We start from the raw sequence: 57,671 nt of genomic DNA, 5'->3' as shown, positions 1-57,671 counted from the left end.
ATACACGCAGCGAAAACCCATCGATTTAAACTACTTGAATGGTGATTATTTAGTTGATTTAGTCAAACTATGGTTGCAAGATTTTTATGAGGTCAGAAATTTAAATCCTCCTCATCCGGTCTACCCATTTGAGGAAAGTCAACTGAGAGAATATGGCAGAGTTAAGCCAACTGTACGCGAAGCTTTGAGATGGTGTGCCGAGAATTTTAAAGTTTTTATGCCTCCAACGCCTGAACTTCCAGAAGATCCTGGTGAACGGTTTGATCTTGCTTTTACCAAGGAACTTGAGGAAGACATCCGAGAGGATATGAAGGATAGTTTCACAATTGCTAATGCTATTGGCTTTGGTTTTGCCACCCTGATAGATGAGACTGTGGATAATGTAAAAATAAATAACATTATGACAGAGGTTAAACCAAAATTACAAAATGCAGGTTGGATTAATTTCAAGATAATTGGTGTCGAAAATGGTAAAAAAATCAAGATTGGTGTTTCAGTCATTCAAACTTCTCAATCTGACTTAGTTGCTGGATTAAAACGCTTAATTGATTATCAAAAATTTGATTTAACTCGCGGTTGTTTAGTCCGTTCCCAATCAAAAATAGAGAAAATGAGCAAAAATTCTCCAGCATACAAGCTACTAGAACAACTCGTATCAGTAGAAAAAGGCGGTGAGTTGGTCTACTTGATTGAAGACCAAATAAAACCGTTATTTGCTCTCCGTGCTGTTTATGAAAAATGCACAGAGTATAATTTAACCAAAGACGAGGTTTTTGATTTCATATCTCAGAAAAAGCTCACTTTTGACAATCTTTTACTCCGAGAAATTTTGAGCGATCCGTCGAATCAAATGCCTGTGGTTGATGAGGAAGATGAACTCCAACTTTTAGAAGATTTTTTCAACCCTACCAGCAGTGATGATACAGATGATGGCGATCTAAGCGACCAATTTAGTTAAGTATGAACCAATCAATTTTGCTTCAAACAGCACTGGCTTTACCAGTTCCAGATATTGAAGCTTTAATCCAAGGACGAATGATTGCAGCTATGCCTCGGATGTTTCTGAATCCGGGGCGGACATTTGCTTTGTATCCAGCTAATTTTTCGGTTGATTTGCTATCGGGCGATCGATATTATCGATCACATTTTTTACCCGTTGCTCAAAAGGCACTTGCTCAGTTAAATGCAGATAAAGTTTCGATCAAAGCTTGGGCTAAGTGCGAATTGTGCCAAATGGTGAATGATCCTGAATCATTAGAGGCTTTGTCGCTGTTAACAGTCTGGAAAACAGAGGCATTACAGCAAATTCTCCAGCAGCGTCCTTTTATTTTTGTAGCTTACCTGCGGGTTTATTTGCTACCTCAGCCGCTGGAAATGCCTGTGCATCCCAGCGGCAATTTTGTATCTTTGCCCAAATCCCTAACTGTTACTGATTCAACGCCTGTGTTGAGCGAGTCTATCTTTGCCAAACGCCGTCAAAAGCTGGGAAAACTAGAGCCTCCTGAACATCCAGAATTAGAAGAGTTGCAAAGTGCATTAGTGCATTTATCCACCACCAACCCAAAAGCCAAACAACTAGACGCAGAAATCAAAATGTTTCTAGGTTGGTCGGAAAAATTACCAACAACACAACCAGACCCGGATTTAGATTGGATTAAAACGATCGCACAAATCGGAAACTCTAGCGATGGTAATACATTTGAAAAGTTAGTCCGCAAAAGTTTTATCAAGCTAGGATTTGCCAATTCTAACAATAAACCAGAAGCTAGCCTCAATCCAGAATCAACAGGCGGTGCTGGCGGATTAGATTTCTACTGTGAAACTCCCTATCAGGTAGTGGGAGAATGCAAAGCTACCAAAAGTGAAACCGTAGCTGATGGAACGCCAGCGCAACTTATCAAGTTAGGACATAAGCATCTTCAGGAACAATACAACTGCTGTATTAAGATAATTATGGCGGCTGGTCAGCTAAATAAACACGCTAAACAAACTGCTATCACAAACCAAATGAACGTAATCCGCCCGGAAACATTGCAAAAGCTGGTTGAACTGAAAGCTAAGCAACCAGGTTCGATCGATCTATTACAATTAAAACCTTGTTTGGAACAACAGCCGTTTGGTGAGGAAGCCGATGTTAAGGTTAATCGCTATATTGACGATGTGCGGGAAAAGCTTAAAGTGCGATCGCAAATCATACAAGCGGTTAAACAACTTTGCTCAGATAGCGAGTTTCCAACGGTTGTGGAGATTAAAGTTCAATACAATGCTAAATTTGCCACCACTGATTCTAAGCTAGCAGACGAATCTGTAAAGGATTTGACTATAGAACTTTCTTCACCGCTGACGGGTTATTTAGGGCGAATTAAAGGAGACAATTGGCAAAGCCATCGCTTTTATTTCCTGCGCGATTTGCCGCTAGATGATTGAGATACGTCAAGCGCGATTCCCTACGGGATAGCTTCGCCGCGCGCACTTTATCCAATTTCCTACACAGCATCAGGATCTACGCCCAACTCCCGTAACCTCGCCGCCAACCTTTCAGCTTTCTGCAATTGAGCTTGTTCTGCCTTAATTAACCCTTCTACCAATGGCGGATCTAAAATTTCATTGACTGATAATCTCAGGTTGGGAAATACTACAGATTCCATTTCTTCACCAGGCAAGAAATCTGTATACGTGTAACCATCTTCACCTTCAATTAATGCAAAAAGCCGAATTTTTTGCTTGCCCATTTTAGGGTCAACAATGCAATATTCTGGCACATTCGCTAATTCGTACTCTCCGCGTTTAATCACGTAATCTTCGCGGCGATTTTCGCTGACTACTTCTACCACTAACAGCGGCTTTTCATCAAATTCGAGTATACCTGCACCTGGTCTAGCCGCAGCTTGTTCCAAAAGACTTTGAGTGCAGACAACTACATCGGGAATCCGAGACTTATCTTCATCGGTTCTCACTCCCAGCCCAGTTTTTACTACTAAGTCGAGATTGTGAGCGGCTAGGTAACGCTGCAACTGGTAAACTAAATATTCGCAAATTTTGATGTGTAAAACTGTGGCTGTTGGCATCGGGATTAATTTGCCTTTGTACAGCTCATATTTTACATCAGATTCTCCTTGATAAATTCGGTATTCTTCAAAAGTTAATGTGGGCGAAGTATCGAGTTGTTTTTCTGCGACTGCTGGCACAATAGATTGAGACATATATTTTTACCTATCTCTATAGTTTGCTATTATACTCAATTGTAATTTTAACACTCAAGACATCGATTACCAAAAGATCGATCGCCCTTATTGAATCTCCAATAAGCACAGGCCGCTATAGTTTTAAGATTTTTCAAAATACAAATTAAATATTTGGTTCTGTTCACCATTTGGGCGATCGCCTCAACAAGGCTGTAGCTGCCTCACTGTCGAGAGGTTTAGAGAAAAAGTACCCCTGACCGTACTCGCAGCCGATCGCCCGCATTTGAGCCAATTGGACGGCGGTTTCGACACCTTCTGCTACTACCTCCATCTCCAAACTGCGGGCCAGCATGACGATCGCCCGCACGATTTCCAAATTTTCGCCCATTTCCCCGATGCGGGTCACAAAAGAGCGATCGACCTTCAAAATATTAATCGGGAACTTGTGCAAATAACTCAGAGACGAATAACCAGTGCCAAAATCATCAATGCACAGCCCGATACCCAAGTCTCTCAACTGCGAAAGCATCGCCGCCGCCGCTTCCCCATCTTCCATCACCACACTCTCAGTAATCTCCAACTTCAAACAGCGAGCGTCAACTCCCGTTTCCAGCAAAACTTGCTTAATTTGCTCGATCGACTCGGCTTCGGCAAACTGCCTCCCGGAAAGATTTACTGCGACTGTCAGCGGCGAATTTCCCACAGGTAAATTCAAACTCTGCCACTTAATAATTTGGCGGCAGCTTTCGTTCAAAACCCACAAACCCAAAGGCGTAATTAACCCTGTTTCCTCCGCCATCGCAATAAATTCCATCGGGGAAACTAAACCCCTTTCCGGGTGCAGCCAGCGCACCAGCGCCTCAAATCCGATAACTGAACCCGTTTTTAAACTAACGATCGGCTGATAATAGACAGTAAAAGGACATTCCAATTTATAAGGAGCCAATGGCGATTTCGGACGCTCCAACTTCCGATCTATTTCGCTCATCGGTGAGTTTTCCTCCACCGCCACACATCCGAAATCCACTATCGAATATTTCAAATTTAGTTCTTCAACCGACTCCCGCAAATCGTGTTCCAAGTGCATCAAAGCCACCGCCTGAGTGTGCATCGCACTGGTAAAAACTTCGTAGCGAGCTTTACCCAGAGCTTTTGCCCGGTACATCGCAATATCAGCATCGCGCAAAATATCTCCCGGCCACTGATATTTGTCGGTACTCAAAGCAATGCCGATGCTAGCAGTAATTAAAACTTTATTACCTTCCAAATAAAGCGGTCGTTCGATCGTTTTCAGAATTTCCTTTGCTTGGGCGATCGCCTCATCCACACCGTGAATTTCTTCTAGCAAAATCACAAACTCATCTCCCCCCAGACGCGCCACCGTATCCCCTGGCCGCAAACAAGTCAAAAGACGGCGAGCCACGCCCACCAACAGCCGATCGCCCATGCGGTGTCCCTGACTGTCATTAATCACCTTAAACCTGTCCAAATCCAGAAACAGCACCGCAAACTGATAGTTCGGATGCCGTTGCGCGCGGGCAAAAGCTTGCCCCAACCTGTCAGTCAACAAAGCGCGGTTCGGCAACTCTGTCAGCGCATCGTGCAAAGCATCGTGCAACAGTTGTTCTTCAGCCATCTTGCGTTCAGTCACGTCGTGACAGTTGACCACAATTCCCCGCACCGAAGGTTCGTTGAGCAAATTCGTCGCCACCGCTTCCAACACGCACCAGGAACCATCCTTGTGCTGCACTCGGTACTCCGCCATTCCCTGACTAACTCTCGGCATTTGCATGACACCTTTGAACACTTGATCCACTATTAGCAATTCGTCAGGGTGAATCAAGTCAAATATAGATCGGCCCAGGACTTCCGCCGTCGGGTAGCCCAAAATCCGCTCTAGGGAAGGAGATACATAGCGGCAAAAGCCTTTCTCGTCGAGAATCACAATAATGTCTCTAGCATTTTCAATCAACGATCGAAAGCGCTTCTCGCTTTGCCGCAGCTCTTGTTCCGTGCGCTTTTGGTCGGTAATATCGGTATTCATGTAAATCAGACCGACAATTTTCCCCGTGCGGTCTTTAATAGCATCGGCCCGCAGCAACACTTGCAAAGTTTTACCGCTTTTAGTGCGGTTGGTAATTTCACCAAACCAAGAATAACCTTGGGCGATCGTGTCGAGTACCTCCTTGGCGACTGGGGCGTCAGCAAAAACTGCCGATATACCTCCGGCTAGTTTAAATTCCTCTGCGCTGTCCCATTCAAATAGCTGAGAAAACGCTTGATTTTGATAAATGTGAGTGCCGTTCGCATCGCTGATGCCGATCGCGTCACTCGAACTTTCCACCGCCTTGCGAGTCAGCACCAGAGCTTCTTCTGCCCGCTTGCGCTCGGTAATGTCAATCCCTACCAAACAAGCTGCTTTGCCACGATCGTACTTTTGAGCCACAATCAAATAGTATCCCTCCGACTCTCCCGCGTCGGTTTGTAGCTTAACGTTGAGTTCTTTAACCGCTTCCGTAGCGTCGCCGGCAAAAAACTCCACCACAAAAGAGTTAAAATCCGAGCTAGCGCCCAGAAAACCAATATCTTGACCGACAAAAGCCGACGGCCGCAAACCATGCAGTTTGGCTAAGTGCTGGTTAACCCCCAAATAGCGCAAATCCGAGCTAATCCAAGATACTGTTCCCGGAACTGCTGCCAAAATCGTTTGCAGTTGGTCGTTAGCTTGCTGCAATGCTTCGTGCACTTCACAGATGCGTTCGGACAAGTCCGACTGAATCCCTACAAAATGAGTCAAATTAGCGCTGTCGTCTCGCACGGGAGATAGCGACAATTTGCTCCAAAAAGGAGTGCCGTCTTTGCGGTAATTTTTGATTGTTGTCTGGATTTCTCGACCTTGGCGCAAGGCCTCGCGGATCTTAGCTACGGTAGTTCGATCAGTATCCGGGCCTTGCAAAAATCGGCAATTGCGCCCCAAGACTTCACTGGCGCAGTAACCCGTCATCCGTTCAAAGGCCGGATTGCAATAAATTATGGGACAGTCGGGTGCATTGGCGTCAGCAATCACAATGCCACTGCTAGTAGCGGCCAAAGCTCGATCGCGTAGCCACAGGGCTTCTGACGCAGTAGGGCGATCGCCGATACCCCCCACTTCACCTAAGTTAGAAATTGACTGGTTCTCCCGATCTCCCATCAGCCGAACTTTCAAGCAAACCTTTACAATTTCCGAATTGTTTCTTACTCTAACGTTTTTCAGGACTCGCGCAACGTAAATTGTATCTGGGCATTTAAGTAAGCGGGATTTCACGTTAGTGGTTAGTTGTATTTTCTACCCTTGCTGTTCGGCATTTAAAAAAAGCACATCTTCACTTGCGCAGTGAAAAACCGTCTATTCTTCTCCCCCTCAGACTCTCTCCCCCTCTTCCCTTCTCCCCGCGTCCTGGCAATCACGATCTGCAGCAGCTTATTTAGCAGGAGTTGCAGCTTGAGAACTCGGCGGCGCAATATTAATTAATGGCAAAGTTCCGCCTCCTCCCATTACTGTCGGAAACTGACCGTTCCATTTTTCAATTGCTTGCTGCTGCAAAATTTCGGCTGTTAAAGTTTGCCGCTGCAAGCGTTGAGCTTCAGCTTTACCTTTAGCACGGTTAATTTCAGCTTGAGCATCTTGGGTGGCTTTTTGAACTGTAAATTCTGCTTGTTTAGCTTCTTGTTCTGCTATTTGTTTGGATTCGATGGCTTTGCTAAATTCTGGAGAGAAGCCAAAATTTATTAAAGAAACATCTCTGACAATGACGCCATAAGGTTCCAAGCGCTTTTTGAGGCTGTTGTCGATTTCTGTTTTTAGTTCGGTGCGCTTAGTGATAATTTCTTCTGCGGTTTTTTTAGAAGTTGCTGCTTTGAGAACTTCCGAAATTGCCGGACTCAGAATGCTGGTAACAATTTGTTCTTCGTCTCCCACTTGTTGAAAAACTTGATTGACTTTGGCGGGGTCAACATTCCAGTTGACTGCCAAATCTGTAGTAATGCTTTGCAAATCTTTGGATGCTGCATCTGCTTTCAAATCTGTTTTTTGTACCCGCACGCTGAGAGTTTTTACAGAGGTGATGAGCGGTAAAATCGGGTGGATGCCTTCATCTAAGATCGCGTCTTGAACTTTGCCGAAGCGCATCACGACGCCGCGTTCCCCTGCGCCGACGAGGGCAAAAGGTCTTAAAATTAAGGCGGCGATGATGAAGACGATGCCACCGACGATGTAGAGAGCTAGGTTATACTGAACATTTTGCATGGTTTTCATATGTTTATTCACCTATGTTGTGTTACTTGATGTTAGTTTTCTATTCGATATCATCTAAGATTATAACTTCATGTTAAGGGTGAAACAACTCATAAATTCATTGATTTTTTTTCATAAAAGTCATATAGTTGCGAGGGTCTGGGGACCTCTTAGCTCCATGAGCGGGGATGAACAATGGCACTTGTAGCTGGGTAAGATTATTGATGAATAAATGTTTCAAGTATCTTGACAATGAAGATAAAATTAGATAAAGAAGAAGTAAATAAATAGCTCGATCGCTCTTTGACAAAGAATAAAATGGCGATCGGAAAGAAAAAGCTTTCTACAAAGCTAAAAAATCCGCATCAAATAGGTATTTTTTGTAAATTTTGAGTAGAAAATAGGAGGTTCGTGCCGATAAAACCTTGGGCGGTTGGTTCCAGCACAAGCGAAAGAGAGAATTTCACTCTCCGACCTACAGACTCTATTGGTAGAATTGGCATCTGCCCGCCTTTCTCAACCCTCCTGAGTAGAAAAAAGACTTCTTGGGCAAGCTAGGAATTTTAGGAATTTATAGCTACAAACGATAAAAATCTGAGTGTAAAAATGCCTGAAAATAAGTTAAGCTTAGATGAGAACGGTTGAAAAAAAATCACAATGTTGCAACGACACCCTTGGCCGCAGACAGTTGAAGAGGCGATCGCCATTCAAGAACAGCTTCGGTCAGAGGTAATTACCGCAAATCAACTGGAGACAGTTCGATACGTCGCAGGCGTAGATGTCGGCTACGACAGTGCAAACGACGTATCGCAGGCCGCTGTAACAGTTCTGAGCTTTCCCGACTTGCAATTGCTGCAGCAAGCCGTGGTTCGCAGTCCTACAACTTTTCCTTACCTTCCGGGTTTCCTGTCTTTTCGAGAAGTACCGGCAGTCCTTGAAGCTTTGGAAAATATCAGTTTGAGGCCAGACTTGATATTGTGCGACGGTCAAGGACTAGCCCATCCCCGCAGGTTCGGTCTTGCCTGCCATTTGGGGGTTTTGACAGGGATTGCCACGATCGGAGTTGCCAAAAATCGATTTATGGGAGAACATTTAGAAGTCGGACTCGACCGTGGCAGTTGGCAACCCTTGCTGCTGGAGGGATCAACGGTAGGAGCAGCGCTAAGGACGCAAACAGGAGTAAAACCGATTTATGTTTCGATTGGTCATAAGGTAAACTTGATAAGTGCGATCGAGTACGTCCTGCGCTGCGCCCCAAAATATCGCTTACCAGAAACAACTCGATCGGCAGACCAACTAACATCGGGATAACTGGCAAGCGCGGAAGGCATCAAAAAAAAAGTAAAAAGACCAAAAAAGCATCCGTCTTTGGACTTTTAATTTTTTGAAGTGGCGCCGCCCGAGTCAAAAAATCCTCTGAGTCTACCGCCAATCAGCTTTCGGTTCCATCCTTCCAGCGAACTAAAGAATGACTATACCTGAGAAAGAGGTATAAACGTTGGGGGGGTTTATAGAATGATTGAAAGACAGTAACCAGCTAAAAACATTGGCGGCTCTAACTATAGTGCCCGGACGTGAACTATTTTTAGTTCACATTTGTAAATTATGAAAGAGTCATCCTGCGAGTTAAACCAAAAGCTGAGATTCGTGTGATGAGGTTTCATAATTTACAGTCGGATATCTCACCACTGACTGGAAGTAACCACGACAGTGGGGGGCGAAGGCGCGATCGAGCTAAAAAATCAGAAACAAACAAGGAGACAGTCATGGCTGAGAAAAGCAAACGCGGATTCGCTTCTATGGATGCAGAAAAACAGCGCGCAATTGCTAGCAAAGGCGGAAAAGCTGCACACGAGAAAGGAACTGCACACGAATTCACCCCTGAAGAAGCCAGACAAGCTGGCCAAAAAGGCGGTGAAGCTGTCAGTAGAAATCGCGAACACATGGCTCAAATTGGTCGCGAAGGCGGTCGGAAAAGCCGCAAGAGCGAAGCTTAAGTCTTTCAAGGCTGGCCCTGTAATGAAAGATTGCACAGTTGCAGCGTGAGAGATAGCACTAGGACAGTCAACGTTTGAGGAGGTGGGGCAATCGAATTTCCCAAGGTAGTTCGATCGCCCAACCTCCAAAATTCGTCATTAGCGCACCAAAGCTTTGCAAATTTGAAAACCCCACAGCAATTAGTTTTTAGCAATCGCTGGCAAATCTTGAACAGCAAATTTTTAACCAAGCTGCACTGCGGTCAATAATTTTGCGGGAAAGAAAAGCTGGCTAGCGGGAGTCAGTCTCTCAAAAAAAGCCAATACGAGCACTAAAAGCCCCGAACTCAGGGCTTTTTTGTTTAGCTGCACATAATAATATTTTTAGAAGTTCGATCGAGTCTGCGTCAATAATTCTAATTAAGTTTTTTGGTGAGGAACTCCGTCCTCAAAATAAATCAGCTAATATTTTTTTATTATAAATCAGCTAATATTTTTTTATTATATTTTTGAGCTAACTATAAAATCATGACAAACCAGCTCACTTTAACATGGACAGAAGCTGGGGTGCGTCAAACTCAGACAATTGAAAACGGACAGCCGAGCAAAAATCCGGGAAGCGTGAGGCTAGGGCGCGATCCGGCGAAGTGCGATATAGTATTTTCGCATCCCAGCGTATCGGGGCTGCACGTTGAAATATTTTTTAATCAGGAATTGCAGGAGTATGCAGTGCGGAATTTGCGCGAAAGCAATCCGCCACTGGTAGACGGACAAATTCTCGTCCGAGGCGAAGCAAAATTGAACTCGGGAAGTCACATCCATTTAGGGCAAGTGCAAATCGAGGTGGTGAATGTGACGGAGGTGCAGGTAGCCGCGCCCCAGACAGTTTTGCTGGAGCCTCCCGCAACTGGTAACTTTCAGCCGACGGGGCCTTCAAAATATGGTTTGCAGTGTCCCAAATGCAGCCGAATTTCGCCTTACGCGCAGTTGAATGCGGGGTGTCCGTGGTGCGGTACTTCTTTGGCGGCGGCGGCGAGTGTGGTCATCTCTCCGTGAGAGTGTAAAAAAGGGAAAATCGGGCTATCCGCTAAACACTCTCAACTTCAAAAATCTTTTTTTGCAGAAAGCTCAAAGCCGACGGCTGATGTTTAAAAAATAATCATGAATTCTCAACCCTTGCGCCTGCGACTGACTTGGACTGATACAGCTACGGGGGATTGTCGATCCCCTATACTCGACTTACCCATCGCTTTGGGACGAATTTTTGAAGCTATGCCCGCCACAATCAACGGGAAACGAGTTTCTCGAATTGCCCTCAGCAGCAGTCAAGTTTCTCGCTTTCACGCAGTGATTGGCACCGAAGGTAACAGTATTTTACTTACTGACACGGGTAGCCGCAACGGTACTTTTGTCAACGGCGTTCGCCAAACCAGGTGCGTGCTGGCAAACGGGGATATGCTGCAAGTTGGGCCCTACGCCATCGGCATTTCTTTTGCTGTGAATTCTCCTGAAATGCCGTCGGTCAATTTTCACATTTTCTTTAACCCGCAGACCAATGGGCCAGATCCCGCGTTGGGGCAACCAGTAATGTTGCAGCTTCCTCAAACAAGTAGTAGGGGAGAATTTCCGCCGATCGCATTTTTGCACGCTTCTCAAATAAAAGTGCGATCGCTCGAATCTATGGGACTCCCTGTGGCAGAAGTTGATTGGGCTGCTGTTGGCGGTGGTTTGGGCAGCTTTATGTGGGTGGATTTGCTGAGAATTTGCGGTGTGAAAATCGATCGAATTGCGGTTTTGGGCATGGAAAACCAGCCTTACGCCCGCTATCGCCGTCTATGCCTGAATTCTCAAATTCCGCTGCGGGAACGCCTGCGATCGAATTCTGACTCTTGTCCAGACAACATTTGGGGGTGGCCTCCCTATGCTTTGCGGGAAGCTTGGCAGGAATTGCGGAAAGGGCATTTGGGGAGGTCGTTGAAGTTGATGTGGCAGGTGTTTGCTGAACCGACTTTTGCCGAAACTTATACGCCTCGCGCGGGTAATGTGTTTGATTCTATTGACAGGGAAGTCCAGAGAATTGGGTGGAATCAGATGTTTCGCTACGGTAGAGTGCGGGGAATTCGCAAAACAGATGACGGCAGGTACGCGATCGCTTATTCTCGATCGGATGCGGATCACCGCGAGCACGCTTTTTTAATCGCCAAATACGTACACTTAGCCACCGGCTATCCCGCCATTCAATTTCTGCCCGACTTGCAAGCTTACCGCGAAAAAACCCAGGATTTTGAGTCGGTTGTCAACGCTTATGAAAGCCACGACGGCGTTTACGAAAAATTGGAGGCCAGCGGCGGCAGCGTGTTAATTAGAGGCCGGGGAATTGTGGCTTCCCGCGTGGTGCAGCGAATTTACGAAGCGCGACAGCGCAATCGCAACATTCAAGTATTGCATTTGATGCGATCGCCCAAACCTCAAGGTAACAAATTTAAACTCGCTCAGCGAAGAGTCGAAAATCACTACGAATTTCAACCTTTCAACTGGCCAAAAGCTTCCTGGGGCGGGGAACTCCGCGTACTTTTGGAAAAAGCCGCCCCCGAATTGCGCCCGCAGTTGCTCACAGACTGGGGTGGAACTACTACAGCCCAGCGCAGCGACTGGCGGCGGATTGTCAAAGAAGGTTTAAGTCAAGGATGGTATCAAATTACCTTCGGTGAAGTCGAGCGAGTCGAGCGCGACAGTCAAAACCGCACAGTGACGTACATTAAGGAGAAGGAACTCAAGGGGCAAATTAAGTTAGAAGCTGATTTTATTATTGATGCTACGGGTTTGGACGCTAAGGTAAAAACCAGTCCCCTGTTAAACGATTTGGTAGCTCAATATAATCTTCCCCTCAACGGTTTGGGGCGGCTGAGTGTTAACAACGATTTTGAAGTGCCCGAATTGCGGAATTCTTCTGCTAGCAACACAGAAGGCCGGGTATACGCAGCCGGCGCGATTACTTTGGGAGGGCCTTACGCGCCGGTAGACAGCTTTTTGGGCTTGCAATACGCCGCCTTGCGTTCCGTTGAAAGTCTGGCCGCCAACCGAGTTGCGGGTGTGCAGAAATTGAGCGTTTGGCGATCGTTCGTGCAATGGTGGAAATGGATTTTAAATAAATCTCCCGACTAATTTTAAGGAGGAAGTTTGCCAACGAGCAATGTATGGGATTTAATTGATTTAAACGAGCTTCGCGTTCAATCTAAAATCTAAAATCTCAATTCAAAATCGAACAATTTTACCATGCAATCTAAAATCTAAAATATAAAATATAAAATCGCATGACTCCCACCTTATTCGGTCGCTGGCAAACTCGGTTATTGCTATTTGCAACAGTAGGCGTTTTAGTAACCCTGCCCTTTTTTATAGGTTTAATGACCTCCAAATCCGGCTCAATTTTTTTCTGGATTTTAGGGTATGTAGCGATTTTTGGTCTCGGCTGGGATGCTTTATATATATACATCCAGCAGTTCCGCTGGGATCGAGATTGGCCCGGTGCATTTCAATTGCTCGCCGGGATTTGGGAAGCACTTTTTGTGTTATTTTTAATCAAAGTTATCGGTTTACCGGGGATATCTGCACAAGATTTTGACTTGGGAGCTTTTGCTTTGCATTATAGTTTAGTGTGGCTGGCTATTTATCTGGCATCGCAAACACTGATGCGGATTTTGTTTCCCCACTGGCGTTTCCGAGGCGGTGAATGGTTTTAAGAATAGTTTTGAGTATAGTAAGGTGCGCAATGCGCACCAGTAGGGGAACGGCATTGCCGTGTCCGGCCGGATCTGCGACTTTTAATAATAAAAGGTGGGCATTGCGCACCCGACAGAATTTATAGTAAGGTTCAGCGCTCCCTCCGCACCCGACAGAATTTATAGTAAGCTCAACTCAAAATTGCTGGCATCCTTCAATGCACCGTCCTCCTTGTATTTTCTCATTTTTTTCGGGTTCTGGCTTGCTCGATCTGGGTTTTGAGTCGATCGGCTTTAATGTAGCGTATGTCAATGAAATTTTCCCACCTTTCATGCAAGCATACCGCTATTCTCGGCAGTGCCTGAATTTGCCGCTACCAGAATACGGATATTGCGAAGGAGAGGAAGCAGATGTAACTCGACTTGTAGAGGGAGAAGCAGCTTTTCGCCTGCGGGAATTGATACAAGATGCCCGCAAGCATCACGATATTGTGGGATTTATCGCGGGGCCCCCTTGTCCTGACTTTTCTATTGGTGGCAAAAACCGAGGTCAAGAAGGAGATAAAGGCAAACTTTCGGCTTCATACATTGAATTGATTTGTCAGCAGCAGCCAGATTTCTTTTTATTTGAAAATGTCAAAGGTTTGTGGAAAACCAAAAAACATAAGGCTTTTTACGGTGAACTAAAACATCAGTTGGCGGATTCGGGATACGTTTTTGCGGAACGTTTAATTAATGCGATAGAATACGGGGTTCCGCAAGATAGGGATAGAATAATTTTGATTGGGCTTAGAAAAAACCTTGTCAAAAATCTGGGCATTTCCATAGAGGAAAACAGCCAAATGTTAGCCGAAAGTTTATTTCCTTGGCAAAGTCAGGTATTATATCCCAAATCAGAAATTTTTTCTCATCCTTGGCCTGATAGAACAGCCTTTGCAGAGGATGGTTTCGTGCCTTGTCCTGATGGCATCCACCAAGATTTAACGGTAGAATTTTGGTTCCAAAAAAATGACGTTCTCAACCATCCCAATGCCAAACACTATTTCCAACCCAAAGCAGGCCTTAAGCGGTTTGCTTCAGTTGATGAAGGAGATGATTCAAAAAAATCTTTCAAGCGATTGCACCGATGGCGTTATTCGCCAACAGCTTGTTACGGCAATAACGAAGTTCACTTGCACCCTTACAAACTTCGTCGGCTTTCTGTTGCAGAAACACTGGCTATTCAGTCACTGCCAAAAGATTTTGCACTGCCGGCTAAGATGACATTAACTAATATGTTTAAAACTGTTGGCAATGGGGTTCCTTATTTGGCTGCACAAGGTATTGCCAAAACCATTTTACATTTTTTATCTCACTAAAAAAACAGAAGAGCTAAATACCCGACTTCGCAGATTTTGTCGTATCTAAAACTATTTGTAGCGATAAGGGGCGCATTGCACACCATATAATTATTACAATTCCCAATTACCAGACGTATGTCGTTTAACATAGAAGTGTTATAATAAAGTGTTAAGGTTGAAAACCTATATTTTTTATTTGCCTGCAATTCGCCATGACCGTTAAACCCCGCCGCTATCACATCACTACTTTCGGATGCCAGATGAATAAAGCCGACTCGGAACGGATGGCCGGCATTCTGGAAAATATGGGCTTTGAGTTCTCGGAAGACCCGAACGAAGCTAGCTTGATTCTCTACAATACTTGCACAATTCGCGATAATGCCGAACAAAGAGTTTATTCTAACCTCGGAAGGCAAGCTCATCGCAAGCGCCAAGAACCGGGTTTAACTTTAGTTGTAGCTGGATGCGTGGCGCAGCAGGAAGGTGAAGCGCTGCTGCGGAGAGTGCCGGAATTAGACTTAGTAATGGGGCCACAACACGCTAACCGACTTGAAGATTTGCTGGAACAAGTTTTTGAGGGCAATCAAGTTGTGGCGACTGAAGCTGTTGAGATTATGGAGGATATTACTAAGCCCCGCCGCGACAGCAAGGTGACTGCTTGGGTGAATGTAATTTACGGCTGCAATGAACGCTGCACTTATTGTGTTGTCCCGAATGTTCGCGGGGTTGAACAGTCGCGAATGCCGGAGGCAATTCGCGCGGAAATGGAGGATTTGGGGCGTCAAGGTTACAAGGAAGTCACTTTATTGGGGCAAAATATTGATGCTTACGGACGCGATTTGCCGGGGACAAAACCGGACGGCAGCAACCAGCATACTTTGACGGATTTGCTTTATTTTGTGCAGGATGTGCCGGGTGTCGATCGCCTCAGATTTGCTACTAGCCACCCGCGCTATTTTACGGAAAGATTGATTAAGGCTTGTGCGGAATTACCGCAGGTGTGCGAACATTTTCACATTCCTTTTCAGTCTGGAGATAATGATATTTTGAAAGCGATGTCGCGAGGCTATACTCAGGAAAAATACCGCCGGATTATTGATACAATTCGCCGTTATATGCCGGATGCTTCGATTACTGCTGATGCGATTGTCGGTTTTCCTGGGGAGACAGAAGCACAGTTTGAGAAGACTTTGAAGTTAATCGAAGATGTTGGTTTCGATTTGGTGAATACTGCGGCTTATTCGCCTCGCCCTGGGACACCGGCGGCTTTGTGGGAAAATCAGTTGAGTGAGGAGGTGAAAGCCGATCGCCTGCAACGAATCAATCATGTAGTCACAACAACGGCGATGGAACGATCGCAGCGCTATTTCGGACGCACTGAAGAGGTTTTGGTGGAAGTCCAGAATCTCAAAGATTCAACTCAGGTGATGGGACGCACTCGCGGCAATCGTCTCACATTTTTTAAGGGCGATATTGCAGAATTAGCAGGTAAAATTGTGCGGGTTAAAATTACAGATGTTCGCGCTTTTAGTTTGACGGGAGAAATGCTGTAAGCTGTTGGGGCATTTAAATTGTATGTCAAGAAATAATCAAACTATGACTGGCGAGTTTCTTCGAGGCCGCCCGCAATATACAATTTAAATTCGCAACAGCTTATGCTTAATCCTTAGTTTCTGTCGCATACTTCCTGTGATAGCTGCGCTAACTGCGTGTATATTTGTCAAAAAGTACCGGGAGTATTGAAAAATGACAAAGATGCGGATCGGGCTATTGTTCGGGGGGCGATCGGGCGAACACGAAGTCTCAATTAGTTCAGCGCGGGCGATCGCCGGCGCCCTCGCTGCTGACGAAAATGCCTCTAAATACGAAGTTCTGCCCTTTTATATCCAAAAAAACGGCCGCTGGCTGTCGGGAACATTCCCTCAACAAGTCTTAGCCACCGGAAAACCTCTGGAAATAGAGGAACAAACAGCACAAAAAGACTCTCCCGCTGGACAGTTTCCTAATTTTAATGCCGTAGATGTTTGGTTCCCTATTTTGCACGGGCCAAACGGCGAAGATGGTACGGTGCAAGGGTTACTGAAATTAATGCAAGTTCCTTTTGTCGGTTCCGGGGTTTTAGGTTCGGCGCTGGGAATGGATAAAATTGCCATGAAAATGGCTTTTGCTCATGCTGGTTTGCCGCAGGTAAAATACATCGCTGTCAACCGTTCCGAAATCTGGTCTAATCCTTGCGTTTTCCCCAAACTCTGTGATAAAATTGAAGCAGGTTTGGGCTATCCTTGCTTTGTAAAACCCGCTAACTTGGGTTCGTCTGTGGGAATTTCTAAAGCTCGATCGCGCGCTGAATTAGAAGCAGCTCTCGACAGCGCCGCCAGCTACGATAGGCGGATAATTGTCGAAGCTGGTGTGGTTGCTAGAGAATTAGAATGTGCTGTTTTGGGTAACGACAACCCCCAAGCTTCAACGGTGGGAGAAATTTCTTTTAAAAGCGATTTCTACGACTACGAAACTAAATATACCCAGGGACAAGCCGACTGCTCAATCCCGGCAAAAGTCAGCGCTGCGATCGTCTCGCAAATCCAAGAAATGGCAGTACAAGCATTTTTGGCTATAGACGCAGCAGGTTTAGCGCGAGTAGACTTTTTCTACATTGAATCAACTGGAGAAGTTTTGATTAACGAAATCAACACTTTTCCCGGCTTTACAGCTACCAGTATGTATCCGCAAATGTGGGCCGCGGACGGCATTTCTTTCCCGGAATTAGTAGACCGTTTAATTCAATTAGCTCTCGAACGGCACGGGGAAAAAGGTTGAATCGCGCGCGGCTAACCGCTGCCCGGTCAACAGCAAAAAATATTTGTTTCGCAGGTGATATATTCATAGCAGCGGAAACGATATAACATGGTTGTGGCAGGCAGTGCCTGCCAGCAACCCAATTTCCGCTGGGGGTCGAGCTACTGCGAATTTTAAGCAGTCGGGTATAAATAAATGCACCCTAAAATGTTTAAGCGAGAACGGCAAATAGCAGTGTCAATCTCACATCTTGCATCTCAAAATTTAACTCGGTTAACTTAGATGAGACGTTTCACTCAACTGCCGCAGTGGTGGACTTACGGACTGGTATTTCCCCTAGCGGTACTCAACTGCTGGTTAGCCCTCCTAGTCTTTGAATATTTTCGCGCCCTGATTACAGTTTTGGTAGTGGCTACAGTGCTGTCTTTTTTGCTAGATTATCCAGTGCGCTTTCTGCACAGATACGGCTTGAAGCGCGATCGAGCAGTTTTGTCGGTATTGTTTTTGACTTTACTGCTATTGGTGGTTTTAGGTGTCACTCTGGCCCCGATTCTGCTAAACCAAATCACTGAACTCGCCACCCGACTGCCGACTTGGATAGTTTCTGGCACAGAACAGATTGAAGCATTCCACAATTGGGCGGAAAATCGCAATCTCCGCATTGATGTCAGCGGCTTGACTACCCAATTGAGCGATCGACTTTCAGCTCAATTGCAGTCTCTCACCGGTGAAATCCTCAAATTTGGCTTGGGTGCTGCAGACAGTCTGTTGAATTTCCTCCTCACAATAGTCGTGACATTCTACTTGCTATTGCACGGCGATCGCGTATGGGAAGGATTGTTTAAATGGTTTCCTTCCAAGCTGAGCCTGCAATTGCGACAGTTGCTGGCGCGAAGCTTCCACAACTACTTCGTCGGACAAGCAACTTTGGCGGGTTTGATGGGACTGTCTATCACTGTTGCTTTTTTAATTTTGCGAGTTCCCTTCGGACTTCTGTTCGGTTTGGGTGTGGGTGCAATGACTATGATTCCCTTCGGGGCACCTTTCAGTATTTGCATTGTCAGTTTGCTGATCACATTAAACAACTTTTGGCTCGGCGTGACAGTTTTAGCGGTTGCTACAGTAATTGAGCAAATAATTGAAAGCGGGGTTGCTCCTCGGTTATTAGGCGGTTTTATCGGCCTCAATCCTGTGTGGATTTTAGTGGCGCTGCTGGTGGGGGTTAAGGTGGCGGGAGTCGCAGGTTTGTTAGTGGCTGTGCCGATGGCTGGTTTTATTAAGAATACTGTGGATGTTTTGGAGAGTTCGAGGAACAAGTCGAGGGAAATCGATTCGGTTAGTTCCATTGAACATATGGAGCAATAAAATTCCTCCCTAGGTTCAAATTTGAGATTAGAAGAGAGTTTTTGCAGGCTATTTTGACTTAGGTTTAGTTGGTACTTTAGCTTGAGGCTTTAGAGTTTTTTTACTTCCTGCTTTAGGGTGAGGCTTTGCGGTGCTTTAGCTGCTAGTCTTTCTGGATGCAGGCGGGGTCAAAAACCCCGTTTCTAGGTTAACGTCGATCGCTCACAACGAAGATTTTGTTTAGAAACCTGGTTTTTTTGAGTGCAGGATAGTTGTTGACCTCGGATATCAATCATGTGAAAAATTTGCGGGAAATACGGAATATGCGAGCCGGCTAGCGTAGTTTGTATTATCGCACTCAGACACCAATTCGCCAGTGCAGGCTCAGTTCGATGGCACTCAAAAGCTCGATTTCACAAACAATTTGCCTGCGACTGTCCGGTTTCTACCCCAGCTTGTAGGGTAAACCCCACCAGTCAAGCAGAGATCATCAATGCTTGAATTAAAATTAAGCAACCTTAAGTTGTAATTAAATTACAGTAGGTGCTAAAAATGCAAAATCCTAATTATAACTCTCGCTCTAACTCCCACCAACTCAATACTATGTCAACCAAAAATATGCCTGCTACAACTGTGCGTTCTCGCCATTTCTCGTTGCCGAAAAAACTGGCTTTTTTATCCCTTGTTTTGCTCGGCTCCACCGCAACTGTTGGGTGCAACGCCCTAACTTCTCAAGTTCCTGGAAGTTCTAACGCCATCAAAGCTGAACCGGCAAGTGCAGCGCCAATCTCAGCATTGCCTGCGAATATACTGCCCTCTCAAGACTCTAATTTTGTCACTAAAGTTGTGCAGGAAGTCGGCCCGGCAGTGGTGCGGATCAATTCGTCTCGCACGGTGAGGAACCAAGTTCCAGATGAGATTCCCGAGCAATTCCGCCGCTTCTTCGGCCCGGAATCTCCCATTCAACCGGGAAATCGGGTAGAAAGGGGTTCGGGTTCGGGTTTTGTTTTTGGTTCCGACGGCCGCATTTTGACTAACGCTCACGTTGTTGACGGTGCAGATACGGTGACGGTAAAACTGAAGGATGGCCGCGAATTTGTCGGCAAAGTTTTAGGCGTCGATACAGTTACTGATGTGGCTGTTGTGAAAATTGAAGCTACCAATTTGCCTGTGGTGAGTTTGGGCAAATCTGAAGAATTAGAGCCGGGAGAATGGGCGATCGCGATCGGCAATCCCCTCGGTTTGGACAATACTGTGACTGTGGGAATTATTAGCGCTACAGGCCGTTCTAGCGCCGATGTCGGTGTTCCCGACAAGCGCGTCAGCTTTATTCAAACGGATGCTGCGATCAATCCCGGCAATTCCGGTGGCCCGCTGCTGAACCAGCGCGGTCAAGTTATCGGCATGAATACGGCGATTATTCAAGGCGCTCAAGGATTGGGTTTTGCGATTCCGATCGATCGAGCACAACAAATTGCTGAGCAGTTAGAAACAACAGGAAAAGCCCAACATCCTTATCTCGGCGTTCGGATGTTGAGCATTACTCCCGAAATCAAGAAAGAATTTAATCAAAATCCCAACACCAAATTGAGGCTGACTGAAGATAAAGGCGTGTTAGTTTTGGGAGTTGCGAAAAATTCTCCAGCGGCACAAGCTGGAGTTCGCCTTGCCGATGTGATCAAGAAAATCAATGGTACAGAAGTCAGCGATGCTGGCAGCGTACAAGAAATTGTCGAGAAAAGTACAGTGGGCAGCGATCTGCAGCTTGAATTAAGCCGCGGCGGACAACCTGTCACTGTGGCGGTGAAAGCGGGTGCTTTTCCAGCGGAGCAGCAGCAGCAGTAGAATAGTTGATTGAAACTTGTCTCTTGCACCATTGTCAATAATCCTTTTATGAACAGGCTTTCCGGCCTGTTCCACAAGAAAATTTATCTCTTGTGGAACGGGCATCTTCCCCGTTGTTGACAATGGTGCAAGAGGTGAGTTTTAACCGGATTGTGCTGTGAGACGGTTTCAACCCCCGGCGGGATGTGGGGGGGGTACTCATTGTTACCATAATTTATATGGGTTATTAAGAGGTAGAAAAATGGCTAACATTAATCGGAGGCGTACTGAAAATATTAACGGTAACTTTTATGTAGACAGTACCTGCATTGACTGTGATACTTGTCGGTGGATGGCACCTGAAGTATTTGGTCAAGCGGGAGAACAGTCTGCGGTTTACCACCAGCCAACTAATGAAACTGAAGAAATACGATCGCTCGCGGCTCTTTTGTCTTGTCCCACAAGTTCGATCGGCACTGTAGAAAAACCCAAAAGGATCAAAGAAGCCCAGCAACTGTTGCCCGCACTCGTAGCAGAAAATGTCTATCACTGCGGCTACCACTCAGAGAAATCCTACGCCGCAGCCAGCTATTTAATTGTCCGCCCCGAAGGAAACATTTTAGTTGATTCTCCCCGTTTTGTGCCGCCGCTAGTTAAAAATATAGAGGCAATGGGTGGCATTCGCTATCTGTACTTGACTCACCGCGACGACGTGGCCGATCATCAACAATACCGCGATCATTTTGGGTGCGATCGCATTCTCCATGCTGACGAAATTAACACGGGTACTCGCAGTGTAGAAATTCAATTGTCAGGCAGCGAACCGCATCAAATAGCCGATGATTTGTTGATTATACCTGTTCCCGGCCACACGAAAGGTCACACAGTTTTGCTTTACAATAACAAGTTTTTGTTCGCCGGGGATCATCTTGCTTGGTCGGAAAGTTTGCACCAGCTAGTTGGCTTTCGCGAAGTCTGTTGGTATTCTTGGCCGGAACAAATCAAATCTATGCAGCATTTGGCTAATTACTCGTTTGAATGGGTGTTGCCGGGACACGGCCGCAGGTATAATGCCGATCGACAAACAATGAGCAATCAAATGCAAAAGTGTATTGCTTGGATGGTCGATGCTTAATAGTTTAAAATCCCTTTTATACTAGGCGGTTGAAACCAATCCTACACACACTTTCGTCCGATCAGCGGATATTTAATAAGCCGGATTGGGTATTAAGCCTTGGGAATAGCCACCAAAGTCATAGAATTAGCGGGGTAAGTTGCCTGAAATCCCGTATCACTGACACCTAAATCGCTCTGACGGACGATCGCCCCCAAATTCGCCTCGCTGTAAGTGTAAAATTGAGCTTTACCCGCAGGTTTAAATCCTTTCAAACTCAAGTTGCTAGTCAAGTTTTTGTTGGTTTTATTAATAATTACCAGCGTCAGAGTACCATCACTGCTGCGATCGGCTGCGTAGATTGACAAAAGTCCCTGATCTTTGCTACCCGATCGCACCCAAGTATCGCCATACTTACCGCCTTTTCCGTCGTAATTCATGTACATTCTGAAAGCATAGGCCCCTGGCTCTGAAGACTTCGGAGGCCCCCACAGTGTCGCTAAATCGAGTTTTTCTCGCCCAAAAATCCCCAGTAAATCGGCTTGGGCTAACGCCCCGTTAATCGACTCCAAACCGCCCCAATTGTATTCAGTAATCGCGACTTTTGTACCTGGATAATCCTGATTTACCCACTCTCGAAACCGAGGGATAATTGTTAGCGGCGGATTGTATTTACCAATCCAACTTTCATCAGTATAGGTAGCATCCCAGAGAGAACGAGTCGATCGCAATCGCAGCGCTTGGGTTTTGGCATCGCCGGCGGGACAATGGGCCAAACAGGTATCGTCCGCCGCAGGATAGTAGTGTTCGTCGAAATAGTCCAGAATCCGAACACCTTTCTGCTTTTCATAAGCGCGCATTTGTTGCAAGTACCACCGCGCCAACCAGACACCGCCGTGTTTTTCGCGATCGCCTTTTACGAGAGAATCCACATATACAGGCCAGCCAAAATCCGACGGGCCGAGTACCTTAGCAGTGGGATCTGTAGCTTTTACCATTGAAGCATATTGATAAGTGCGATCGCGCAATTCATCGTAACTTGTCGCTTCTGGATGAACATCGCGGTGAGTATTTCCCCAGCCGCTTGGTTCGTTGTCCATTTGATAAATTTGCACGCCGCCGTTAGCAGCAGTACCGTGAGTTTTAATTAAGTGTTGAATCCAAGATTGTTGAAAAGCTGGGTCGCTAATAATACTGACATCAAGGCGATTATTATCAGTTATCAAAGTACCGTCGGGACGCTTACCGTTGCCGCACTTATCTCCTTCTGGAAAAATGTAGGGATTTGTTTTTTCTTGCAGCCCGTACTTGGATACTCTAAACCCGCAATTCCAAGTGCTAAATTTATTTACATAGCCAATCATTGGAATTGTAACGATGCTTTTGCTGCCGTTTTGGCGGTTGGTTTGGACAATTTTATCTATAGAATCGCCGGGAACAGGATTTTTATTGTCGCCGCCACCCACGAAAAAGAAGTCATCGCCCTTGTTGGAAGAATCGACTAACCAGTTGTAGCGGCTGGTGTGATTAGCCCCCCAGCGTTCTACCGGAATTCGCAACTCTTTGGCGAGGGCGGGGTCTAGTCCATAATCATTCATACCATAGATATCGGGACTGATGGGATGTCGATCGGCTGTAACATCAACAGACAAAGCCGGGCCGATAGTTTGGGCGATCGCGATTTTAATGTAAGCTGTTGTTGCCACTACCCCCAAAGCAGCCAAAACACCTAACAATAATAGGATAATCCAACGCGATTTATTTTCGGCAGCCAACCACAAAAATCGTCTATTCATTTTTTATTTTACCTGGGGATATTTGGATTCTTGTATTACATTGTTTTCGGCGCGTTTATCTAGCTTGATAAGCTGTTATACATTTAAATTTTATTTTTTGGGCGGGCTAGAAGCACCCCACAAGAGTATATGTGTAAGGTGCCCCTTGCCCCGCAGAGACTTATTTAACCTTGACTGTAAGCCTCCATTGGCAAACAAGAACAGACAAAATTGCGATCGCCAAACGCATTATCTATCCGGCCCACCGCCGGCCAAAACTTATGTTCGCGAGTCCAAGGTGCCGGATAAGCCGCTTGCGCGCGAGTATAAGGACGATTCCACTCATCAACCATCAGAGATTCGGCGGTGTGCGGCGCATTTTTCAATACGTTATTTTGCGCGTCAACCTTGCCTTTTTCAATCTCCGCAATTTCCGATCGAATCGCAATCATCGCATCGCAAAAACGGTCTAATTCCTGCTTCGATTCGCTTTCCGTTGGTTCCACCATTACCGTACCCGCAACCGGCCAAGAAACCGTAGGCGCGTGATAGCCGTAATCCATCAAGCGTTTAGCGATATCTTCAACTTCAATCGCCGCAGACTTTTTGAGCGATCGCAAATCTAGAATACACTCGTGCGCCACCAAACCCGCTTTCCCTTTGTACAAAACCGGATAGTAAGATTCTAAGCGTTTTGCCATGTAATTAGCATTAAGAATTGCTACTTTTGTCGCTTCAGTTAAACCCACTCCTCCCATCATCCGAATGTACATCCAAGAAATAGGCAAAATGCTAGCACTTCCCCAAGGCGCGGCGGAAACAGCACCAACTGATATTTGTTGACTGTTGACTGTTGACTGTTGACTGTTAAGAGTAGAATGACGTGGCAAAAATTCTACTAAATGAGACATTACCCCAATCGGTCCCATTCCCGGCCCGCCGCCGCCGTGGGGAATACAGAAAGTTTTGTGCAGATTCAAGTGACAAACATCAGCACCAAAATCACCGGGGCGGCACAAACCCACTTGAGCATTCATATTTGCGCCGTCCATATAAACTTGTCCGCCGCAGTTGTGAACTATCTCGCAAATCTCTTTAATTTCTTCCTCAAAAACGCCGTGCGTTGATGGATATGTCACCATCAAAGCCGCCAGTTCATTTTTGTGCTTTTCGGCTTTTTTATGTAAATCTGCAACATCAATATTACCCTGGAAATCGCACTCGACAGCAACTACTTTCATTCCCGCCATCACCGCGCTAGCCGGATTTGTACCGTGGGCTGACTGGGGAATCAAACAGATATTTCGGTGAGATTCGCCTTGGTGTTCGTGGTATTGACGAATAACTAACAAACCCGCGTATTCGCCTTGGGAACCGGCGTTTGGCTGCAAAGAAATTCCCGCAAAACCGGTGATTTCGGCCAGCCACTGTTCTAGTTGCACGAACATCATTTGATAGCCGCGAGTTTGATCGCGGGGTGCAAAGGGATGTATCTTGCCAAATTCCGCCCAAGTCACGGGCATCATCTCTGCTGTGGCATTCAATTTCATTGTGCAAGAACCCAAGGGAATCATCGATGTATTTAGCGATAAGTCCTTGGCTTCTAAACGGTGCAAATACCGCAAAAGTTCAGTTTCTGAATGATAGCTGTTGAAAACTGGGTGAGCGAGATAGCTGCTGGTGCGATCGCAAAAATCTGGTAATGTCAGATATAAACTCAATGCGTCTGCATCCAGCGGAATGTTGAGAGCATTCTGCCCGTCTGCCCTGATATAATCTTTATCCTGTGCAAAAATTTTCCACAACTCTTGCACATCTTCAACGGTGACAGTTTCATCTAACGTGATTCCCACTGTCGAATCATCGAAAACTCGGAGATTAATTTTGCGAGCTTTAGCAGCTTCTAGAAGTTCTGACAGCGGTTTATCTCCCAATTCTACCCGCAAAGTATCGAAGAAATGTTGAGAACCAATTTTGTATCCGAAACTTCTTAAACCGGATGCCAAAAGTGCCGTTAAACTCCATACTTTCTCAGCAATGTCTTTCAGTCCAGACGGGCCGTGATAAACAGCATACATACTCGCCATCACTGCCAGCAAAACTTGAGCAGTACAAATATTGCTGGTTGCTTTTTCGCGGCGGATGTGCTGTTCGCGAGTTTGCAACGCCAAGCGCAAAGCAGATTTGCCGTTGGCATCTTTAGAAACGCCGACAATTCGCCCCGGAACTTGCCGTTTAAACTCTTCTCGCGTGGCGAAATAGGCGGCGTGGGGCCCTCCGAATCCCATCGGCACTCCGAAGCGCTGAGTGCTTCCTACGGCTATATCCGCGCCGAATTCGCCGGGGGGTGTGAGCAAGCAAAGGCTCAAAATGTCGGCGGCAACTGTGACTAATGCGCCGACTTCGTGTGCCGATCGAATAAAATCGGTATAGTCGTAAATTGCGCCGTCTGTGGCGGGGTATTGCAGGAGAGCGCCGAAGATTGTACGATCGAACTCAAAGCTTTGATGGTCGCCGACAATCACATCAATTCCAAGCGGCTTAGCGCGAGTTTGCACGACTTCCACAGTTTGAGGGTGGCAATCTTGAGAAACAAAAAACGCTTTTGCCCCCTTTTTGCTCGCCCCGTAACTCACCGCCATCGCTTCCGCCGCCGCAGTCCCTTCATCCAGCAAAGAAGCGTTGGCAATTTCCAAACCCGTGAGGTCAATTATCATGGTTTGGAAGTTCAGTAAAGCTTCCAATCGCCCTTGAGCAATTTCGGCTTGGTAGGGAGTGTAAGCTGTATACCAGCCTGGATTTTCTAGGATATTCCGCTGGATGACGGGGGGTGTGATGCAGTCGTGATATCCAGTGCCGATGTACGATCGAAATACCTGATTTTTTGCCGCAATTTCTTTCAATTCTGCCAAAGCGCTGTACTCGCTTTGCGCTGCGGGAAGTTGTAGGGGTGCAGAAATGCGAATCGCCGCTGGAACCGTTTTGTCAATCAACTCATCGAGGCTGGAAATGCCCAAAACATTGAGCATTTGCTGGATTTCGCTGGGTGTCGGGCCAATGTGCCGGCCCGCAAAACCATTGATGGGGGAAAGGTTTTGCTGCTGGTTGGGTTCAAGTTGAGGGCTGTAGAGTACCAAGGCGGATTCTCCTGAATAGACTTTTGCTTCTTTGTTTGTAACATTTTGCTAAGAAAACCAGGAAGATTTTCTGCGTCTATCAAAGTGCGACAGTCCGACAGGGGTTGAAACCCCTGTCTCATAGCTAAAGTCGTCTGAAGACGACTGTAGATTAAGGCGCACTTATCGCCACTCCCCGCGCAACTGGTTAGTATTTCAGTCGTCTAAAGACGACTTGTGCTAAAAGCCCCGTGGGTTTCAACCCCTGGCGGATTGTGGAGGAATCAACGAGCCCTATGCCCAAATTCCCACTCAAAACTCCCAACTCAAAACTATTCCCCTTCGACCATTTGGCGATACTTCTCGGCTGATAAAGCGTCATCGACTTCGCTGGTGTTGTCAACGCGCACTTTCAGCAGCCACCCGTCCCTGTAGGGGTCTTCGGCCAAATTTTCGGGAGACTCTACAATGTCATCATTGCGTTCTACGACGATACCGGTAACTGGTGCTTTCAAGTCTTCAACCGCTTTGACTGATTCGACTGTACCGAAAGCTTCGCCCTTTTCCAACCCTGCACCGACTTCTGGTAAATCTAGAAAAACGATATCGCCGAGTTGGTCAACTGCAAAGGCACTAATGCCGATGGTGGCTATTTCGCCTTCGAGTCGAATGTATTCGTGGGTGTCTAGGTATTTCAAGTCATCGGGGTATGTTAGTGCCATGTCTTTTCTCGCAATAAAAAAGTATTAGTTAAATCTTATTCAACTATGAGCCTTTAGTGATGGCTAACTGGAACAAAAAAAATATTAAACGCTTGCTTTTCGGAGAATTTTCGGTCAAACGACTTATGAAATCTCTAATTTTTATTTACGCATTTCTGTGTTTTTACGGTTTCTTTTTTTCAGAACGGCTAATTTTTCAACCTCCGCCATCTAGCCAGAGTGATAGAAGGGAATTTATCAAAGTTAGCTCAGCTAATGGCGTGAAAATTTCTGCTGTTCATTTTCCTAACCAGCAAGCTAAATATACCATACTTTACAGTCACGGGAATGCGGAAGACTTGGGCGGGATTTTGTGGCTACTCAGAGAGATTCGAGATAGCGGGTTTGCTGTGTTTGCCTATGATTATCAAGGTTACGGCACGAGTCAGGGAAATTCTTCTGAGTATAATACTTATCGTGATATTGATGCTGTTTACAATTATTTAACGCAACACTTGGGAGTACCTGCAAAGCAAATTATTCTTTACGGGCGTTCTGTGGGGGGTGGGCCGGCAATAGATTTGGCGTCGCGGCAAAAAGTCGGCGGTTTGGTGGTTGAAAGTTCCTTTGTTTCGGCTTTTCGGGTGTTGACGCGGATTCCGATTTTACCCTTTGACAAGTTTGTGAATATTGATAAAATTGGCAAAGTGCGATCGCCTGTTTTGGTGATTCATGGTAAGGCTGATGAGGTGGTTCATTTTTGGCATGGAGAGCAGTTGTTTGCCACCGCCAACGAGCCGAAATTGAATTTTTGGGTTGATGGGGCCGGTCATAATAATTTGATAGATGTGGCGGGCGATCGCTATGCTGAAACTTTGCGAAAATTTGCTAAGCTAGTAGATGAGTCTTCTTGACCAAGATGAGCAACGGGCTAGAAGCCCGTTCCACAACAACACATACACTTCCCTTTTTTTGCGGTCGTTGCTTCTAGTCGGCCCCTGAATTAAGGCTTACCTACTTAATTTAACTGGGGCGGTTTGGCGATCGATAAAATGGTTTTTTCACCAGACTAGCCGGATAGTTTTTCCCGCGAATTTCGATTTCTAATTGCTGACCGATTTTCGCTAATTTTGCTGGAACAACCGCCAGGGCTACTGCCCGATTCAAAGTAGGCGATAATGTACCGCTAGTAACTTCTCCTACTGTTTCGCCTTCAAATATTACCGGATAGCCGTGGCGTGCAATGTGCCGCCCCTGCATTTCTAAACCTACCAACCTCTTTGATACTCCACTCGCTTTCTGCTGTTCCAAAACCTCGCGGCCAATAAAATCACCTTTGGTGTCGAGGTGAACTACCCAACCCAATCCAGCCTCTAAAGGTGTGATATTGTCGTCGATATCTTGACCGTAAAGAGCCATTGCTGCTTCTAAACGCAAGGTATCTCTCGCGCCCAATCCGCAAGGAACAACGCCAGCAGCTAACAATTTTTGCCATAGTTCTTTTCCTGCTTCGGCATCCACCATGATTTCAAACCCATCTTCGCCGGTGTAACCTGTTCTGGCGATAAAACTCGGCTGTCCCAACAGATTTGTTTCTAAGTGGCCGAATGCCTTAATTGGTGCGAGGCTGTCTTCTACAAAAGGCTGGAGATAGTTAACAGCTTCGGGTCCTTGAATTGCAATTAAAACTTTATCTTCGGAGATGTCGGTAAAAGTAAGTTCGCTCAATTCTAAGTGAGTGGTGATCCATGCTTTGTCTGCGATGCGAGTGGCGGCATTGACAATGATTACTGCACGTTCTTCGCTAGTGATAGGGTCTGGTTTTTGGCAGTAGAAAATAATGTCGTCTAAGATGCAGCCTTGGGCATTTAGCAAGACTGTATATTGAGCTTGACCGGGTTGCAAGCGGCTCAAGTCTGAGGGTACTAAGGGTTGAAATTTTTCTATTACTTGTTTCCCTGTCAAACAGAATTTTCCCATGTGGGAAATGTCAAACATTCCTGCTTGCTGGCGTACTGCTTGGTGTTCGCTGCTGATGCCTGCGTACTGCACGGCCATCTCCCACCCGGAAAAGGGTACCATCCGGGCTTTGAGTTCTAATGATAGGTCGTACAGAGGCGTGCGGGCGAGTTGGCTCGGACTCTCTGGATTGCTGGGTTCAGTTGACTTTGCCACAGGTAGCGCTTTGGTTGCGGGTAGACTGTTTTGATTTTACGGGAAAATTGGTTTTCGCGGTGTGTAGCCCGATCGAAATTAAGCACACGCCAATGCTGTTTAGGTACAAGTCGCGATCGAATTTAAGCACGCGGTGGTAATGTTTCGGTACAAATTAGGACACAGCAGTGATGTATCCCTAATCTTGATTTATGGAGAATAGCGGGCTCGAACCGCTGACCCCTACAATGCCATTGTAGTGCTCTACCAACTGAGCTAATTCCCCTTTCTTTTCGCGCTCTCAATCATGCCTTAACTGACCAATATTTGTCAAGCTTTTTGGGGAAATTAGTTTTGAGCCTTCGGCTGGCAAGGCTTTCGGCTTTTTTTTCACAAAACTCTCCTCGCTTCTGGACAATAGTCAATCGCCTACTATCATTTAGTAAGTATGTTGGGATATTTCGGTTAAATGGCTCAAACAAGACCCCATGAGAAAGTAGACGACTAGCAGGGCGGCGGCTGAGATCGCAACTAGAGCACCTGCTAGTATTAGTGAAAATTCCCGTTGCGCGATCGCCTCTTGCATTAAGTGCAAAGACCAGGCAACGAGGGCAACGTCAATTATTAAAATAGAAATCAGCATAAGTTACGATTTGTAACAGCTCACCTATTGTAACAAAACTTTTCGCTCCGTGCAGATAAGCTCAAGCGTATTTAACTTTTGCTGTAAAACCCGGAGGGAGCAGGGGAAAGCTAGTGAGAAAAACTTATAGCTTTTATTGATAATTACAATATGCAAAGTAAATGAGAGCTAGCTCAGCTTTAGAGGTGGCGTTTTTGACTCTTGAGCGAGCGATTAAGATCCCGATAGCTGCGCTTTACACGCTTTTTTGAGGGGTCAGGGTGCGATCGGCCTTTGAGTATAACTGATTTGATAGCAATTTTTGCAAATAGAAAAGAAAGTGCGATCGCAACTTTTGTTTTAGCCAACCAGAAATAATCAGAAATTGTTAAGTATGGGAAGATGAAAAAAGGGGCAACTCGCGTCGCCCCTCATCTATTTAATCAACTGCAAAATTAAACTTCCACAGCAATTTTTTGTTCCGAAGCCTCCGGCGAATTCGCTTCACTTGGCGGCACAACTTGCCAGAACTTAGGCAAATATTCCGACCAATTTGCTAAAATCTTCTCAGCTTTCTTGCTGCCGGTTCGATCGCGCTGAGCCTCGATTAACTCCTTCAATTGCGCCTCCCCAGCCGCCGTACAAACCCGCTGCATCTTCACAATCTCCCCGTTGACGTGAGCCGGGAAAGTCCCATCTTCATCGAGGAAATAAGCCAAACCGCCAGTCATTCCAGCGCCGACATTGCGGCCGACTTTTCCTAACACGACAATCACGCCGCCAGTCATGTACTCGCAGCAGTGATCGCCCGCACCTTCAATGACTGCTTTCGCCATCGAGTTACGCACCGCAAACCGTTCGCCAGCTTTACCCGCAGCTAACAGAGTTCCCCCCGTCGCACCATACAAACAAGTGTTACCGACGATCGCATTTTCGGAAGCATCGTAAGTTGCACCAGCCGGCGGTGCGATCGCGATTTCGCCGCCGTGCATCCCTTTACCAACGTAGTCATTGGCTTGGCCTGACAGTACCAGCGTCATCCCCGGCAAATTGAACGCGCCGAAGCTTTGGCCCGCGCTACCAGTGAAGTTGAGGGTGATTTGACCGCTAAAGCCGGTGTTACCGTGTTGCTGTGCGATCGCACCTGCCAAACGCGCTCCCACAGTGCGATCGGTATTCACCAATTTTACATTCTTGCTAACAGTGCCGTGATTGGCGATCGCACTTTGAATCTCCGCATCCGCGAGCAAATCGTCGTCTAACACTGGCCCGTTGGTGTGTACGTCGCCGTGGATCAAGAAAGATCGATCGCTCTTAGTATCCGGTAACTTGGTCAAACAATCCAAATTAATTGCTTGCGTTTTAGTTAGTTTCACCCCATCGCGCATTTTCAGCAAATCCGCGCGGCCGATGATATCTGCGATCGACTTATAACCCAATTTCGCCAGCAAACTCCGCACTTCTTGTGCTACGAAATAGAAGAAATTAACAACGTGTTCCGGCGTTCCGGGGAACCGTTTCCGCAAGTGTTCTTGTTGAGTTGTCACGCCCACCGGACAACTATTCATGTGGCAAACGCGAGCCATAATGCAGCCTTCTGCAATCATTGCCACCGTGCCGAAACCGTACTCTTCGCCGCCCATCAAAGCGCCTACAATCACGTCCCAGCCGCTTTTAAAGCCACCGTCAACGCGCAGCAAAACTCGATCGCGCAATTTATTCTCCATCAGCACCCGATGAACTTCGGTCAATCCGAGTTCCCACGGAGAACCTGCGTGCTTAATCGAACTCAGTGGCGAAGCACCGGTGCCGCCATCGTGACCGGAAATTTGAATCACATCAGCATTTGCCTTGGCGACACCGGCCGCGACAGTCCCGATGCCGACTTCCGACACCAACTTCACCGAAACTCCTGCTTTGGGATTGATTTGGTGCAAGTCAAAAATCAACTGCGCCAAATCCTCGATCGAATAAATGTCGTGGTGAGGAGGAGGCGAAATCAGCGTGACACCCGGTTTCGATCGGCGCAAATAAGCAATGTACTCGCTCACTTTCGCCCCTGGCAATTGACCGCCTTCACCTGGTTTCGCACCTTGGGCGATTTTAATTTCGATTTGTTGGGCATTCATCAGGTACTCAGGAGTCACCCCGAAGCGTCCAGAAGCTACCTGTTTGATGGATGAAGAAGCTGTATCGCCGTTCTGCAAACCTTTCAAGTGAGGTAGCGTTTGTGAGAAACCTGCCTCGCTCACATCGTTTAGCACTTTGTAGCGCACCGGGTCTTCGCCGCCTTCGCCGGAGTTGGATTTGCCGCCGATGCGGTTCATCGCAATCGCTAGCGTTTCGTGGGCTTCCGGAGACAAAGCGCCGAGAGACATTCCGCCGGTGGCGAAGCGTTTGACAATATCTGCTACAGATTCTACTTCTTCGATCGCAATGGAAGGACGATCGCTCGCAAAATCCAGCAAATCCCGCAAAGCCGTTACCGGGCGATTTTCTAGCTGTTGCTTGTAAACTTCGTAATGGTCGTAGGCACTTTCACCGTTTTTGTCACCAATTGGTGTCATTTTGGGTTCGGCCCCGTTACCATTACTGTTAGTTTGGGCCTTAAAAGTAGTCACGGCTTTGTGCAAAGCCTTGGCCATTTCCGGGCTGTTCATGTGATATTCACCACCCCGCCGATACTGCACAAAGCCGTAATTTTCCAGCTTTTTGAGGTGCAATTCTGGGAAAGCCTGACTGTGGAAAGACATTACCTCGTTAGCCAGTTCCGCCACACTCAAACCGCCGATGCGGGAAACAGTGCCTTTGAAGCCCAAATCGAGCAAATCACCGCCAATGCCGATCGCTTCAAAGATTTGTGCCCCCTGATAGCTAGACAGCAGCGAAATCCCCATTTTCGACATAATCTTCAGCAAGCCGTTTTCCACCGCTGTGCGGTATCTAGCTTGAGCCTGCGTCACGGTAATATTGGGAACTTTGCCGTGCTGCATCAAGTTTTGAGTCTTGGCGTCAGACCACCAGGCGCGCACGCTTTCCAATGCCAAGTAAGGGCAAACAGCCACCGCCCCGTAACCCAGCAAACAAGCGAAGTGGTGAGTGCTCCAACATTGGGCGGTATCGACAACTAGGGAAGTTTGCATCCGCAGGCCGACACTAATTAAGTGGTGGTGAACCGCGCCAACTGCCAGGAAGGGCGGAATATAAGTGCATTCTGCACTCAATCCCACAGAAGATCGATCGCCTTCTTTCTTCAAAAGTCGATCGCTCAAAATCAGAATTCTCGAACCCTCGCGCACCGCTTGAGCCGCGTTTTGACAAAGTTGCTCGACTGCGGTTTTCAAACCTCCTGGACCGGCAGCAATTTTGTAAAGCGTTGACAATCCGGTAGCTAGGAAAGACTTTTGGTCTTTCAAGACAGACAGTTCAGCGTCGTTGAGTACGGGGGAATCAATTTTTAGCCGCTTGGCATTTTCTGGTATTGCTTGCAGTAAATTGCCCCGCAGGCCCACATTCATCGTCAGCGACATCACCATCCCCTCGCGCAGGGGGTCGATCGGCGGATTTGTCACTTGAGCGAACCGCTGTTTGAAATAGTTGTACAGCAACTGAGGCTTTTCTGACAACACAGCCAAGGGAACGTCGTCGCCCATGCAGAAAGTCGGTTCTTTCCCGGAACTCGCCATCTCGACGATTACCATGTCCAAATCTTCGGCTGTATAACCGAAAGCAGTTTGGGTTGCTAACAGCGTTTGCGAGTCGAGGGTTGGGGTTTCGGCAAAAGGCTGCGGTTCCAAGGTTTCGCGGTGTTTTTGCAGCCATTCACCGTAGGGATGCCGCTTAGCAATTCGCTGTTTGAGTTGCCAATTTTTGAGAATTTCTTGAGTTTGCAGGTCAACTGCAATCATTTGTCCTGGCCCCAAACGGCCTTTTTCGACAATATCTGCTTCGGGAATATCGACAACTCCGGCTTCGGAAGCCACAATTACCAAACCGTCTTTAGTAATGCAGTAGCGCGCCGGCCGCAAACCGTTGCGATCGAGCGTAGCACCTACTTGTTTCCCGTCGCTGAACACCAGCAGTGCGGGGCCGTCCCAAGGTTCTTGAATGCCGCTGTAATATTCGTAAAAATCGACAATTTCTGGATAAGGAGCCAAATCCGGCTGATTTTTGTAAGCTTCGGGCACCAGAATTGTCAGGGATTCCAGGGGGGTGCGGCCGGAGTGTACCAACAACTCCATCACGTTGTCCAAGTTTGCCGAATCGCTGCTTTCGGGATTGACAATTGGGTTGAACGTGTCGATATCAGCTTGACTCCAATTCGGGTGAGCTAAATTCGCTTGCCGCGCCTTCATCCAGGTAATATTGCCCAACAGCGTGTTAATTTCTCCGTTGTGTCCCAGCAAGCGCATCGGCTGGGCTAAGCGCCAGCGGGGCAGGGTGTTGGTGCTGAAGCGCCGGTGATAGACGGCAAAAGAGCTTTTATAAGCGGGATTTTTCAGGTCTGGGTAAAATTCTGCCAGTACGGCCGATCGCACCATGCCTTTATAGACGATCGTGCGGCAGGAGAAAGAGCAAGTATAAAAGTCTTCGCGGGTGAAGTTGGGGCGATTTGACAGCGCGTGTCCGATCGTGCGGCGCGCCAGAAATAGGTGTCTGTCAAGTTCGTCTCCGGCTAATTGTGGTGAACTGACAATTACTTGTTCGATTTGAGGTTGATTTTCTAGCGCTTGCTCGCCCAAAACCGACGGTACAATGGGAACTTTGCGCCATCCCACAACTGTCAGCCCGCGATCGGTCAGAACTTGCTCAACCACCTGCCGCGCTATAGTCGCTTGAAATTTATCTTGAGACAGAAACAGCATTCCCACGCCGCAATTTTCCCGCGCCGGAGGCACAATTCCCTGTTCGGCAAACCAAGTATCCAGCAATTCCCAAGGAATCGCGGTCATCAAACCCGCACCGTCGCCGGAATCTTGGTCGGCGCTGCAACCGCCGCGGTGTTCTAGACAAGTTAAAGCTGGGAGCGCTTTTTCAATAATCGAGTGCGTAGCTTCGCCGCTTTGGTTGGCAATAAAACCCACACCGCAGGCATCTCTTTCTTCCACTAACCAGCTTTGGCCGGCATAGGGAGTTCCTCGCTCAGTCTGATGCACGTTTCTGTTTGGATCGATCGTGTTACCCATGTTGATTGAATGTTATTTCCGTGATTGTGTGGTTGATGCGTTTTTATAGCTCGGAGAGAGAAGGCGGCCGAGCGGTGGGAGCCTAGTAAACTTTAAGACAGCACATTGGAAGCTGATTTGATTAAAAATTTACGTCTATGCGGCCTGTACCTAGCACTGAAACCCTGTTTGCAGATTTTAAATTATCTCGCTCGCATCCTCTCGGAGATGTCTCCTAGAATACCCGGCTGTTAAAAAGCAGTGATTCTTTGGGAAATCGGCCTCCTGCAACTAGATACATTGCAAGCGATTCCCTACGGGATAGCTGCGCTTCACGAGTTTTGTGGGTGTTTTTTTCCTGAGTCCGCAAGGGTAGCCTTGCAGCGAACACAGGTAGATAGTAACTTTAGCGTTATTTTGCTTGCTGCGCTGTTGAGTTGCTTTCGTCAGCGGCCGCAGACACAAAAGCCACCTGCCCGCTCAGTCGGTAGGTGCAATGTAGCAGCGCGGTTCACAACTGGTGAAACCTGTCTTATTGTGAAGTCAACTCTCAAGCCGCGAACATCAAGTTTATCAAAAAATTGATAAAATTTCACCGATTACAGTCAGAGCTGGCGCGCAAGTCTTGTCAGCGATCGCCCAGGACCCAAGCTAAGATTTCTGGCCGAAAAAGGTTGACAGTTGTCTATAACCTTAATTTGTATTTTTTTACCGACAAACGTTTCTAACTCATCAATGAAGGATATTTCAAGGATTTCTGACACCTGACGAGCATCTGGTAGAGCCAGCGCAGCCTTTTTGACCGCGCCCAAAAACGGATACTTGCTTTCTGACAGGAGTCGTGGAGAGGTAAAAATTTGAGACTCTTGTTCAATCTCCCAGATTCATCTGTGCAGTAAATCTCAAATCTCAAATCGACTGACGCCCACAAACTTGGCATGGTAATTGTGTTTAGATCGACGGTGACGGTTTTTAAGGATTTGAGTGGATTGGCATTTGGGACATTTAAGGTCTATCTTTTATAAAAGAAGGTCGGTAAGCGGAAAACGAGCGAGATTTTAGTCTGCTAGATGGAAAGGACACGGGGGAATTAAGTCAAAAATCAATTTTTATAAAATATTGAAATTAATGGTTCAATATTTGTAAAGTTCATGTTATTTCCAATCGATCGCAAGCAAGTGAATTAATCTTAGTAAAAAAGTTGAAAAATTCCGGCAAACAATAACTGTTTAGTGCTGTTAATGGAATTTTACGGACAGTGTGTTTTGGATGGCGATCGTAATGCAGCTAGAAATATCCTCCAGGAGAGGATGCGTACCGTAGGGCATACTGGAACTTGGGCTAACACCCTAAATGCTTTTGGATACATGACTTCTACTGAGGTTGGAGAAATCCTGTCTCAGCCAGTCGCTTCTTTGAATCAAGAATCTCAGTTTCTTAAAAACCCAGAATATCAAAAATCATCCCATAAAGATGCTACACATATTAATCAGCTTCTTAAGTTCCTCTTCGATGAAGTGCTGTCGTTCAATCAGGGTTCGCGGAGCCATTTTCTACTTAGCCTCAACAGAAGTATCAACATCTCTCGCCTCAAATATTAAGTCGGGTTTTTAATATCGCTCTTTCATAATTTGCTCTCTACAATATATTAAGAAAAATGTAATTAATCAATAGCACGGCAGATAGAGCGACAATAGTAGATAGTAAGTCTCAGAAGCTTCAAGCTTGACAGAAGAAATAGGAATACGTAGATATGACTGAGATCACAAAACTTTTCCTAGGATATCACATTAACGAGCAAATATACGCAGGAAATCGAACTCTAGTTTATCGCGGCATTCGCACGGAAAATGGGCAGCCGGTCGCGATCAAACTGCTGCGAAATGACTTTCCCCGCTTCAACGAACTGGTTCACTTTCGCAACCAGTACGTCATTGCTAAAAACTTAGATATCCCCGGAAGTGTCAAGGCATACAGCCTGGAGACGTACCGCAACCACTATGCTCTGGTGATGGAAGACTTTGGGGGAATTTCCTTAAGTAGCTACCTCACTCGTTTAGCAGCAAAAAGCCAGGAACCCCTAGAAGGCTTGCCCGTTAACGAATTTCTGCCCGTGGCGATTCAAATTGCCAGCGCACTGGACGGACTTTATCGCCACCGAGTCATCCATAAAGACCTCAAACCAGCCAACATTCTAATTAATCCCGAAACCAAACAAGTCAAGCTCATTGACTTCAGCATTTCGTCTTTGCTGCCTCGCGAAACCTATACCACTCAAAATCCAAACGGACTAGAAGGCACCCTCGCTTATCTTTCCCCAGAACAAACCGGACGCATGAACCGGGGAATTGACTATCGCAGCGATTTCTATTCGCTCGGTGTCACCTTCTTTGAACTGCTAACCGGACAGTTGCCCTGGACATCGGGAGACCCGATGGAATTAGTTCACTGTCACGTTGCCAAGCAGCCTCCTACAGTTCATAGTTTAAATCCCCAGATTCCCTTGGTGCTGTCAAACATCGTCACTAAACTGATGGCGAAAAATGCCGAAGAGCGCTATCAAAACGTGCTAGGACTCAAGCACGATTTAGAGCGATGCTTGCAACAATTACAAGACGGAAAAATCGAACTATTTGAATTAGGGCAACGCGATATTTGCGATCGCTTTCTCATCTCAGAAAAGCTTTACGGACGGCAAACAGAAGTAGAAATCCTACTCAATGCCTTCAATCGCGTCAGTGAAGGAAGCAGTGAAATAATGCTCGTTGCCGGGTTTTCCGGGATTGGCAAGACAGCAGTCGTCAGCGAAGTCCACAAGCCCATTGTCCGGCAACGAGGCTATTTCATCAAAGGAAAATTCGACCAGTTCAACCGCAACATTCCCTTCGGTGCCTTTGTCGGAGCATTTCGCGACTTAATGGGACAACTGTTGAGCGAGACAGACGAACAACTAGAGCGATGGAAAGCCAAAATTCTCGCAGCACTCGGAGAAAACGGACAAGTCATCATCCAAGTCATCCCCGAACTCGAACGAATTATCGGTCAACAGCCACCCGTTGCCGAACAGGTTGGGAATGCCAGTCAAAATCGCTTCAACTTGTTATTCCCAAAGTTTATTCAGGTATTTACCACCCAAGACCATCCCTTAGTCATCTTTCTCGATGACTTGCAGTGGGCAGATTGGGCATCGCTCAAGTTGATGCACCTGTTAATGAGCGACACTCACGCTGGTTACCTCCTGTTAATTGGCGCTTACAGGGATAACGAGGTTTCTGCCGCTCATCCCCTGATGCTGACGCTGGATGAAGTTCGCAGCAGCGGTGCCGTCGTCAACACCATTACTCTCAAACCCCTGAGTCAAAAAGACCTCAACCACCTGGTTGCAGACACCCTGAGTTGTTCGCAAGAGATTGCTGCACCTCTGACAGAATTGGTGTATCAAAAAACTCAAGGTAATCCCTTCTTTGCCACCCAATTTCTCAAAGCACTACATGAAGACGGATGGATTGCATTCAACACTGAGATTGGTTACTGGCAGTGCGATATCGCTCAAATTCGCTCGCTGGCGCTGGCTGATGATGTAGTTGAATTTATGGCTTTGCAATTGCAGAAGTTGCCCGCAAAGGCTCAAACAGTGCTGAAACTTGCCGCCTGCATTGGCAACGAGTTTGACTTAGCAACCCTGGCTATCGTTGGCGAAAAATCTCAGGCAGAGACTGCCTCGGATTTGTGGAAAGCATTACAAGAGGGATTGGTTTTACCCACCAGCGAGGTTTATAAGTTTTTTCAGGAAGAGTCTCAATTGACGGCAGAAAATCCTTCGAGCTCGGAACTTCTCGACTCTGACTCGTGTTCTTACAAATTCTTGCACGATCGCGTCCAGCAAGCAGCTTATTCCCTGATTCCCGACGAGCAAAAACAAATCGCTCACTTAAAAATCGGGCAACTATTACTAACTCATACGTCTGCTGCCGAACAAGAAGAAAAACTGTTTGAGATCGTCAACCAACTAAATATCGGCAAATCCCTGCTCCTCCATCCAGCGGAGCAAATAGAACTCGCCCAACTCAATCTAAAAGCCGGACAAAAAGCCAGAGCAGCAACTGCCTATACAGCCGCATTTGAGTATTGCACGACAGGCATCGCCTTGTTAGCTGAAGATAGCTGGCAAACGCAGTACGAAATAACCCTAGCCCTCTACGAAGCTGCCACTGAAGCAGCTTACCTGAGCGGCAACTTCGAGCAGATGAAACAATTGGCGGCAGTCATTGCAGAACGCTCTAGAACTCTGTTGGATACGATTAAGGTCTATGAAATTCAAATTCAAGCTGCTCAAGCCCAACATCAATTTCTAGAGGCAGTGCAGATTGCCCTGAAGATTGTGGAGGGTCTAGGAACCAGTCTTCCAGAGCAACCCAGTCAATTAGATATAGTAAAGGCATTCGGGGCGACTAAATCCATCTTGGCTGGAAGAAAACCTCTGGACTTAATGACTCTGCCGCAGATGAGAGATCCTAACAAGTTAGCAGTTGTACGGATTCTTGCCGCTGTTTCTGCTGCTGCTTTTGTTGTTACTCCAGCGCTGTTACCGTTTATTGTCCTCGAACAGGTAAATTTATCTGTTCAATATGGCAATACTTCATTTTCTGCAATTGGTTATGCCTACTATGGACTGATACTTTGTGGCATGACAGGAGAGATTGACTTTGGCTATCAGTGTGCAAAACTAGCACTGAAGTTGCTCGAACATTTCAATGCCAAAGAACTCAAATCGAGAGTCTATGTCGGAATTTACTGTAGCGTGTGGCATTGGAAAGAGCCGCTCAAGAACTCATTAGCGTTTCTCCGGGAAGGCTACGAAGTTGGATTAGAAACGGGAGATTTAGAATCGGCTGCCATTTGCGGATTTATTTACATCTCATACTGTTGGTTTATCGGTCGAGAACTAAGCGATCTCAGCCAAGAGAGCGCTGCTTTCCGAGAGCAACTCAGACTCCTCAACCAAGAAGGGCTTACCAGTCATTTGACGGTTTTTCAGCAAGCAATTTTGAATCTGGTAGGCAATTCTGCCGAACCTTGGCAACTGACTGGAGATGCCTTCGATCGCCAGGAAATCCTGCCAGTCCTGGAGCGATCGGACCATCTAACTGCGCTGTACTATTTCTATGCCAGCGAACTGAATCTGTGTTACTTGTTTGGCAAGTTTGAGTTGGCGGTGGAAGCAGCAATTGCCGCCGAAAATTATATAGGTGGGGCTACAGGCTTATTCATCGTTCCGCTCTGCTACACTTATGATTCTCTAGCCCATCTAGCAATTTATGTTGGGGTTTCCGAGACACAACAGCAATGCATTCTGGATCGGGTGGCTAAAAACCAAGAAAAAATGAAAACTTGGGCTGACCACGATCCAGCCAATTACCTGCACAAATTTTATTTAGTTGAAGCCGAACGATACCGAGTATTAGGGTACAAATCAGAAGCATTGGAATTCTACGATCGCGCGATCGCTGGAGCGACAGAAAACGAATATCTCCAAGAAGTTGCCCTAGCAAATGAATTAGCAGCCAAATTCTATTTAGAGTGGGGAAAACCCCGCGTTGCTAGAGACTACATGCACGATGCTTACTATAGCTACGCCCACTGGGGAGCAGCAGCTAAGGTGAGGGAGCTAGAGCAATCCTATCCTGAACTGTTAGCATTAATTTTGCAATCGGATGAATTACAGTTCACATCAGAAATAACGCTCCATGAAAGGAATACCTTTAAATCTCATACGATTAGTAAATCATCAACATCCAGCAGCCGTAACATATCTGCTGTATTAGATATAGAAACTGTTCTCAAAGCTTCCCAAACCCTCTCTAGCGAAATTCATATAGAGCGATTACTCTCGACGCTGCTGCAAGTGGTAATTGAAAATGCCGGCGCGGACAAATCTGCCTTGTTATTGCTCAAAGGGAACAGATTAATCATTGAAGCAACTAGCACAATAGTTGGCTGCTCGACTGTGGTGCTATCAATTCCGCTTGAGGAAAGTCAGGAGCTTCCCATTGCGCTAATCCAGAGGGTTAAACGTACCTTACAACCGTCAGTGATTAGTAATGCAATAACTGATTCTTCGCTGATGGCAGATCCTTACATCATCCGCCAGCAGCCCAAGAGCCTGCTGTGTGCGCCGATTCTCCATCAGGGAAAACTGCTAGGCGTACTGTATCTGGAGAACAACCTTGCTATCGGCGCTTTTACAAGCGATCGCGTCGCCATCCTCAACATTTTGTGTTCCCAAGCAGCAATTTCCTTACAGAACGCCCGACTGTATCAGCAATCCCAGGAATATGCCCAAAAACTAGAGCTGTATCTTCACGATCTCCAACAGATGCAACTGCAACTGGTGCAGGGTGAGAAGATGTCTGCTCTCGGCAATCTGGTGGCAGGGGTGGCTCACGAAATTAACAATCCGGTCGGCTTCATTGCCGGCAACCTTGAACCAGCCGAAGAATACTTGGGGGATTTATTCCACTTGATCGAGCTCTATCAAGAAAAATTTCCCCATCCGGGAGTGGAAATTGAATCAGAAATTGAGGAGATGGATTTGGAGTATTTGCGAGAAGATTTGCCGAAATTGATTGGCTCAATGAAGGAGGGAGTCGATCGCATCCGCAATATAAGTACGAGTTTGAGAACGTTTTCCAGGGCAGATAGCGATCGACCAGTTTCTTTCAATATTCATGACGGACTTGAAAGCACTCTGCTAATTCTCAAGCACCGTTTAAAAGCCAGCGAGTTCCGCCCTGCCATTGAAGTTGTGAAAGAGTATGGTAACTTGCCCCTAGTGAAATGCTTTCCCGGACAGTTGAACCAGGTATTTATGAACATACTGGCTAATGCCATTGACGCTCTGGAGGAGTCAAATAAGGGGCGGAGTTTTAGTGAAATTAAAGCCTTACCTAATCAAATCACGGTTCAAACTGCTCTGAGCGAAGACAACAATCAGGTTTTGATTCGCATTAAAGATAATGGAGTGGGGATGTCAGCCGAAGTCAAGAAAAACATCTTTAACCACTTATTCACAACCAAACCCGTGGGTCAAGGAACTGGATTAGGATTGTCTATAGCCCACCAAATTGTTGTGGAAAAACACGGAGGTACGTTACTCGTGAATTCTTCTTTGGGCAAGGGTTCGGAGTTTATGATTTCTATTCCGGGGTGATTAGTTTGTAGTAGGGGTTTAGCGCAATTAGCACCGTTTAGTAAAAAGAAACATACGGATATTCCGGGTTTCTAGACACCGATGCGTTTAGAAGTGAAAGTGTGAGTTGTAAGCTGTGAAACGTAATTTATCTTATTGGCGTCTAATATTGTCTGTTTCGATTTTACCCGTACTGGCGATCGCCCCGTCTTTAGTCTGGAATCAACCCGCAAGAGCACAAGAGGGGGAGAAGGCTGCCCTGATTCATGCTTCGAGAACCCGCCAGGGAATGAATTCCCTGGCTGATAGCAAAAGTCGGTTAAAACCGACTGAAATATTGAGCCATAGTTCTCTTGAGAGAACTTCAGCTATGACACAGGGGTTTCAACCCCTGTCGGACTATAAGTTTTTGACTCAATCCCTACCGCCAGCTTCCACAATCAAACAAGGTCGCCAAGTTTCTCTCAACGGTCGCATTCTTCCCCTAGCTTGGACTCAGCAGCCGGCAAACAGCACTTCTGCGAATTTCCGAACTTGGATTGCTGACGTTGGATTGATGCAAAGTGGGGGAGTGGATTTGCTCAGTAGCGCCGACAGTGCCAAACAACCGGTGCAGTGGTTTTCGGTATCTTTAACCGGCGATCAAAGCTTAGCAGCGCGGGCAACAGGTCCGTATCGTTACTTAGATGTTACTGATTTTGCTAGACTTGCGGGCTGGGGGATATCTGCCGATGGAAATATTCTAAAAATTACTTCTCAAACTGCAAGTGTTACCGGAATTCGGCAAGCGGAAATAGAATCTGGCGATCGCATTGTTGTAGATCTCGATCGGCCCGCCCCTTGGCAAGTCAACTTTGTCAATACGCCAATCCCGTCGCCGACACCCACACCCAACCCCCCGGACGACCCCACAAAGCCCGCTATCCCACTGCCAAACCTCCGCCCAGCGCCAAACCTCGAAACACCAGACGACCCGACCAAACCCGCTCTCCCGCTGCAAACAACGCCTGCAGCGCCGATCGCCGGTCAAGAATGGTCGATCGCGATCGATGCCAAAGTCGCTCCCACCTTACTTCAGGACACTTTTCAAACCAGCAAACAATTGCTATCACTAAAGGTCGAACCTGGCGGGGCTCAAACTAAAGTCAAAGTGAAGATTCCTTTAGGTTGGCGCCCGCAAGTTTTCAGCCTGGGAAATCCCAATCGATTAGTTATCGACATTCGCCCCGATTCATTAGTAGAAAAAAACATTCTTTGGGCTCCCGGTGTGCAGTGGCGGCAGCAGTATCAAAATTTAGGAACTGCGCGTTTTCCAGTAGTTTGGTTAGAAGTTAATCCGCGTCAATCCGGTGTGAAAATTCGACCAATTCTCAGCAATCCGCCGACAGACCAAGGCACTGCAACTCTATTGCAAACAGCAGAAGTGTCGGGTGCGGGTGCAGCGATTAATGCAGGTTTTTTCAATCGAATTAATCGCTTAGCTTTAGGGGCAATTCGGCGGGACAGTAAATGGCTTTCCGGGCCGATATTGAACCGGGGGGCGATCGCCTGGAATGATGAGGGAGAATTTGCGATCGATCGTTTAACTTTGCAAGAAACTGTGATAAGTCCGGCCAATCAACCTTTGCCCGTTTCTCATCTCAATAGTGCCTACGTACAACCGGGAATCGGTCGCTACACTCCTGATTGGGGAACAACTTATACTCCGCTGTCTGGCAATGAAATAGTTGTGACAGTTGCTGGCGAGCGAGTTGTCAGCCAATCGCCCGGAGGTGCGCCGGGAACAACAAGTTTTCCCATTCCAGCTAACGGTTATATTTTGGCTTTGCGTTCCGATTTTTCGCCTACCTCTCAATTCACTCCTGGTACATTATTGCGTCTGGAAACTAACACTTTTCCTGCTGATTTTAACCGTTTTCCTTACATTCTCGGCGGCGGGCCGGTGTTGGTACAAAACAGTCAAGTTGTGCTGGATGCGAAGGCGGAAGGGTTTAGCGATGCGTATGTTAGACAGACAGCAATTAGAAGTGCGATCGGGCGAAATGCTGCGGGGAATTTGCTGATTGTAGCCGTGCACAATCGCGCGGGCGGGGCGGGGCCAAACTTCGCAGAACTGGCGCAGATATTGCAGCAAATGGGTGCTGTGGAAGCTTTAAATTTGGATGGGGGAAGTTCGACGAGTTTGTATTTGGGAGGTAGTTTGCTCGATCGACCTCCGTCAACTGCTGCGAGAGTTCATAATGCGATCGGTATTTTCATTCAACCATAAACCGTCACCTTAAATTGTAGGGTGCGTCCGTGTGCGTTATCTTCTCAACAATCTAGAATTTTCGCACTGACGCACCTTACAAACTCTTGTCTTCCCCTTATTAAGGGGGGGCTAGGAGCGAGCGAGAAGACTGTACTCAACAAAATTCCCCCATCTCAGCTATAATCAAAACCATCCTCTCCACATCCTCACATACCCCTCATGAGGCACTGGCCGCCCGGACAACAACTACACCAAGGCAAATACCTAATCGAAGCCATCCTCGGCGGTGGCGGATTCGGTGTCACCTACCGCGCTCAAAACCGCAAAGAAGGTAAAGTAGTCGCCATCAAAACCCTAAATGCGAACGTTCAAGGTAAACCAAACTTTCGCGAATTCCAAACCAAATTTGTCAACGAAGGTTTATCTTTAGCCCGGTGCAGCCATCCTCACGTCGTCCAAGTTTACGAAGTATTTCCCGAAATGGTGGGAAATATCGAATTGTGGTGCATGGTGATGGAATTAATCGATGGAATTGACTTAGCTAGCCATCTCGAAGATAACGGCATTTGGTCGGAAGCGAAAGCTTTGCCAATTATTCAGCAAGTGGGAAGCGCGCTGAGTTTTGTTCACCAGCAAGGATTGACTCACCGCGATGTGAAACCCCAAAATATTATGCTGAGACGGCGGGGTTTAGAAGCAGTTTTGATTGATTTTGGGTTGGCGCGGGAATTGACAGTACCGGGAAAGTTGAGAAGTAGTAGCATTTTTGGCACCCAGTGTTTTGCCCCCATCGAACAGTATGAAAGACGGGGAGCAAGAGGCCCTTATACTGATGTTTATTCCTTGGCTGTGACTCTTTACGCAATGCTAACGTGTGAGTTACCTTGTCCGTCAATATACAGAAAGACAATTGACCGTTTAACTCCGCCAAAGCAATTCAATTCGGAGATTAGCGACAGGGTGAATGCGGCGATTATGAAAGGCATGGAGTTGGAACCGCAAAATCGCCCGCAGTCAGTCCAGGAATGGTTGGATTTGCTGATACCAAAACCAGCGCCTCCTGAGACTGCGGGGGTAGTTTCAGCCATGGGAATGGATTATATAAACTTGCGAAATTTATTAGCAGCTAAAAAGTGGAAAGAAGCCGATAAGGAAACGGCAAGAGTGATGTTGAAGGTGGCGGGTAGGGAGCAAGAAGGATGGCTGAATACGGAAAGTATTGAAAAATTCCCCTGCGAGGACTTGCGTACCCTCGACGAACTTTGGGTAAAATATTCTAACGGTCGCTTCGGCTTTAGCGTGCAGAAGCGCATTTATCAAAGTCTGGGGGGAACCAGTGAATATGATGAAGCAATATTCGAGAGGTTTGGAGATCGTGTCGGTTGGATACAAAAAAATGAAAGGCTGTATTACAACGACCTCACTTTTTCAGAGAAAGCACCAGAAGCTCATCTCCCCGTGAGGGGAAGGGGTGGGCTTTTGTGTGGTGTTGTGCCTCTTCTCTCGCGCTGAGACTTGTGGACTCTAACATCTAAGCGTTTCAGGGTTTCATAAAGATTTATAACCCAGCCCAAAACCACGATCGCCACTTCTAAGTTAATGCCTAAACCCCCAGTTACCATGACTATAATATAAACTTTATTATTAACTGTAGGGGCGAAGCATTCGGCGAAAAATATGAGCTTCAAAATGAACAATATATTGCCATAATGCTTCGCCCCGGCCTCCGCGCCAGATACAATTCCGATGTTTTAGAAATTGATTTATCTGATTTCCCAACGCAGATATTGCTAAACCCGGGCTGATTAGTAATAACCCTGAAGATTCGAGTTTACTCACGTGAATTGGGCGAAGTATTCGGAGCGTTTCGGCACTTAAAAAACCAAACAACCACCGAACAAACTAAAAAAACGCTCTTACTCCCCCCCTTACCAAGGGGGGGCTGGGGGGGGTTAAAATCTAAACAACCAACCAACAAACTAAAAAAACGCTCTTACTCCCCCCCTTACCAAGGGGAGGCTGGGGGGGTTAAAATCCTATATAACAATGACAAAACTCTACAACAAAAGCTCAGAAAAATTCAAGCGACAGCAGCTTCGCGCAGAAATGACAGAAGCTGAAAAGCGACTATGGCAACACATTAGAAACAGACAACTTGAAAACTGTAAATTTCGCAGACAATATAGCGTAGCAGCATTTGTGCTAGATTTCTACTCGCCGGAAATCAAGTTAGCACTAGAAGTTGATGGTGACAGTCATTTTGTGGATGGCGCTGTAGAATATGATGCAGAAAGGCAAGCATTTATTGAAGCGGCAAGGATTAATTTTTTGAGGTTTACTAATGAGGAGGTTTATCATAATTTGGATGGGGTTTTAGAGGTTATTGTAGAGGGGATTCAATCGTTGAGAGTATCGGGTGTTTTACCCCCCCCCAGCCCCCCCTTGCTAAGGGGGGGAGTAAGAGTTAGAAAGGTAGATTAGATTCAATGGTTGAGAACCTCGGGTGTTTTACCCCCCCCAGCCCCCCTTGCTAAGGGGGGGAGTAAGAGTTAGCCCCTTGCTAAGGGGGGGAGTAAGAGTTAGCCCCTTGCTAATGGTGCGAGTAAAAGTTTCTATAATCCCACATCTAGTGGCTTGTTTGTATGTGATGATAACGGGATTTCCCAGCGAAATTTCCAGGGTCAAGACTCGTTTTTGGCGGTTTTACAAAATGATGCGGTTCCTGTGTGCGATCGCACTTCTGCAATTCCTCAACCGCTAGCCACGGTTATCGATCGCGCTTTAATTGACAATCCTGATATTTATTATACAAATGTGGCGTAATTTAAACAAGCGCTATTCAATAGTATATCGTAATTTATGGTTCGACTACCCATAGGTTTTAAGAAAGTCGGTTTAGTGAAGAAACCGGCTTTCTTGGTATTCTCAATCGGCCATCACAGACAATACATACTCTCCTTGATTTACTGACTGATTTGTCGAAACATCAAAAATGAAAACATCCGACTCAGCACAAACATCAACCAAACTCGGAAATTCCCCATTCTTATTAAAGCTGAGAATTTGATAAAGCCGATCGCCCTTTTTGACATCACTCCCCAACTCCACTCGATTTTGAATCATCCCGCCCGCGGGCGCGTAGTATTTGATCGCGGAATTCTTGGGGGTGAAAATAACTTGATGCGCCGCTGTTTCCGGGAGAGGAAATCCATCTAGTTTCAATAAACCCTTACTTGCTAAGTAATTTTTGATTCCCCGCAAGCCATTCGCCACCGACTGGGGATTCATTTCCATCCCCGAACCTAATTCTAAAGTCCAAGCTTCCACGTCAAATTTGAGTGCACTTCCCAACTGGGTCAAAATCTTCTCCAAAGCCAGCCAAGGCTTGAGAAACGCCTCGTCAAAAGCATCGCCGTCGTACTCGTTCATCAAGATAGCGCGATCGAGCAAAAAAGCTTTCGCACTCTCCTCGCGGGAATTAAAACAGTAAAGGTAATCTAAACTTTGATTCGTAGAACTGTGCAAGTCCAGCACATAGTCAGCATCCAAACACAAAGATTGTAGCTGATATCGGTAAACTTCGCTGTAGGGGCGGCAACTAGGAGCGTTAATTTTTTCCAACTCTTTCGCAAAACTCAAAGCAATCGCTTTTCTGTAATTAACTTTCACAGTATAGGCATCAAGATGGATGTGAGACTTAGCAAAACCCAGAATATCTTCCCCTTGTTTTTCAAAATCCCAGAAAATCCGGTTCCAATTTACTCCATCATAAAGATTGTAGCGACCAGGAGAAAAATGGTGTGATCGCTGACTGACACCCACAGGATTGCAAACCGGAACTAGCCAAATTTCCCCGATTAACTGACTGCTGTCCAAAGACATTAAAAACTCAATTAATTGGTAAATCACCGCATTACCGCTAATCTCAGCGCCGTGGAGGTTAGATTGGAGATAAGCTTTTTTACCGGGAATCGCACCTTGGAACTGATAGACTTGCAGTGAAAGCCGATCGCCCGAAGCAAGCTGCACCACAGGAATAGTCGAAATAACAGGAATCATAGACAAGACTCGGAGAGAGGGAACACGTTTAGAAAGGCAGGTGAGATTTGGCAAAACCAATCTTCCCAATTGAAGCATCGATCGGCTTCTAGGTTTTTGGACAGATTAACCAGTAAGTAATCATTTCTCCCCGACCCTTAATAGAAATAGTACCTCTTGGTTCCAGCACATACAGATCTTTCAAAAGAGAATAGGTGGTCTCTGTTACCTGAATATAGCCCGGTTTACCGTGAGACTCCATGCGAGAAGCGACATTAACGGCATCTCCCCACAAGTCATAAATAAACTTCTTGATGCCAATCACTCCCGCAATGACGGGACCAGTATTAATGCCAATCCGTATTTGTAGTGAATTTCCTAAATTGTTGGGTATTGTTTTCATGTAAGCCTGCATTTCTAAAGCCATATCCGCGATCGCCCTGGCATGATCCTCCCTGGCGATTGGCAATCCACCCACCACCATGTAAGCATCACCAATGGTTTTAATTTTTTCTAGACCGTACTTTTCTGTCAACTCATCAAAAGCCGAAAAAATTTGGTTCAATCCGGCAACTAATTGCATAGGTTCCATTTGGGCTGAGAGAGTGGTGAAACCAACAATATCAGCAAAGAGAATCGTCACTTCTTCAAAATGTTCTGTGGGAGATTCTGCCCGTTTCAAGCGCTCGGCAATTTCGGCAGGTAGAATATTGAGTAAAAGCTGTTCCGATCGCTCCTTTTCTTGGCGTAGTTGTGCCGTGCGGATTTCCACTCGATTTTCTAACTCCTCATTAGCTAAGCGTAGGGCTTTTACCGATTCCTTGAGTTTGTCGGTCATGCTGTTGAAAGAATCAGCCACAATAGCAACTTCCTTAATCGAGCCAGCGTCAACTTTTTGGTCGAGATTACCTCTGGCAACTTCTTGAGATGCCTCAGCAAGTTTTAATAATGGGTGAGTAATCCAACGGGCAGTGAGAATACCGATCGCGATCGCGACGAATAAGGCTATTAAAACTAGCACGATCGTATTTTGGGTGTTTTCATAGATTTGTCCCATAAAATCTGCTTCTGGAATCACCACCGCAATCAGCCAATCAATACCTTTGCCATCGTTGAGGGGGGATACCTGCACGAACTGTCGCTTACCGTTGAGTAGGTAATCGCCTTGTTGCGATCTTTCAATGCGATCGAAGCTGCCAAAATGCTGGTGCAAATATTGGGCAGTTTCTCTGACTACGGGTTCTTCGCTTTGAATCGCCATCACCAGCTTGGCATTTTCCCCTTTACCCACAGTCAGAGGTTCATTGGTGGAGCTAGAAAGCATGGAACCTTTGCGATCCATAATGAAAGCATGACCTGTTTTGCCAATTGCCAGACTAGCTAAAAATTTCCTTAAATCTTCTAAAAGCACCACATCCGTGGCACAAACCCCTAAGATGTTTCCCGTACTATCGTACACTGGCTCGCTAGCTGTAATCGTGGGCAATCCGCTGCTAAAATCCAGGTAAACCTCACTCCAAATCTGTCGTTTTGCTTCTATGGCGGCAATGTACCAAGGACGTTTGCGCGGATCGTAGGGGTGGCGTTTTTCTAGCAACTGCTGCCGATTGCCCCGACTATCCATACTATAATAGTAAAAATTGTAGTCGCTCTCTTGATTGCTAACAGACATGGCGACCGTTGCAGAACCTTGATAAAACAGGCGAGATGCCCCCAGGTATTGCCCTTGGGAGTCACCGCAGTAGGATGAATCAATAAAGGTAGAAATTTGTACCTGGGTCAGAAATTGCTTGGCATTGCTGGCATTAACCATGTCAAAACTATTCTCAGAAAAAGCTGCTCCATTCAACTGATTAAAATCGTGGGTGTTACCTAGATATTTTCTGAGTTCTCCATCAATCCGGGCAGTGAGTTCATAGCGTAATTGCGCTGCTAGATCGTTAACCGCTTTTTGACCGCTGCGAAAAGACAAATAACTGACTAAGCCCACAGTTCCAGCGATCTGCAATACAAAGGGCAAAACAAGGGCGATGCGGAGCCGCAACCTGCGATTTTTGAGAATTTTCATATAAAAAAAACCGTGAAGTTTCTGAGATTTACACGACTTACACATACACCCTACTTATAGGGTGTGCAGTACGCACTTTACGCCATAAATAGCGTGTCAAAACACTTAGGGCGTAATTCTTGATTTATATTCTTTGTTAAGATCATGCTAGATATAACCCTTTGTTTCAGGAACGGCACCTTGGAACTGATAGACTTGCAGTGAAAGCCGATCGCCCGAAGCAAGCTGCACCACAGGAACAGTCGAAATAACTGGAATCATAGAGAAGGAAGAGAGAAGAGGGAAGAAGGAAGAAGGAACAGAGAATAGGGAAGAAGGCAAAAATTTTTTCTTTCTTGTGCCAACTGCCAACTGCCAACAGACTTATTCCTTAATAGCCGATTTGCTGACGAAGGTTTAAAATCAGTACAGTCCTCTGCTGACTTGCTTTCAGCAAGATTTAAGCATACTTACCCTGAAACCTTAATAATAATTCTTGTGCCAGACACTGCCCAGAACCGCCCAGAGCTGGATCTGAAGACCATATTTCCATTCGAGCTAGATAACTTTCAGAGAGAGGCGATCGCCGCCCTCGATGCAGGTAAATCCGTTGTCGTGTGTGCTCCCACAGGCTCTGGGAAAACGTTAATCGGGGAATACGCCATCCATCAAGCACTCTCCAGGGGGCGGCGCGTCTTCTATACCACTCCCCTCAAAGCACTCTCTAATCAAAAGCTGCGCGACTTCCGCAGTCAATTTGGAGACGACAATGTAGGTTTGCTGACCGGCGACATCTCCGTCAATCGAGATGCGCCGATTTTAGTGATGACTACCGAAATATTTCGGAATATGCTCTACGGTACGCCGATCGGAGAAGTCGGTACTTCCCTCACCGGAGTCGAAACCGTGGTACTCGACGAGTGTCACTACATGAACGATCGCCAGCGCGGTACCGTCTGGGAAGAATCGATCATCTACTGTTCGAGCGAAATTCAACTTCTCGCCCTCTCAGCAACCGTTGCCAATAGCGAGCAACTCACAGACTGGATTAACAAAGTCCACGGGCCCACAGAGCTCGTCTACTCAGACTTTCGGCCAGTGCCGCTGCAATTCCACTTCGCCAACCAAAAAGGGATATTTCCCCTGCTAGACGAGACCGGCAAAAGAGCGAATGTCCGGTTAGTCCCCAAAAAGAAGCAGCAAAAAGTAGAAAGAGGCAGTATCCCCACTCCGAGTTTGACCGATGTTTTGGCCCGGTTGGACGATCGAGATATGCTACCAGCAATTTACTTCATCTTCAGCCGTCGCGGGTGCGACCAAGCAGTCGCAGAAGTCGGCAATTTCTCCCTGGTTAACGAAGCGGAAACAGCCGAACTCAAACGCATCATTGACGATTTTTTACAGCGAAACCCAGAAGCAGAACGCTTCGGTCAAAAAGAAGCTCTTTTAAAAGGCATCGCCGCCCACCACGCAGGCATTTTGCCCGCTTGGAAAGGTTTAGTAGAAGAACTCTTTGGCAGAGGTTTGATTAAAGTCGTATTTGCCACCGAAACTCTAGCAGCCGGGATTAATATGCCCGCCCGCACCACAGTCATTTCCACCCTGTCCAAGCGCACCGACAAGGGACACCGACTGCTAAACGCTTCAGAATTCCTGCAAATGGCCGGTCGGGCTGGTCGGCGGGGCATGGACAAGCTGGGGCACGTTGTCGCAGTTCAGACGCGCTTTGAAGGCGCAAAAGAAGCCTCATATTTGGCAACAGCCAAAGCCGACCCCCTCGCCAGTCAGTTTACTCCCAGCTACGGCATGGTGCTGAATTTGCTGCAAACTCACACTCTCGACGAAGCTCAAGAGTTGGTAGAGCGGAGTTTTGGTCAATACCTGTCTACCTTGTACTTGCAGCCGCAGCAAGAAGAATTAGACCGATTGCAAACAGAATTGGCGGTACTTGAACAGTCCCTGGCGGCCGGAGGAAATGTCTCCACCGTGGAAAAAGAGCTCGCCCATTACGAAAAATTGCAGGCAAGACTTAAAGAAGACAAACGTTTGCTCAAAATTCTTTTGCAGCAAGCTGAAGAAGCCAGATTTAAGGAGATGTCCGTAGCTGTGGCTTTTGCAGTGCTCGGCACGGTTCTGAGTCTCAAAGGCAAGCACGTTCCGACAGCTAAACGATCGCACACAAATCCCGTACCCGCCGTATTGGTTGCCAAAATCGCAGGTTCCGGCCAAGCACCAAATTTGGTGTGCTTGGGCAAAGATAACCGCTGGTATGTCGTCGCCATTAGCGATGTCGCTACCCTGCACGCCGAATTACCTCGCTTGAGTGTTGCAGATACCTTGAACCCGCCGTCGGAAATGCCCCTGAGACTCGGCCAGTGCCGCTTGGGAAATGAAGAAACTGCTTCAATTGCTGCATCGATCCCACAATTGCCGGCACCGGAACCGAGCCCAGAGGCGATCGAGCAACAGCGGAAAATAGCAGCCCTAGAAGCTAAGCTAGAAATTCACCCGGTTCTAGAATGGGGCAATCCCGGTACTTTGCTCAAACGCCAGCGCCGCCGGGAAGAATTGAAAAAAGAAATCCGCAAAAGCGAACAAGAATTAGAAAAGCAGCGAGCTCGCTACTGGGAGCAATTTCTCAACTTAATCGACATCTTGCTTAATTTCGGCTGCTTGGAAAGAGTAGTTTCGGCAACTGGAAACCGAGATGACTCCTCCGACAGGTTGGTACCCACAATCTTGGGCCAAGCTTGCGCCGCCATTCGCGGCGATAACGAACTGTGGCTGGGTTTGTCCCTGATGTCTGCGGAGTTTGACGAACTCGACCCCCATCACCTCGCTGCTGCTTGCGCGGCCTTAGTTACAGAAGTTTCCAGGCCCGACAGTTGGACTCACTACTCGCTGTCGCCAGAAGTTTTGGCACCTTTGGACAATCTGCAAAAAGGCCTGCGTCGCCGATTGTTTCAAGTGCAGTACCGTCATGAAGCTGCAATCCCGATTTGGCTGGAACGGGATTTAGTGACTTTGGTCGAACAGTGGGCTCTGGGCGTTGAATGGCTGGAACTGATTAGCCATACGAGTTTGGATGAAGGGGATGTAGTGCGGATTTTGCGCCGGACTTTGGATTTCTTGTCTCAGATTCCTCACGTTCCTCATGTTTCGGATTCTTTGCGTAGGAATGCTTGTCGGGCGATGCAGTTAATCGATAGATTCCCGGTGAATGAAGCTGCAACGCCAGAAAATAGTTGACAGTTGAGTGTTGACTGTTGAGTGTTGACTGTTGACTGTTGGCTGTAAGCTGTCCGGCATCTAAATTGTATTTTTGGTTTTTTAACCCAAATGCACGCAGATTTTAATCTAAAATCGTTTCCGGTGGCATCGATATTGTTCAAATGCCACAATGTCCAAACAGTCAACTGTCAACTGTCATGAGGAATAGATTTAGATTTAAATCCAAAATCTACAATCCAAAATCTAAAATCTAAAATTTAAAATCGCTCGATCGCACTTTTTCCTGATTCAGGTTGCAGGGCAGGATAGAAAATTGTATGGTGCGGATCGATCGCTCTTAATTGTAATTGAATTTTTCTCAAGCGGTGTGGTGAGTAATTCTCATATTTATGCAACAAATCAATAAGCCCGATCAAATGCCTGATGCCTGCGCCCAGGCTCAAAAAATTCGCTTTTTCACTTTCTTGCAAAGAGTCTTAATTGGAACTGTAGCGAGTACATTACTCAATCTCTTCATCCTATTTCCCTCTCCGAGTTTTGCAGAAGTAGTTCTGGGCGTTGTTCGCAGTTCCGAGAATTCTCCCGATTGGGTGAAGATTACCACGCGCCTCTGGGAAAGCGGCATTGCTTACAAACCAATCAATCTCGAAGAAATCAAAAATGTGGCGGATTTAGCAGGCGTTAACGTGCTGTTTTTGCCCAACATTGAAACTTTGAGCCCGGCGCAAATTAAAGTTTTAGAAGCTTGGGCCTCCCAGGGCGGCCGCTTGATTGCTTCGGGCCCCGTCGGCCGCAGTTCCCCGGCCTTGGTGCGCCAATCTTTGCGATCGCTCCTCGGGGCCTATTGGGCTTTTCCGTTAACCCAACCGGCAACCCCGCAACCGCGCAGCCGCTGTCGGGATCTTGCTTGCACTACTTCTAACAATTGGGTGCCGACTGCACAACAAAATGCTTCTGTCCAAGGTGGTGTCTTGATTCCGGCTGATGCGAACAGTCAAACAATTGCTACTTGGAAAGATAGTTCCGGTTCCTCCGCAGCCATCGCCACAGATCGCGCTACCTATCTCGGCTGGCGCTGGGGTAGCGACGGTTCGGCAAATGTAGATAAGGCTTGGCTGCAAGCCTCGATCGCCCGCTGGGGAGGCACTATCGCTTCTGGGCCTGTAGCGCCGCCCACTGCTGCCGCGACCCCACTGCCAACTCCCCCCTCAAGAGTCACTAGAAACAGCCCTATTTCGCCGCGTACTACCCCGCTGAGCCGACTTTCTCCATCGGGTGTGCTTCCCGATCCAGTTCCTGCAACTTTTACAGATCCTTCGGATCAGTCGGCACCGCCGGGCTTGGACGTGCAGGCAAATTCCAATAAGCCGATCGTCAGCATTGAAGCGTACTTGATGCGCCAAGAACTCACTAACCTCCTCGGCCGGTTTGAAAGCGCCCTGACAGCAGCTAATTCAGCGAATACGCCTGTTAATCTCAATGCTGCTACTCCCCCTCAACTGGTAGCGGCAAGCAACAGTGCTGGCGGCCCGGCAGCCAGCCGCCCGCCTGTTCTGCAAGGAGCAACGGCGCGGGCGATCGCCCAAGCGCGGCAGGTTTTGCAAACTTTTGACCAACTCCTGCAACAGCAAAACTATGCGGAGGCTAGAAAGCAGTGGGTGGAAGCGCGACAGTTGCTGTGGCAAAATTACCCGAAGGAAGGACAGCGCGTTGGGGCGGAAATTCGGGCGGTTTGGCTCGATCGCGGTACGATCGTCGCAGCGCGATCGGAACAGGGTTTGGCGGCAGTGTTCGATCGACTCGCCGCCGCCGGTATCAATACCGTTTTCTTTGAAACTTTGAATGCCGGATATACGATTTATCCCAGTCAAGTTGCACCGCAACAAAATCCCCTAACAGTTGGCTGGGACCCGCTGGCATCTGCAGTTAAATTAGCCCACGAGCGAGGCATGGAACTGCACGCTTGGGTTTGGGTTTTTGCCACAGGAAATAAGCGCCACAATACTTTAATTGGCCAGCCTAGTTCTTATCCAGGACCGGTACTTTCCGCTCATCCACAGTGGGCGAATATTGACAATAAAGGACGCACCCAAAATCCTAATGATGGTAAATTTTATCTCGATCCGGCGAACCCGGAAGCGCGTAATTATTTGCTGCAAATTGTCAGCGAAATTGCCAAAAACTACAAAGTAGATGGGGTGCAATTAGACTATATTCGCTATCCTTTTCAAGATGACAATGCAAATTTTACTTACGGTTACGGTATTGCGGGGAGGCAGCAATTTAGACAGTTGACTGGTGCAGATCCGGTGAATATTTCCCCCAGGGACGGCAGTTTATGGCGGCAGTGGGTTGAGTTTAAAACTAATCAAATTAATAGTTTTGTAGCTGAAGTTTCTCAGCTTTTGCGGCAGAATTATCCGCGCACAATTCTGTCGGTGGCAGTGTTTCCGCACCCGGAAAGTCAGCGGATTTACAAAATTCAGCAAAATTGGGAAGTGTGGGCTCGTCAGGGCATTGTAGATTTGATTGTGCCGATGACTTATGCTTTGGATACGAACCGACTTCAGCGCATCACCGAACCGTTGGTAAAGGAACAAATGCTGGGTTCGGCTTTGATTTCTCCGGCGGTTAAGTTGTTGACTCTCCCGGAAGTTGTGGCGATCGACCAAATTCAAGCTTTGCGAGATTTGCCGACTGGGGGCTATGCTATTTTTGCGGTGGAAAGTATCAGCAGCGGGATGCAGGGGTTTTTTAACCGCACTCAAGGCACGCCGGTGCGTTCCACTTCTGCTGCGCAGCCGATTCCTTACAGACAGCCGTTTGCGGCGGCGGCTTCGCGCTATACTGCTCTCAAGCAGGAATGGAGTTTTTTGTTGGCTAACAATCAGTTGCGGGTGTCGGAATCTGAACTGAAAGTTTTGCAAAGTCGATCCGATGAATTGGCGCAAGCTTTGAGCAAATTGGCGGCAAACCCTTCTACGGAAAGTTTAGCCACTGCTAAAAGATTGTTAAGGGGTTTTCAATCTCAATTTCAATCTTCGATGCGCTTGCATTCTGCCGAAAATAGCTATCAGGTGCAAACTTGGCAAAATCGTTTGGAGAGTTTGGATATGCTGTTACGTTACGGCGAAAGAATGGAGTTGAATCGCAGGTAAATGCATGTTTTTGGGTTGTGTGCTGCAGTGGATAGTGCGATCGTGCTAACATTTGGGCGATCGTACTCTAATTAATAAAACTTACGCACCTACTAAGATTTTGTGTGATGGCGAACGTAGGGAAGCACTCTTAAACCCTTGATTTAACGCTCTTGAGTGCGTAAGCCCTGATTAAGTTAGTTCGCGATGCCAGGAGTAATCCTCACCTTGGTTTTTTCACAGCAATACTTCATTCGATCCTGCAGATGCAGTAAAAAACCCAGTGGTTGAGCGAAGCCGAAAGCCGCTGTCTTGGGTCGGAGTGCGATCGCGAACTGTAAGTAGGTCATCGCAAAATAACCATAGTATCTTATCAGAGAGGGTTTAATTAAGATCCACGATCAAAGTGAGTAGAGGAGTCTTCTCACCCGCCGGAACCATGTAATGTTTATTGGCACTTACTTAGTGACGACGAAAGTCCTCAAAACTTTTAAATGTCGAGATCAAACAATTTGACCATGAGTGATTAACCGGATTTGATATTACTCGCTCGTCTCTCGCTCCAAGATTTTAACCTCTACTAATTTAAACGGCCAATTTTAATTACTTTTAGGATGAATATGTTTCCTAAACCCCTCAATCGTTTGGCTACAAAATTTATCGGCAAA

The 57,671-nt window shown here is 46.8% G+C and carries 34 protein-coding genes and 1 tRNA gene (2 of these 35 cut by a window edge); 23 read left to right on the top strand and 12 right to left on the bottom strand.

The features are described 5' to 3' along the window. Positions 1-958, top strand: the 3' portion of a protein-coding gene (locus QUA27_RS09690; protein ID WP_333067660.1) for a P-loop NTPase fold protein. The gene continues 1,022 nt to the left of window position 1, outside the view; 958 of the gene's 1,980 nt are visible here — the last part of the coding sequence; the start codon falls outside the window, past its left edge; the stop codon is at positions 956-958. Between the two features lie 2 nt (positions 959-960). Continuing rightward, on the top strand, positions 961-2,427 hold the full coding sequence (locus tag QUA27_RS09685) for a DUF1802 family protein (RefSeq protein WP_333067659.1): 1,467 nt from the start codon (positions 961-963) through the stop codon (positions 2,425-2,427). 59 nt (positions 2,428-2,486) lie between these two features. Here QUA27_RS09685 and QUA27_RS09680 read toward each other — a convergent pair whose 3' ends face one another. The 3 genes from QUA27_RS09680 to QUA27_RS09670 all read right to left on the bottom strand — a co-directional run bounded on the left by QUA27_RS09680 (position 2,487) and on the right by QUA27_RS09670 (position 7,482). Continuing rightward, positions 2,487-3,203, bottom strand: coding sequence for a Uma2 family endonuclease (locus tag QUA27_RS09680; RefSeq protein ID WP_333067658.1), 717 nt, complete (start codon positions 3,201-3,203; stop codon positions 2,487-2,489). Positions 3,204-3,366: 163 nt separating this feature from the next. After that, positions 3,367-6,378, bottom strand: coding sequence for an EAL domain-containing protein (locus tag QUA27_RS09675; protein ID WP_333067656.1), 3,012 nt, complete (start codon positions 6,376-6,378; stop codon positions 3,367-3,369). Positions 6,379-6,648: 270 nt separating this feature from the next. Continuing rightward, positions 6,649-7,482 carry a prohibitin family protein gene (locus tag QUA27_RS09670; protein ID WP_333067655.1) on the bottom strand — a complete coding sequence of 278 codons (834 nt, stop codon included), beginning with the start codon at positions 7,480-7,482 and terminating at the stop codon, positions 6,649-6,651. Positions 7,483-8,118: 636 nt separating this feature from the next. Here QUA27_RS09670 and nfi point away from each other — a divergent pair. The 11 genes from nfi to QUA27_RS09615 all read left to right on the top strand — a co-directional run bounded on the left by nfi (position 8,119) and on the right by QUA27_RS09615 (position 21,598). Further along, complete coding sequence (gene nfi, locus QUA27_RS09665) at positions 8,119-8,772, top strand: deoxyribonuclease V (RefSeq protein ID WP_333067654.1); 654 nt, start codon at positions 8,119-8,121, stop codon at positions 8,770-8,772. A gap of 455 nt (positions 8,773-9,227) precedes the next feature. Then, positions 9,228-9,458, top strand: a complete 231-nt coding sequence (locus QUA27_RS09660; protein WP_006631632.1) for a KGG domain-containing protein — start codon at positions 9,228-9,230, stop codon at positions 9,456-9,458. Between the two features lie 507 nt (positions 9,459-9,965). Beyond that, a complete protein-coding gene (locus tag QUA27_RS09655; RefSeq protein WP_333067653.1) occupies positions 9,966-10,493 on the top strand; it encodes an FHA domain-containing protein in 528 nt (175 codons plus the stop codon). A gap of 105 nt (positions 10,494-10,598) precedes the next feature. Next, complete coding sequence (locus QUA27_RS09650; RefSeq protein WP_333067652.1) at positions 10,599-12,602, top strand: FHA domain-containing protein; 2,004 nt, start codon at positions 10,599-10,601, stop codon at positions 12,600-12,602. Positions 12,603-12,751: 149 nt separating this feature from the next. Continuing rightward, entirely contained in the window at positions 12,752-13,180 is a 429-nt protein-coding gene (locus QUA27_RS09645) for a hypothetical protein (RefSeq protein ID WP_333067651.1), read from the top strand. A 197-nt stretch (positions 13,181-13,377) separates the two neighbouring features. After that, positions 13,378-14,517 carry a DNA cytosine methyltransferase gene (locus QUA27_RS09640; protein WP_333067650.1) on the top strand — a complete coding sequence of 380 codons (1,140 nt, stop codon included), beginning with the start codon at positions 13,378-13,380 and terminating at the stop codon, positions 14,515-14,517. A 194-nt stretch (positions 14,518-14,711) separates the two neighbouring features. Then, positions 14,712-16,052, top strand: coding sequence for a tRNA (N6-isopentenyl adenosine(37)-C2)-methylthiotransferase MiaB (gene miaB, locus QUA27_RS09635; protein WP_333067649.1), 1,341 nt, complete (start codon positions 14,712-14,714; stop codon positions 16,050-16,052). 193 nt (positions 16,053-16,245) lie between these two features. Then, positions 16,246-17,316, top strand: coding sequence for a D-alanine--D-alanine ligase family protein (locus QUA27_RS09630; RefSeq protein ID WP_333067648.1), 1,071 nt, complete (start codon positions 16,246-16,248; stop codon positions 17,314-17,316). Between the two features lie 261 nt (positions 17,317-17,577). Next, a complete protein-coding gene (locus QUA27_RS09625) occupies positions 17,578-18,660 on the top strand; it encodes an AI-2E family transporter (RefSeq protein ID WP_333067647.1) in 1,083 nt (360 codons plus the stop codon). A 531-nt stretch (positions 18,661-19,191) separates the two neighbouring features. Then, the gene (locus tag QUA27_RS09620) at positions 19,192-20,484 is read left to right on the top strand and encodes an HhoA/HhoB/HtrA family serine endopeptidase (protein ID WP_333067646.1); all 1,293 of its coding nucleotides are present in this window, start codon (positions 19,192-19,194) and stop codon (positions 20,482-20,484) included. A 241-nt stretch (positions 20,485-20,725) separates the two neighbouring features. Further along, positions 20,726-21,598 carry an MBL fold metallo-hydrolase gene (locus QUA27_RS09615; RefSeq protein ID WP_333067645.1) on the top strand — a complete coding sequence of 291 codons (873 nt, stop codon included), beginning with the start codon at positions 20,726-20,728 and terminating at the stop codon, positions 21,596-21,598. Positions 21,599-21,690: 92 nt separating this feature from the next. Here QUA27_RS09615 and QUA27_RS09610 read toward each other — a convergent pair whose 3' ends face one another. The 3 genes from QUA27_RS09610 to gcvH form a co-directional block, all read right to left on the bottom strand. Next, the gene (locus tag QUA27_RS09610) at positions 21,691-23,373 is read right to left on the bottom strand and encodes a glycoside hydrolase family 44 protein (protein WP_333067644.1); all 1,683 of its coding nucleotides are present in this window, start codon (positions 23,371-23,373) and stop codon (positions 21,691-21,693) included. Between the two features lie 164 nt (positions 23,374-23,537). Further along, entirely contained in the window at positions 23,538-26,489 is a 2,952-nt protein-coding gene (gcvP, locus tag QUA27_RS09605) for an aminomethyl-transferring glycine dehydrogenase (protein WP_333067643.1), read from the bottom strand. A gap of 311 nt (positions 26,490-26,800) precedes the next feature. Beyond that, a complete protein-coding gene (gene gcvH, locus QUA27_RS09600) occupies positions 26,801-27,190 on the bottom strand; it encodes a glycine cleavage system protein GcvH (RefSeq protein WP_333067642.1) in 390 nt (129 codons plus the stop codon). A gap of 59 nt (positions 27,191-27,249) precedes the next feature. On the opposite strand from gcvH, the gene QUA27_RS09595 reads away from it, so the two are divergent. Further along, complete coding sequence (locus QUA27_RS09595) at positions 27,250-28,083, top strand: alpha/beta hydrolase (protein WP_333067641.1); 834 nt, start codon at positions 27,250-27,252, stop codon at positions 28,081-28,083. A gap of 109 nt (positions 28,084-28,192) precedes the next feature. On the opposite strand, the gene gcvT is transcribed toward QUA27_RS09595, so the two are convergent. The 4 genes from gcvT to QUA27_RS09575 form a co-directional block, all read right to left on the bottom strand. Then, positions 28,193-29,344, bottom strand: coding sequence for a glycine cleavage system aminomethyltransferase GcvT (gcvT, locus tag QUA27_RS09590; RefSeq protein WP_333067640.1), 1,152 nt, complete (start codon positions 29,342-29,344; stop codon positions 28,193-28,195). A 192-nt stretch (positions 29,345-29,536) separates the two neighbouring features. Continuing rightward, positions 29,537-29,609: transfer RNA gene (locus tag QUA27_RS09585), tRNA-Ala, on the bottom strand. Positions 29,610-29,762: 153 nt separating this feature from the next. After that, complete coding sequence (locus tag QUA27_RS09580; protein ID WP_333067639.1) at positions 29,763-29,966, bottom strand: hypothetical protein; 204 nt, start codon at positions 29,964-29,966, stop codon at positions 29,763-29,765. Positions 29,967-30,400: 434 nt separating this feature from the next. Continuing rightward, on the bottom strand, positions 30,401-35,131 hold the full coding sequence (locus tag QUA27_RS09575; protein WP_333067638.1) for a glutamate synthase-related protein: 4,731 nt from the start codon (positions 35,129-35,131) through the stop codon (positions 30,401-30,403). A 1,220-nt stretch (positions 35,132-36,351) separates the two neighbouring features. Between QUA27_RS09575 and QUA27_RS09570 the strand changes: the two genes are divergently transcribed. The 6 genes from QUA27_RS09570 to QUA27_RS09545 all read left to right on the top strand — a co-directional run bounded on the left by QUA27_RS09570 (position 36,352) and on the right by QUA27_RS09545 (position 47,373). Next, on the top strand, positions 36,352-36,711 hold the full coding sequence (locus QUA27_RS09570) for a hypothetical protein (protein WP_333067637.1): 360 nt from the start codon (positions 36,352-36,354) through the stop codon (positions 36,709-36,711). A 152-nt stretch (positions 36,712-36,863) separates the two neighbouring features. Continuing rightward, on the top strand, positions 36,864-42,320 hold the full coding sequence (locus QUA27_RS09565; protein ID WP_333067636.1) for a trifunctional serine/threonine-protein kinase/ATP-binding protein/sensor histidine kinase: 5,457 nt from the start codon (positions 36,864-36,866) through the stop codon (positions 42,318-42,320). A 115-nt stretch (positions 42,321-42,435) separates the two neighbouring features. Next, entirely contained in the window at positions 42,436-44,568 is a 2,133-nt protein-coding gene (locus tag QUA27_RS09560; RefSeq protein WP_333067635.1) for a phosphodiester glycosidase family protein, read from the top strand. 201 nt (positions 44,569-44,769) lie between these two features. Beyond that, positions 44,770-46,062 (top strand): GUN4 domain-containing protein, encoded by a 1,293-nt coding sequence (locus QUA27_RS09555; protein WP_333067634.1) that lies wholly within the window; start codon positions 44,770-44,772, stop codon positions 46,060-46,062. 534 nt (positions 46,063-46,596) lie between these two features. Next, complete coding sequence (locus tag QUA27_RS09550) at positions 46,597-47,031, top strand: endonuclease domain-containing protein (protein ID WP_333067633.1); 435 nt, start codon at positions 46,597-46,599, stop codon at positions 47,029-47,031. Positions 47,032-47,184: 153 nt separating this feature from the next. Further along, complete coding sequence (locus QUA27_RS09545; RefSeq protein WP_333067632.1) at positions 47,185-47,373, top strand: hypothetical protein; 189 nt, start codon at positions 47,185-47,187, stop codon at positions 47,371-47,373. Positions 47,374-47,475: 102 nt separating this feature from the next. Here QUA27_RS09545 and QUA27_RS09540 read toward each other — a convergent pair whose 3' ends face one another. After that, positions 47,476-48,609, bottom strand: coding sequence for a succinylglutamate desuccinylase/aspartoacylase family protein (locus tag QUA27_RS09540; protein WP_333067631.1), 1,134 nt, complete (start codon positions 48,607-48,609; stop codon positions 47,476-47,478). Between the two features lie 88 nt (positions 48,610-48,697). Then, a complete protein-coding gene (locus QUA27_RS09535; protein WP_333067630.1) occupies positions 48,698-50,656 on the bottom strand; it encodes an adenylate/guanylate cyclase domain-containing protein in 1,959 nt (652 codons plus the stop codon). A gap of 477 nt (positions 50,657-51,133) precedes the next feature. Between QUA27_RS09535 and QUA27_RS09530 the strand changes: the two genes are divergently transcribed. The 3 genes from QUA27_RS09530 to QUA27_RS09520 form a co-directional block, all read left to right on the top strand. Continuing rightward, complete coding sequence (locus QUA27_RS09530) at positions 51,134-53,884, top strand: DEAD/DEAH box helicase (protein WP_333067629.1); 2,751 nt, start codon at positions 51,134-51,136, stop codon at positions 53,882-53,884. A 398-nt stretch (positions 53,885-54,282) separates the two neighbouring features. Continuing rightward, entirely contained in the window at positions 54,283-57,024 is a 2,742-nt protein-coding gene (locus QUA27_RS09525; protein ID WP_445251490.1) for a family 10 glycosylhydrolase, read from the top strand. Between the two features lie 599 nt (positions 57,025-57,623). Beyond that, a protein-coding gene (locus QUA27_RS09520; protein WP_445251489.1) for a PAS domain S-box protein crosses the window boundary here: on the top strand, positions 57,624-57,671 show its start. The gene runs 3,894 nt beyond the window's last position; the window shows 48 of its 3,942 coding nt (coding positions 1-48); it begins with the start codon at positions 57,624-57,626; its stop codon lies beyond the right edge, outside the window.

The organism is Microcoleus harperi Pol14_C6 (assembly GCF_036701295.1).
GTDB lineage: Bacteria > Cyanobacteriota > Cyanobacteriia > Cyanobacteriales > Microcoleaceae > Microcoleus.
The sequence above is the reverse complement of the archived record's forward strand: the minus strand, read 5'-3'. Positions and strand labels throughout refer to the sequence as shown.

Excerpts from the sequence above, each read along its gene's own strand:
- QUA27_RS09680 (WP_333067658.1), bottom strand. The coding sequence starts at position 3,203 with ATGTCTCAATCTATTGTGCCAGCAGTCGCAGAAAAACAACTCGATACT.
- QUA27_RS09555 (WP_333067634.1), top strand. The coding sequence starts at position 44,770 with ATGAGGCACTGGCCGCCCGGACAACAACTACACCAAGGCAAATACCTA.
- QUA27_RS09610 (WP_333067644.1), bottom strand. The coding sequence starts at position 23,373 with ATGAATAGACGATTTTTGTGGTTGGCTGCCGAAAATAAATCGCGTTGG.
- nfi (WP_333067654.1), top strand. The coding sequence starts at position 8,119 with ATGTTGCAACGACACCCTTGGCCGCAGACAGTTGAAGAGGCGATCGCC.
- QUA27_RS09535 (WP_333067630.1), bottom strand. The coding sequence starts at position 50,656 with ATGAAAATTCTCAAAAATCGCAGGTTGCGGCTCCGCATCGCCCTTGTT.
- QUA27_RS09550 (WP_333067633.1), top strand. The coding sequence starts at position 46,597 with ATGACAAAACTCTACAACAAAAGCTCAGAAAAATTCAAGCGACAGCAG.
- QUA27_RS09645 (WP_333067651.1), top strand. The coding sequence starts at position 12,752 with ATGACTCCCACCTTATTCGGTCGCTGGCAAACTCGGTTATTGCTATTT.
- QUA27_RS09640 (WP_333067650.1), top strand. The coding sequence starts at position 13,378 with ATGCACCGTCCTCCTTGTATTTTCTCATTTTTTTCGGGTTCTGGCTTG.
- QUA27_RS09625 (WP_333067647.1), top strand. The coding sequence starts at position 17,578 with ATGAGACGTTTCACTCAACTGCCGCAGTGGTGGACTTACGGACTGGTA.
- QUA27_RS09675 (WP_333067656.1), bottom strand. The coding sequence starts at position 6,378 with ATGGGAGATCGGGAGAACCAGTCAATTTCTAACTTAGGTGAAGTGGGG.
- QUA27_RS09615 (WP_333067645.1), top strand. The coding sequence starts at position 20,726 with ATGGCTAACATTAATCGGAGGCGTACTGAAAATATTAACGGTAACTTT.
- QUA27_RS09620 (WP_333067646.1), top strand. The coding sequence starts at position 19,192 with ATGCAAAATCCTAATTATAACTCTCGCTCTAACTCCCACCAACTCAAT.
- QUA27_RS09540 (WP_333067631.1), bottom strand. The coding sequence starts at position 48,609 with ATGATTCCTGTTATTTCGACTATTCCTGTGGTGCAGCTTGCTTCGGGC.
- QUA27_RS09685 (WP_333067659.1), top strand. The coding sequence starts at position 961 with ATGAACCAATCAATTTTGCTTCAAACAGCACTGGCTTTACCAGTTCCA.
- QUA27_RS09525 (WP_445251490.1), top strand. The coding sequence starts at position 54,283 with ATGCCTGATGCCTGCGCCCAGGCTCAAAAAATTCGCTTTTTCACTTTC.
- gcvH (WP_333067642.1), bottom strand. The coding sequence starts at position 27,190 with ATGGCACTAACATACCCCGATGACTTGAAATACCTAGACACCCACGAA.
- QUA27_RS09570 (WP_333067637.1), top strand. The coding sequence starts at position 36,352 with ATGGAATTTTACGGACAGTGTGTTTTGGATGGCGATCGTAATGCAGCT.
- QUA27_RS09670 (WP_333067655.1), bottom strand. The coding sequence starts at position 7,482 with ATGAAAACCATGCAAAATGTTCAGTATAACCTAGCTCTCTACATCGTC.
- QUA27_RS09565 (WP_333067636.1), top strand. The coding sequence starts at position 36,864 with ATGACTGAGATCACAAAACTTTTCCTAGGATATCACATTAACGAGCAA.
- QUA27_RS09655 (WP_333067653.1), top strand. The coding sequence starts at position 9,966 with ATGACAAACCAGCTCACTTTAACATGGACAGAAGCTGGGGTGCGTCAA.
- QUA27_RS09650 (WP_333067652.1), top strand. The coding sequence starts at position 10,599 with ATGAATTCTCAACCCTTGCGCCTGCGACTGACTTGGACTGATACAGCT.
- miaB (WP_333067649.1), top strand. The coding sequence starts at position 14,712 with ATGACCGTTAAACCCCGCCGCTATCACATCACTACTTTCGGATGCCAG.
- QUA27_RS09580 (WP_333067639.1), bottom strand. The coding sequence starts at position 29,966 with ATGCTGATTTCTATTTTAATAATTGACGTTGCCCTCGTTGCCTGGTCT.
- QUA27_RS09595 (WP_333067641.1), top strand. The coding sequence starts at position 27,250 with ATGGCTAACTGGAACAAAAAAAATATTAAACGCTTGCTTTTCGGAGAA.
- QUA27_RS09660 (WP_006631632.1), top strand. The coding sequence starts at position 9,228 with ATGGCTGAGAAAAGCAAACGCGGATTCGCTTCTATGGATGCAGAAAAA.
- QUA27_RS09575 (WP_333067638.1), bottom strand. The coding sequence starts at position 35,131 with ATGGGTAACACGATCGATCCAAACAGAAACGTGCATCAGACTGAGCGA.
- QUA27_RS09630 (WP_333067648.1), top strand. The coding sequence starts at position 16,246 with ATGACAAAGATGCGGATCGGGCTATTGTTCGGGGGGCGATCGGGCGAA.